The organism is Mycobacterium alsense, from assembly GCF_002086635.1.
Taxonomy (GTDB): domain Bacteria; phylum Actinomycetota; class Actinomycetes; order Mycobacteriales; family Mycobacteriaceae; genus Mycobacterium; species Mycobacterium alsense.
Window position 1 is genome coordinate 1 of the sequence record NZ_MVHD01000004.1, and the last position, 57,671, is coordinate 57,671.

The window sequence follows — 57,671 nt, forward strand, 5'->3', positions numbered from 1 at the left end:
CCCCGCCGCCCCCGCCGGCTCCCGTGGGCTTCGACCCGAACGTCCCGCCGCCGCCTGCGCCGGACGCGCCGCCTCCGCCGCGCAAGGCGTACAGCGTCAACTGGGACGCCATCGCGCAGTGCGAGTCGGGCGGCAACTGGGCCATCAGCACCGGTAACGGCTTCTCCGGTGGGCTGCAGTTCACGCCGAGCACCTGGCGCGCCAACGGCGGCTCGGGTTCGCCGGCGAACGCGAGCCGCGAGGAGCAGATCCGGGTGGCCGAGAACGTGCTGCACACGCAGGGCATCGGCGCCTGGCCGGTCTGCGGTCGGCGCGGCTAGAGCAGCGCCGTCAAGGAGCGACGAACGGGTAATGCCGGGCCTCGGGCCCGGCATTACCCGCCTCTGGGTGGGGTAGCGTCGGGCCGGTGACCGCAGCGCCGCGTGAGTTCGACGTCGTGTTGTACGGGGCGACCGGCTTCGTCGGGAAGCTGACCGCCGAATACCTCGCCCGCGCCGGAGCGGACGCGCGCATCGCGTTGGCCGGCAGGTCGCCGGACCGCCTGCGCACCGTGCGTGACTCCCTCGGCGAATCCGCGCGCGACTGGGCGGTGCTGACCGCCGACGCCGCCGCGCCGGCGACGCTGGACGAGATGGCCGCCCGGACCCGGGTCGTCGTCACGACGGTCGGCCCGTACACGCGGTATGGGCTGCCGCTGGTGGCCGCGTGCGCCGCGGCCGGCACCGACTACGCCGACCTGACCGGCGAGGCGCTGTTCGTCCGCGAAAGCATCGACCTGCACCACAAGCAGGCCGCCGACACCGGCGCCCGCATCGTGCACGCCTGCGGGTTCGACTCGGTCCCCTCGGATTTGACGGTCTACGCGCTGTACCGGGCGGCGCAGCGCGACGGGACCGGAGAGCTCGCCGACACCCACCTGGTGCTGCGTTCCATGGCCGGCGGCCTGTCCGGCGGCACCATCGCCTCGGGCGTGGAGATCATGGCCGCGGCCTCGGCGGACCCCGAGGCGCGCCGCCTGCTCGCCGACCCCTACACGCTGAGCACCGATCGCGGCGCGGAACCCGAACTCGGCCGCCAACCCGACCTGCCGTGGCGTCGCGGAAGTTACATCGCTCCGGAACTATCCGGTGTGTGGACCGCGGGTTTCATGATGGCCCCGTACAACACCCGAATCGTGCGGCGCAGCAACGCGTTACTGGACTGGGCCTACGGCCGGCGATTCCGCTACGAGGAGAACATGAGCGTCGGGTCGTCGGCGCTCGCGCCGGTGGCGTCGGCGATCGTCAGCGGAGTCGGCAACGCGACGTTCGCCCTGGGCAGCCGGTTCTTCCGGTACCTGCCGCGCCGCGCCGTGGAGCGGGTCCTTCCCAAGCCCGGCACCGGCCCCAGCGAGAAGACCCGGGAGCGCGGTTTCTACAAGATCGAGACCTACACCACCACAACCACCGGCGCGCGTTACGTGGCGCGCATGGAGCAACGCGGGGACCCCGGCTACAAGGCGACCTCGGTGCTGCTGGGGGAGTGCGGCCTGGCGCTCGCCCTCGACCGCGACAAGCTGTCCGATCTGGTGGGCGTGCTCACACCGGCCGCCGCGATGGGCGACGCGCTGCTGGCCCGCCTGCCCGACGCGGGTGTGTCGCTGCGGACCGAGCGGCTCGGCTGACCCGCGCCGAGTCGGCTGACCAGCGGCTTCGGCCGCTTACTCGGCGGCGGCGGGCCCTCCCTAGAATTGACCGGTGACCGCCAGCCACCGCCCCGCCGCCGACCTGCCCAAGTCGTGGGATCCGGCCGCGATGGAGGGCGCGATCTACCAGAAGTGGCTGGACGCCGGCTACTTCACGGCCGACGCGGCCAGCGCCAAGCCGGGCTACTCGATCGTGCTGCCGCCGCCCAACGTGACCGGCAGCCTGCACATGGGCCACGCGCTGGAACACACCATGATGGACGCCCTGACCCGCCGCAAGCGCATGCAGGGCTACGAGGTCCTGTGGCAGCCGGGCACCGACCACGCGGGTATCGCGACGCAGAGCGTGGTGGAAAAGCAGCTGGCGGTCGACGGCAAGACCAAGGAGGACTTCGGTCGGGAGCTGTTCGTCGAGAAGGTGTGGGACTGGAAACGGGAGTCGGGCGGCGCCATCGGCGGGCAGATGCGCAGGCTCGGCGACGGCGTGGACTGGAGCCGCGACCGCTTCACCATGGACGAGGGCCTATCCCGCGCGGTGCGCACGATCTTCAAGCGGCTCTATGACGGCGGGCTCATTTACCGGGCCGAGCGGCTGGTGAACTGGTCGCCGGTGCTACAGACGGCGATCTCGGACCTCGAGGTGAACTACCTCGACGTCGAGGGCGAGCTGGTGTCGTTCCGCTACGGCTCGCTCGACGACTCGCAACCCCACATCGTGGTGGCCACCACGCGGGTCGAGACGATGCTCGGCGACACCGCGATCGCCGTGCACCCCGACGACGATCGTTATCGCAATCTGGTCGGCACCACGCTGCCCCATCCCTTCGTGGACCGCCGGCTCGTCGTCGTCGCCGACGAGCACGTGGATCCCGAATTCGGCACCGGCGCAGTCAAAGTCACGCCGGCACACGACCCGAACGACTTTGAAATCGGACTGCGCCACGAGCTGCCGATGATCTCGATCATGGACACCCGAGGCAAAATCACCGACACCGGAACGCAATTCGACGGGATGGACCGCTTCGAGGCCCGGGTCGCGGTGCGTGAAGCCCTGGCGGCGCAGGGCCGCGTGGTCGAGGAAAAGCGGCCCTACGTGCACAGCGTCGGGCACTCCGAACGCAGCGGCGAGCCGATCGAGCCGAGGCTTTCGCTGCAGTGGTGGGTCCGGGTGGAATCGCTGGCCAAGGCCGCCGGCGACGCGGTGCGTAACGGCGACACTGTGATCCACCCCGCCAGCCTGGAGCCGCGCTGGTTCGCCTGGGTCGACGACATGCACGACTGGTGCATCTCCCGGCAGCTGTGGTGGGGCCACCGCATCCCGATCTGGTACGGGCCCAACGGAGAACAGGTGTGCGTCGGCCCGGACGAGACTCCGCCGGAGGGCTGGGAGCAGGACCCCGACGTGCTGGACACCTGGTTCTCGTCGGCGCTGTGGCCGTTCTCCACGCTGGGCTGGCCGGAAAAGACCCCGGAGCTGGAAAAGTTCTATCCGACAAGCGTTCTGGTCACCGGCTACGACATCCTGTTCTTCTGGGTCGCGCGGATGATGATGTTCGGCACCTTTGTCGGCGGCGACGACGCCATCACGCTCGACGGCCGCCGCGGCCCGCAGGTGCCGTTCACCGATGTCTTTCTGCACGGGCTGATCCGTGACGAATCCGGCCGCAAGATGAGCAAGTCCAAGGGCAACGTCATCGACCCGCTGGACTGGATGGACGCGTTCGGCGCCGACGCCCTGCGGTTCACCCTGGCCCGCGGCGCCAGCCCCGGCGGTGACCTGTCCGTCAGCGAGGACGCGGTCCGGGCGTCGCGCAACTTCGGCACCAAGCTGTTCAACGCCACGCGCTACGCACTGCTCAACGGGGCGAGCCCGGCCCCGCTGCCCGATCTCGCCGAGCTGACCGACGCCGACCGCTGGATCCTCGGGCGGTTGGAAGAGGTTCGCGCCGAGGTCGATTCGGCGCTCGACGGCTACGAGTTCAGCCGGGCCTGCGAATCGCTCTACCACTTCACCTGGGACGAATTCTGCGACTGGTACGTCGAACTGGCCAAAACGCAGCTCGCCGAGGGGTGCACGCACACCACCGCCGTGCTGGCCGCGGTGCTCGACACGCTGCTGCGGCTGCTGCACCCGGTCATCCCGTTCCTCACCGAGGCGCTGTGGCAGGCCCTGACCGGTCAGGAGTCGCTGGTGATCGCCGCGTGGCCGAAGCCGTCGGGCATCGCCTTGGATGTGGTTGCCGCGCAGCGCATCAGCGACGTGCAGAAGCTCGTCACCGAGGTTCGCCGCTTCCGCAGCGAACAGGGCTTGGCCGACCGGCAGAAGGTGCCGGCCCGACTGACCGGCATCCAAGCGGCGGACCTGGACGGCCACGCGGGCGCGGTGAGCTCGCTGGCCTTGCTGACCGAGCCGGGCGCGGACTTCCGGCCGTCGGTGTCGCTGGAAGTTCGGTTGGGCCCCAAAATCGACCGGACCGTCGTCGTCGAAATCGACACCTCGGGCACCATCGACGTCGCCGCCGAGCGTCGCCGCCTGGAGAAGGACCTGGCCGCCGCGCAAAAGGAGCTGTCGTCGACGTCGGCGAAGCTGGCCAACGCCGACTTCCTCGGGAAGGCACCCGAACACGTCGTCGCCAAGATCCGCGACCGCCAGCGCGTGGCGCAGGAGGAAACCGATCGGATCACCGCGAGGCTGGCCGCGCTGCAATGAGTTTGGTGCCTCCCACACCGGATGAGATCGCGTCGCTGCTGCAGGTCGAACACCTGCTGGACCAACGCTGGCCCGAAACGCGCATCGAGCCGAGCCTGACCCGGATCAGCGCGCTGATGGACCTGCTGGGGTCGCCGCAACTCGGCTACCCGTCCATCCACATCGCGGGCACCAACGGCAAGACGTCGGTCGCGCGGATGGTCGACGCGCTGGTGACCGCGCTGCACCGGCGCACCGGCCGCACCACCAGCCCGCACCTGCAATCGGCGGTCGAGCGCATCGCGATCGACGGGCAACCGATCAGCCCCGCCGGGTACGTGGCCACCTACCGCGAGATCGAGCCGTTCGTGCAGATGGTCGACGCGCAGTCGCAGGCCGGTGGCGGCCCGGCGATGAGCAAGTTCGAGGTCCTCACCGCGATGGCGTTCGCCGCGTTCGCCGACGCGCCCGTCGACGTCGCGGTGGTCGAGGTCGGCATGGGCGGGCGTTGGGACGCCACCAATGTCGTCAACGCGCCGGTGGCGGTGATCACCCCCGTCGGCATCGATCACGTCGAATACCTCGGCGGCGACGTCGCCGGGATCGCCGGCGAGAAGGCCGGCATCATCCACCGGGCACCCGAGGGCGCGCCGGACACCGTCGCCGTCATCGCCCGCCAGGTACCCGAGGCGATGGAAGCGCTGCTGGCCCAGTCCGTGCGCGCCGACGCCGCGGTCGCCCGCGAGGATTCCGAGTTCGCGGTGCTGGACCGGCAGGTCGCCATCGGCGGACAGGTGCTGCAGCTGCAGGGCCTGGGCGGGGTGTACTCCGACGTCTATCTGCCGCTGCACGGCGAGCACCAGGCGCACAACGCGGCGGTGGCGCTCGCGGCGGTGGAGGCCTTCTTCGGCGCCGGCGCGCAGCGTCAGCTCGACGTGGACGCGGTCCGGGCCGGCTTCGCCGCCGTCGCCAGCCCCGGCCGACTGGAGCGCATGCGCAGCGCGCCAACGGTTTTCATCGACGCCGCGCACAACCCGGCCGGGGCGGCCGCGCTGGCGCGGGCGCTGACCGGCGAATTCGACTTCCGCTTTTTGGTCGGCGTGCTCAGCGTGCTGGCCGACAAGGACGTCGACGGCATCCTGGCCGCGCTGGAGCCCGCGTTCGACGCCGTCGTCGTGACCCACAACGGTTCGCCGCGCGCGCTGGACGTCGAGGCGCTGGCGGTCGCGGCGCGCGGGCGGTTCGGGCCCGACCGCGTGACGACCGCCGAGAACCTGCGCGACGCCATCGACGTGGCGACCGCCCTGGTCGACGACGCGGCCGCCGACGAGGAAGCCGGGGCGGCGTCCGGCACCGGGATCGTCATCACCGGCTCCGCCGTCACCGCGGGGGCCGCGCGGACGCTGTTCGGCCGGGACCCGGCATGACCGACGAGAGCCCGCCGCCCGCCGACCCGTGGAAGAGCTTCGGGGCCGTGATGGCCGCGACGCTGATCCTCGAGGCGATCGTGGTGCTGCTGGCGATACCGGTGGTGGGCGCCGTCGGCGGCGGCCTGACCGCCGCGTCGCTGGCCTACCTGATCGGCCTGGCCGCGGTGCTGATCCTGCTGGCCGGGGTGCAGCGCCGACCCTGGGCGATCTGGGCGAACGTGGGCGTTCAGGTGGTTGTTCTCGCCGGGTTCGCCGTCTATCCCGGGGTCGGGTTCATCGGGGTGCTGTTCGCCGGGTTGTGGGCGTTGATCGTCTACTTCCGGGCCGAGGTCAAGCGGAGACAGCCGTAAAGCGCCAGTAAGCGGCGGCAATCGGCGCCCAGTTATGTACGCTGTCGGCCGTGACCGAACGGACGCTGGTACTGATCAAGCCTGACGCCGTCGAACGGCACCTGATAGGCGAGATCATCGGCCGCATCGAGCGAAAGGGCCTCACCATCGCGGCGCTGGAGCTCCGGCACGTCGGCGAGGACCTGGCCGCCCAGCACTACGCCGAGCACGAGGGCAAGCCGTTCTTCGGGTCCCTGCTGGAGTTCATCACCTCGGGGCCGGTGGTGGCCGCGATCGTGGAGGGACCGCGGGCGATCGCGGCGTTTCGTCAGGTCGCCGGCGGCACGGACCCGGTGGAGAAGGCCACACCGGGCACGATCCGGGGCGATTTCGGCCTGGAGACCCAGTTCAACCTGGTGCACGGGTCCGATTCGGCCGATTCCGCCAAGCGCGAGATCGCGCTCTGGTTCCCCGGCAGCTAGGGGCCCCGACGGGCTTTGCCGCGGCCGTCGGATCGGTCGCGGGTGGGCACGCCGCGTGATGTGGGATACTGGCTGCGGGTGAACGTCGCCGGACCGACGTCGGACACCCGAATGAAGACTTAGACAAGCGCGACCATCGCCATCCCGCGGTGTTGCGCCGCATGTCAGGCCGACATTCAGCACGGCGCCGAGTGGGTTCACCTTGAGCCGCCCGGGGCGAGACCATCACAAACCCGGGAGAAGCGACCCGGGCGCATAGCGAAGCCCTCGCGTGGCCGCGTCGAAGCGACGCGCCCGGGGGCTCAAGGAGAATACGTGGAAGACAGTGCCCCACCCACAGACTCATCACACGAGCCGGGCCAGCACGACGAACTCCCGGACCGCCTGAGGGTCCACCAGCTGGCCCGTGCGCTGGGCAGCACCAACACCGAGGTGCTCGAGGCGCTCACGACGCTCGACGGGCGGGTCCGCAGCGTGCATTCCGGCGTGGACCGCGAGGACGCCCTGCGGGTGCGTGACCTGATCTTCGCCAAGCCGCTGAAGAACATTCCGGGCTTTTCCAGCGCGCCCGGCCCCGTCACCGTGCGGCCCGCGCCCCGGCCGGCCCCGGGGGCCCCGGGCGACCCGCCGCAGTACATGCCGCTGTTCGTCGCGCCACAACCGCGCGAAGCGAACGAGGGCGGCGACGCCGCGGACGACCTGGACGCCGACTCCGACACCGACGACGACCGGGATGATCAGGACGACCAGACCGACCGGCCGGCCGGCCGGCGGCGGCGTCGGGGCCGTCGTGGCCGGGGCCGCGGCCGCGGCGAGCAGGGCGGCACCGACGGCCCGGATTCCGGTGACGACGACGGGGACGACGACGAGTCCGACGAGGGCGACGAGGGCGACGACGAGAACGGTTCGGCCGAGGGCGGCAGCCGCCGCCGCCGCAGGCGCCGGCGGCGCAAGTCGGGGGCCGGCGACGACGGCGACGAGGGTTCGCCCGACGACCCGCCGAACACCGTGGTGCACGAGCGCCCGGCGCGGGCCGGCAAGAACGGCGAAGACGGGTCGTCCGCCGAGATCAAGGGCATCGACGGCTCCACCCGGCTGGAGGCCAAGCGGCAGCGCCGCAGGGATGGGCGCGACGCCGGGCGGCGCCGCCCGCCGGTGTTGACCGAGGCCGAGTTCCTCGCGCGTCGTGAGGCCGTCGAACGGATGATGGTCGTGCGCGACCGGGTCCGCACCGAACCGCCGCATCCCGGCGCCCGCTACACGCAGATCGCGGTGCTCGAGGACGGCATCGTGGTCGAACACTTCGTGACCTCGGCTGCGTCCGCTTCCTTGGTGGGCAACATCTACCTGGGGATCGTGCAGAACGTGCTGCCCTCGATGGAGGCGGCGTTCGTCGACATCGGCCGCGGCCGCAACGGCGTGCTCTACGCCGGCGAGGTCAACTGGGAGGCCGCCGGGCTGGGCGGCTCCGACCGCAAGATCGAGCAGGCGCTCAAGCCCGGCGACTACGTCGTGGTCCAGGTCAGCAAGGACCCCGTCGGCCACAAGGGCGCGCGGCTGACCACCCAGGTGTCGCTGGCCGGCCGCTACCTGGTCTATGTGCCGGGCGCGTCGTCGACCGGGATCAGCCGCAAGCTGCCCGACACCGAGCGGCAGCGGCTCAAGGAGATCCTGCGTGAGGTGGTGCCGTCGGACGCCGGGGTGATCATCCGCACCGCGTCCGAGGGGGTCAAAGAGGAGGACATCCGCGCCGACGTCAACCGCCTGCAGGAACGCTGGCAGCAGATCGAGGCCAAGGCGGCCGAGACCAAGGAGAAGGCCGCCGGCGCCGCGGTGTCGCTCTACGAAGAGCCCGACGTTTTGGTCAAGGTCATCCGCGACCTGTTCAACGAGGACTTCGCCGGCCTGATCGTCTCGGGCGACGAGGCGTGGAACACCATCAACGAATATGTGAATTCCGTTGCCCCGGAACTGGTTTCGAAGCTGACGAAGTACGAGCCCGCCACCGGGCCGGACGAGACGAGCGGGCCGGACGTGTTCGCGGTGCACCGCATCGACGAGCAGCTCGCCAAGGCGATGGAGCGCAAGGTGTGGCTGCCGTCGGGCGGCACGCTGGTGATCGATCGGACCGAGGCCATGACGGTCGTCGACGTCAACACCGGCAAGTTCACCGGGTCGGGGGGCAACCTCGAGCAGACCGTCACCAAGAACAACCTCGAGGCCGCCGAGGAGATCGTGCGCCAGCTGCGGTTGCGCGACATCGGCGGCATCGTGGTGATCGACTTCATCGACATGGTGCTGGAGTCCAACCGCGACCTGGTGCTGCGGCGGCTGACCGAGGCGCTGGCCCGCGACCGCACCCGCCACCAGGTCTCCGAGGTGACGTCCCTGGGCTTGGTGCAGCTGACCCGCAAGCGGCTGGGCACCGGGCTGATCGAGGCGTTCTCATCGTCGTGCCCGAACTGCGGCGGCCGCGGCATCCTGCTGCACGCCGACCCCGTCGATTCGGCGCCGACCAACGGGCGCAAGTCCGAGTCGGGCGGCCGCCGCGGCAGGCGGTCGAAGAAGAAGGGGGCCGAAGAACCGGTCGTGGCCAAGGTGCCCGCGCACGCCCCCGGCGAACACCCGATGTTCAAGGCGATGGCCGCGGGCGCGTCCGGCGCGTCGGGGGCGTCGGATGGCGCCTCCCCCGACGGCGAAGAGCCCGACGAGTCGGCGGCCGAGGCCGCCAAGGTCGTCGACGAGACCAAGGCGGCCGAGGAGAAGGTCGCCGCCGGCCTGGGGGACAACGGCGCGGACTTCGAGGACACCGACGACTCCGATGACGACTTCGACGACGAGGACACCGACGACGACCTCGACGACGACGAGGAGGACCTCGGCGGTGACGAGGATCTCGACCTCGACGACACCGACGATGACGACACCGACGACGACGATGATGACGACGACGACACCGACGACGACGATGATGACGACGACGACACCGACGACGACGATGACGACGACCTGGACGATTCCGACGAGGACTCCGACTCCGGGGTCACCGGGCGGGAGGGCGACGGGTCGCCCTTCGGCCGGCCGCGCCGTCGCCGCGCGGCGGGCCGGCCTGCGGGCCCGCCCATCCACGCGGACTGACCTGCGGTCCGGGGCCGGTTTGACCCTGTAGCCGCTGGTCACGTACCCTGGGGCAGTTGTCGTCAGGCCGAAAGACGAGGGTTCGGCCGGCGAGCGGGAGCACGGCGACCCGCACCCCAGACCCACCGCGCGCACCGAAGGTGGCCCGCGCGCGAAGCGAGAAAGAGGCAGGAGCAGCGATGGCGACCTACGCAATCGTCAAGACCGGCGGCAAGCAGTACAAAGTCGCCGTCGGCGACGTCGTCAAGGTCGAGAAGCTGGACTCCGAGCCGGGCTCGAACGTGACGCTGCCCGTCGCCCTGGTGGTCGACGGCGCCAACGTCACCAGCGAGGCGGCCGCGCTGGCCAAGGTCGCGGTGACCGGCGAGGTGCTCGAGCACACCAAGGGCCCCAAGATCCGCATCCACAAGTTCAAGAACAAGACCGGCTACCACAAGCGTCAGGGTCACCGTCAGCAGCTGACGGTCCTGAAGGTCACCGGCATCAAGTAGCGGAGGACCAACGCAATGGCACACAAGAAGGGCGCTTCCAGCTCGCGCAACGGTCGCGACTCCGCCGCGCAGCGCCTCGGCGTGAAGCGGTTCGGCGGCCAGGTCGTCAAGGCCGGCGAGATCCTGGTCCGGCAGCGCGGCACGAAGTTCCACCCCGGCGCCAACGTCGGCCGGGGCGGCGACGACACGCTGTTCGCCAAGGAGGCCGGCGCGGTCCAGTTCGGGGTCAAGCGCGGCCGCAAGACCGTCAGCATCACGGCTGGAGAGACCTCGGCCTGAGCGCCGCGAGCGTGCACCCACTGCGATAATTCGAGGCGGATCTCGCAGCGGCTGCACGTTCGGCGAGCGAGACGGGTGAGAGGATCCCCGATGCCTCGGTTTGTCGACCGCGTCCTCGTTCACGCGCGGGCGGGTTCCGGCGGCAACGGCTGCGCGTCGGTGCGCCGCGAGAAATTCAAGCCGCTGGGCGGCCCCGACGGCGGCAACGGCGGCCGCGGCGGCAGCATCGTCCTGGTCGTCGACCCGCAGGTGCACACGCTGCTGGACTTTCATTTCCATCCGCACATCACCGCGCCGTCGGGCAAGCAGGGGATGGGCAACAACCGCGACGGCGCCGCCGGCGCCGACCTGGAGGTCAAGGTTCCCGACGGCACCGTGGTGCTGGACGAGAACGGCCGCCTGCTGGCCGACCTGGTGGGCTCGGGCACCCGCTTCGAGGCCGCCGCCGGCGGCCGCGGCGGCCTGGGTAACGCGGCGCTGGCCTCGCGGGCCCGCAAGGCCCCCGGTTTCGCGCTGCTCGGCGAGCCGGGCCAGTCCCGCGACCTGACGCTGGAGCTCAAGACGGTGGCCGACGCCGGGCTGATCGGCTTCCCCTCGGCCGGGAAATCCTCACTGGTGTCGGCGATCTCGGCGGCCAAGCCGAAGGTCGCCGACTACCCGTTCACCACGCTGGTGCCCAACCTCGGGGTGGTATCGGCGGGCGAGCACACCTTCACGATCGCCGACGTGCCCGGCCTGATCCCGGGCGCCTCGCAGGGACGCGGCCTGGGCCTGGAATTCCTCCGGCACATCGAGCGGTGCGCCGTCCTGGTCCACGTGGTGGACTGCGCCACCGCCGAACCGGGCCGCGACCCGATCTCCGACATCGAAGCGCTGGAAGCCGAACTGGCCGCGTACACCCCCACGCTGCAGGGCGACCCGGCGTTGGGCGACCTCGCCGAGCGGCCGCGGGCGGTGGTGCTCAACAAGATCGACGTGCCCGAGGCGCGTGAGCTCGCCGAATTCGTCCGCGACGAGATCGCCCAGCGGGGCTGGCCGGTGTTTTTGGTGTCGACCGTCGCGCGGGAAGGGCTGCAGCCCTTGGTTTTCGGGCTCTGGCAGATGATCTCGGACTACCAGGCGGCGCGGCCCCCGGTCGTGCCGCGCCGGCCGGTGATCCGTCCGGTGCCCGTCGACGACAGCGGTTTCACCGTCGAGCCCGACGAGCGGGGCGGGTTCGTCGTCACCGGCGCGCGGCCGGAGCGTTGGGTCGGCCAGACCAACTTCGACAACGACGAGGCGGTGGGCTACCTCGCCGACCGCCTGGCCCGCCTCGGTGTCGAGGAGGAGCTGCTGCGGCTGGGCGCCCAACCCGGGTGCGCGGTGACCATCGGCGAGATGACGTTCGACTGGGAGCCGCAAACCCCCGCGGGACAGCACGTTGCGCTGTCGGGCCGGGGCACCGACGCGCGGCTGGAGCGCAGCGACCGCGTCGGCGCCGCCGAACGCAAGGCCGCCCGCCGGCAGCGCCGCCAGCAGGGCCCCGAAACCGGTGGGGCCTCGTGAGCGCCCACCGCGAGGCCATCCGCGGCGCGCGCAGCCTGGTGGTCAAGGTCGGCACCAACGCCCTGACCACGCCGTCCGGGGTGTTCGACGCCGGACGCCTGGCCGGGCTGGCCGATGCCATCGAGGCGCGGATGAAGGCGGGCACCGACGTCGTCATCGTGTCGTCGGGCGCCATCGCCGCGGGCATCGAACCGCTCGGATTATCGCGCCGGCCAAAGGATTTGGCGACCAAGCAGGCCGCCGCCAGCGTGGGGCAGGTGTCGCTGTTGAACTCGTGGAGCGCGGCGTTCGCCCGCTACGGCCGCACGGTCGGGCAGGTGCTGCTGACCGCGCACGACATCTCCGTGCGCGCCTCGCACACCAACGCCCAGCGCACCCTGGACCGGCTGCGCGCGCTGCACGCGGTCGCGATCGTCAACGAGAACGACACGGTGGCCACCAACGAGATCCGGTTCGGCGACAACGATCGGCTGTCGGCGCTGGTGGCCCACCTGGTCGGGGCGGAGGCGTTGGTGCTGCTGTCCGACATCGACGGGCTCTACGATGCCGATCCGCGGAAGGCGAGGGGCCGGGTGCCCGCCAGGTTTATCGCCGAGGTGTCCGGCGCGGCGGACCTGGACGGCGTGGTGGCCGGTCCGGGCAGCGACCTGGGCACCGGCGGGATGGCTTCGAAGGTGTCGTCGGCGCTGCTGGCCGCCGACGCGGGGGTCCCGGTGCTGCTGGCCGCGGCCGCCGACGCCGCGGTCGCCCTCACCGACGCCTCCACCGGCACGGTGTTCGCCGCGCGGCCGCAGCGGATGTCGGCCCGCCGGTTCTGGGTGCGCTATGCCGCCGAGGCGACCGGCTCGCTGACGCTGGACGAGGGCGCGGTGCGCGCCGTGGTGGGGCAGCGGCGCTCGCTGCTGGCCGCGGGCGTCACCACGATCGCAGGCCGCTTCTACGCGGGGGACGTCGTCGAGTTGCGCGGTCCGGACGCGGAGATGATCGCCCGGGGGGTGGTGGCCTACGACGCCACCGAGCTGGCCACCATGATCGGCCGCTCGACCGCCGAGCTGCCCGGCGAGCTGCGCCGCCCCGCGGTACACGCCGACGACCTGGTCGCCGTCTAACGGCGAGCAGACGCAGAATCGCACGATTCGTTCTTCGAACGTGCGATTCTGCGTCTGCTCGCGGTAGGTGGCGCGCTATCAGTCGGGCGAGATGGGCTTGAGATACAGCGCGCCCCAAATGATTTGGGCCAGCGCCTCGGCGAGCTCGGCGTCGTATGACTCCGGCGCCGCCGGAAGGTTCTGATGGCACGCGCGCTCCACCATCCAGGTCAGCGCGCTGGCCGTGGCGGCCGTGGGCAGCTCGGGGCGGATGGAGCCGTCGGCCTTGCCGTCCTCGATGACCCGGGTGACCCGCCCGGTGATGGCGGTCAACAGGTTTCGATAGGTCGCCGCGACCAGGGGGTCGTAACCGGCCATCTCGTTCAGCGCGACGAGCACCGGCTGGTGGCGGCGGTAGCCCGCGACGATCGCCGTCGTCGCGGCGCGGACGTCGTCGGGGTCGTGCCGCCACGCCACGCTCCACCAGCGATCCCCGCTGTCGGCGAGATCGCCGAACACCTGACCGGCCAGGCGGCGCAGCAGGTGGCCCTTGTCCTCGAAGTAGATGTAGAAGCTGGCCCGCGAGATGCCGGCCTCGCTCGAGAGCCGGTCCACGCTGAGCTCGGTGAAACTTGCCCCGGCGCGCATCAGTCGCTCGGTGGCGTCGAGCAGCCGGCGCTCCATCTGCTCGCGCCGCTGCTGGCGGCCCCGGTCGCGGGGCTGCGCTTTGCGCGTGACCGACGGCATCCGACCAGCTTAGCCGACTGTCAGACATATTGACTAGACATAGTGTCTAGGCATAGGGTCGGGGTCGGCTTCACCGGGAGGGCTCCTATGACAGCTATGGCCGGCACGGCACGTGCCTACGACGCGATCGACCTGTCCTCACGCGCGTTCTGGTCGACGACGGCCGCGCGGCGGGAGCGCTCGTTCGCGGTGCTGCGCGCCGAGCGCCCGGTGAGCTGGCACCCTCCGGTGGAAGACGCCCTGATGCAGGACCCCGACGACCCCGGCTATTGGGCGGTCACCCGGCGCGCCGACATCGTCAAGGTCAGCCGCAACAACGAGGTGTTCCTGTCCGGCCGGGGCGTGATGTTCGAGAGCATTCCCCAGGAGTTGCTCGAGGCCTCGCAGTCGTTCCTGGCGATGGACCCGCCGCGGCACACAGTGCTGCGCAAGCTGGTCAGCGCCGCGTTCACCCCGCGCCAGGTCCGCCGGATCGAGGATTCGATCCAGGCCAACGCCAAGCGCATCGTCGAGGAGCTCGCCGCGGCGGGCAGCGGCGCGGATTTCGTGCAGCACTGCGCCAAGGAGCTGCCGATTCGCACGCTGTCGGACATGGTCGGCATCCCGGAATCCGAGCGCGAGCGGGTGGCGCACGCCGCCGAGGCCGCGGTGTCGTGGGCCGACCCGCAGTCGATGGCGGGGCGCGATCCGCTCGAGGTGCTGGTGGAAAACCAGCTGTACCTGCATCAGGTGGCCGGCGCGCTCGCCGCGGAGCGCCGCGAGAACCCCGGCGACGACCTGTTCAGCGGGCTGGTGAACGCCGAGGTCGACGGCGACCGGCTCACCGACGCCGACGTGGCCGCCTTCTTCGTGCTGCTCTCGGTGGCCGCGAACGACACCACTCGGCAGACCACCAGCCACGCGCTGAAGGCGCTCACCGACTTTCCCGACCAGCGGGCCTGGCTGATGGAGGATTTCGACAATCGGATCGGCACCGCGGTGGAGGAATTCATTCGCTGGGCGACCCCGGTGATGACGTTCCGACGCACGGCCGCAACGGATTTCGAGCTCGGCGGCCAGACGATCCGGGCCGGCGAGAAAGTGGTGATGTTCTATTCGTCGGGCAACTGGGACACCGACGCGTTCGAGCGCCCGGACCGCTTCGATCTGAGCCGCAGCCCCAACCCGCACCTCGGCTTCGGCGGCGGCGGGGTGCACTTCTGCCTCGGGGCGCACGTGGCCCGCGCCCAACTTCGCGCGATCACCGGCGAGCTGCTTCGGCAGCTGCCGGACATCCGGGCGGGCGAGCCGTCCTATGTGGCGGGCAATTTCATCCACGCCATCCGCAGCATGCCCTGCACGTTCTAGGCCAACGCACTGGCCAGCTCGGTGGCCAGCAGCGTCATCAATTCCGAGCAGCCGCCGTCGACCTTCACGGTGGCCAGATCGTCGCCGCGGGTGGGACCGCGGTTGACGATGGCGATCGGCATGTCCCGCGCCGCGGCGTGGCGCACGAACCGGTAGCCGGAGAACACGGTCAGCGACGAGCCGGCGACCAACAGCGCGTCGGCCCCCTCGATAATTGAATATGCGGTTGCCACAACGTCTTTGGCCACATTCTCACCGAAGTAGACGATGTCCGGCTTGAGCATGCCGCCGCAGCGCGGGCAGTCCAGGTACACGAACGAGGCGGTGTCGGAGACCATGGCGTCGGCGTCGGGGGCCACCGCCAGCCCGCCCACCGCCTCGGCCCGTTCGATGAATCCCGGGTTGAGCTGCTCGAGGCATTCGGCCAGCGCGGCGCGGCTCATGCCGTGGCCGCAGCCCAGGCAGACCACGCGCGCATAGGTGCCGTGCAGGTTGACGACGTTGCGGCTGCCGGCCTTGGTGTGCAGCAGGTCGACGTTCTGCGTGATCACGCCGGTCACCACCGACGCGCGCTCGAGCGCGGCCAGGGCGCGGTGCCCGGCGTTGGGCAGGGTGTCGTCCATGTGCCGCCACCCGACGTGGTTGCGCGCCCAATACCGCTGCCGGAACAGCGGATCCGAGGTGAACTGGCGGATGGTCATGGGATTGCTCGGCGGCGAATCGGGGCCCCGATAGTCGGGGATGCCGGAGTCGGTGGAGATCCCCGCACCGGTCAGCACCGCGACCCGGCGCCCGGCCAGCAGCCCGACCAGCTCCGGCGATTCGGCGCGGCGGGTCACGCGTCCGAGGGTAGCCCTCCGCCGCGAGCGGCCGTGTCGGTACGGGGACACGCCGATGAGGCCGGCAGTTTGCGGGCGCTCGCGCCCGATCGTCAGCCCAGGCAGTCGGCGGCGGTGGTGAGCTCGGCGGACATGTTCTGTTCCATCATCCGCAGCGCCGCCCCGCCCAAGTCGGCGTCGATGTGCGCGACGGCGTCGGTGGGGATCACGACGGGGAAGTGGCGCACGTAGGCGTCGAGCGCGGTGTAGAGGATGCACTGCTCGGTGACCTGGCCGGTCAGGATCAACCGCTTGGTCTCCAGGCGGCCGAGCAGGTACGCCAGCGCGGTCGCGTAGAAGGCGCTGTGGCGGACCTTGGTCAGCACGCGGCAATCCTCGGACGGCAGGATCGGCTTGACCAGATCTGGCCGCGCGCCGTCGACCGCCGAGCGGACGATGTCGGAGAACTGGGCGGTGAAGTCGCCGTAGTTGTCGTTGACGTAGACGAGGTCGACGCCGCCGGCGTCGCGGGCCCGGCGGATCAGACCGGCCAGGGGTTCGATGATTTTCCCACATTGGGTATCAGTTCCTCGGCGTCGGGATGCTGATAGGTGTTCATCATGTCGACCACGACGACGGCGGTATCGCTCATGCTGGTGGGGGTACCCCGCGGCGACAACTTGACAACCGTCCGGCGACAATGAACGACAATGGAAGGGCCATGACTTCTCACCAGGGCTTCTACAACAGCTACGGCCAGGGTTTCGTGCGCGTCGCCGCGTGCACGCACCACACCACCATCGGTGATCCGGCGGCCAACGCGGAGTCCGTGCTGCGGTTGGCCCGCGAATGCCACGACGACGCCGTCGCCGTGGCCGTCTTCCCGGAGCTGACGCTGTGCGGCTACTCCATCGACGACATCATCCTGCAGGACCTGTTGCTCGACGACGTCGAACGCGCCATCGCCGACATCGTCGCCGCGTCGGCCACGCTGCTGCCGGTGCTGGTCGTCGGCGCCCCGCTGCGCCACCGGCAGCGCATTTACAACACCGCGGTGGTGATCCACCGCGGCACGGTGCTCGGCGTGGCGCCGAAGTCGTACCTGCCCACCTACCGGGAGTTCTACGAGCGCCGCCAGATCGCGCCCGGCGACGACGAGCGCGGCGTCATCCGCATCGACTCGATCGAGGCCCCGTTCGGTCCCGACCTGCTGTTCGCCGCGTCCGATCTGCCGGACTTCGTCCTGCATGTGGAAATCTGCGAGGACATGTTCGTGCCGATCCCGCCCAGCGCGGAGGCGGCGCTGGCGGGCGCGACCGTGCTGGCCAACCTGTCCGGCAGCCCGATCACGATCGGCCGCGCCGAGGATCGTTGCCTGCTGGCGCGCTCGGCTTCGTCGCGGTGCCTGGCCGCCTACGTGTACGCCGCGGCGGGGGAGGGCGAGTCGACGACGGACCTGGCGTGGGACGGCCAGACCATGGTGTGGGAAAACGGCGTGCAGCTGGCCTCCTCCGAGCGCTTCCCGAAGGGGGAGCGGCGCAGCGTCGCCGACGTCGACCTGGAGCTGCTGCGTTCCGAGCGGCTGCGGATGGGCACCTTCGACGACAACCGGCGCCACCACCGCGCGACGGCGGAGTCGTTCCGGCGCATCGAGTTCCGGCTCGACCCCCCGGGCGGCGACATCGGGCTGCGCCGTGAGATCGAGCGCTTCCCGTTCGTGCCGGCCGATCCGCAACGCCTGGAACAGGATTGCTACGAGGCCTACAACATCCAGGTCGCCGGGCTTGCGCAGCGGTTGCGCGCGCTGGACTACCCGAAGGTGGTCATCGGGATCTCCGGCGGCCTGGACTCGACGCACGCGCTGATCGTCGCCGCGCGCGCCATGGACCGCGAGGAGCGGCCGCGCAGCGACATCCTGGCCTTCACGCTGCCCGGCTTCGCGACGGGGGACCGCACCAAACGCAACGCGATCGAGCTGTGCCGCGCGCTCGGGGTCACCTTCTCCGAAATCGACATCACCGAGACCGCGGCGCTGATGCTGAAGGAGATCGACCACCCGTTCGCACGCGGCGAGAAGGTCTACGACGTCACCTTCGAAAACGTCCAGGCCGGCCTGCGCACCGACTACCTGTTCCGGCTGGCCAACCAGCGCGGGGGCATCGTGCTGGGCACCGGCGACCTCTCCGAGCTGGGGCTGGGTTGGTCCACCTACGGGGTCGGCGACCAGATGTCGCATTACAACGTCAACGGCGGCGTGCCCAAGACCCTGATCCAGCACCTGATCCGCTGGGTGATCTCCTCCGGCCAGTTCGAATCCGAGGTCTGCGAGGTGCTGCGGTCGGTGCTGGACACCGAGATCACCCCGGAGCTCGTCCCCAGCGGCGAAGAAGAGGAGCTGCAGAGCAGCGAGGCGAAGGTCGGACCCTTTGCCCTGCAGGACTTTTCGCTGTTCCACGTGCTGCGCTTCGGGTTCCGGCCGTCGAAGATCGCCTTCCTGGCGTGGCACGCGTGGAGCGACCCCGAGGGGGGCAACTGGCCGCCGGGGTTCCCCGAGGACAAGCGGCCGGCCTACTCGCTGAAGGAAATTCGGCACTGGCTGCAGGTTTTCGTGCAGCGGTTCTACTCGTTCAGCCAGTTCAAGCGCTCGGCCCTGCCCAACGGCCCCAAGGTGTCGCACGGGGGCGCGCTGTCGCCGCGCGGGGATTGGCGCGCGCCGTCGGACATGTCCGCGCGCATCTGGCTCGACGAGATCGACCGCGAGGTGCCCGAGGAGTAGGACGGCCCGGCCCGCTCAGGCCTTGGCGCGGCGCCAGCCCTGATACTGCAACTCGGCGAACAACAGCGTGTAGGCGCCGGAAGCCAACGTGATGACCACGCCGGCGGCGGTCAACGGGAAGACGTCGGCGAGCACCAGGACGACGGCGGCCACCGTGTAGAGCAGGTTGGCGACGACGACCCCCATCCCGACGCGGCGCACGGACGGCAGCGCGGCCAGGCCGAAGACCACCAGCCCGTAGGTGATCAAAAACGCGGCCATGCCGTACTCGAACGATCTCGTGGTACCCGACAGCTCGGCGAGCCGGCCGGCGAAGGGCGCCCCGACGAGGCCGCCGAGTCCGCTGATGGCGGCGTCGGCGCGCATCGCGAAGCGAAGCAGCCCGTCGCGGGTGTGGGTGCGGTCAATGGTGATGGCGGACATGGTTTTCCTTTCTCGATCGCTGACACCACGTTGGTCGCAAACCGCTGCCAACTCGACGCCGCCCGCTGCCAGTTACTGCCAACCGCAGGTCAGCGACCATGAAGGCGACGCGGGAACGGCCGCTAGCGAATCAGCCCGACCCCGGGAACGAACCGCCCCACGCTGGCGGCGTATTCGCGATAGGCCTCGCCGTGCGTTCGCAACAGGTGGGGCTCCTCGACGCGACGGACCTGCAGCTCGATCGTGGCGACGAGGAGGACGAGGCCGGCGAGGGCGACGACGTTCGGCGTCACCAGCGCGATGCCGATTCCGAACGTGAACATGGCGGTGTAGATGGGGTTGCGTATCCGGCCGAACACGCCGGTGTGCACGAGCGTGGTCGTCTCCCTCGTATCCACGCCGATCCGCCAGGAATCGCCCATCTCGAGTTGCGCGTACACCGTCGCCGCGATGCCGACCGTCGCCACCACGATGCCGATGGTCTGGACCCAGACCTCGTTCAGCACGCGGACCGGTTGAACCGCCTCGATCTCCTGCAGAATCGGGGCGCTGACCGCCACCGCGAGGGCGACCACAAAGCCGACCCCGGCGACGCGTTCCAGCCAACCGCCGGTGCTGATGCCGCGGAACCCGGTCGAGCCGGTGCGGCGATACTGCAGCCAACTGCGCCAGCCGAAACCGAGCACGCCGAATATCGCGAAGAGTACGAGGGCCATGTCGGCGGCGGCGGTCGCCGGCATGCACGTTCCCGTGACCGTTTCCATGACCGTTCCCAGGACCGCAGTCATCGCCAGCGAGGTTACCTCACGGCGTTTGCTCGCGGGAAGCCGTCCGCAACGCCTCGTCGATCGCCGCGGCGCGCGGCGCGCAGTCCCCCGCGCCGGGCGCGAGCGTTGCCAACGCACCCGCGGCGCAGGCGCGCCGCAGCGCGGTCAGCCGCCCGGCGCGCGCGCCCGGTTCGCGCGGCCAGCCGGCGGCCAGGACCCCCGCGAACACGTCGCCGGCGCCGGCGGTGTCCACCGCCTCGACCGCCGGGGCGGGGACGGTGAACTGGCCGTCGGCGCCCACGTAGCGGGCCCCGCGCGCGCCGATCGTGATCACGAAGTGGGTTGGCCGCCAGGGCCATTCCCCCGCCTCGGCCTCGTTGGCGATGACCACGTCCGCGGCGGTGGCCAAGTCGGCGAGGTGGCGCCGCTCACCCCCGGCGGGGGAGGCGTTGACGATGACGGTCGCCCCGGCCGCGCGGGCCGCGCGCGTCGCCGCCACCGCCGTGGACAGCGGAATCTCCAACTGGGTCAACAGCACTTCGCAATCGGAGATCACGTCGCGCGCCGCGGCGGTGAGCGTCAACCGACCGTTCGCGCCCGGTGCCACCACGATGGCGTTCTCGGCGCGGGTGTCGACCACGACGGCCGCCGTTCCGCTGGGTCCGGGCGTTGCCACGGTCGCATCGAGCCCAACGCCGTTGGCCCGCAGGTGCGCCCGCAGCTGCGCGGCGGCCGCGTCGTCGCCGACCGCGCCGACGAACTGCACGCGCGCCCCGGCGCGCGCCGCGGCCACGGCCTGATTGGCGCCCTTGCCGCCCGGCGCCGCGGTCAACGACGACGCGAGCACGGTCTCGCCCGGGCGCGGCAACGCGGCGACACCGAACGTCAGATCCATGTTCACGCTGCCGACCACGCACACCCGAGCCATCACCCCGACGTTAGTGGCTCCGGCCATTTTCACTAATCCTTTTGCTGCAATCGCCGATATCGTGATGTTCGCGCGTTAGTCTGCTGCCTAGTCGGTGCTAAATCCCGTTACGGGAAGGGAAAAGCGATTGACATCGAGCGAGCTGAAAGACGCCGAACACGCCGCTGAAAGCACCGGGAAACCGGCAACGCAAAATGCTCCCGGACCCGCCCCCGAATCCGCTCCGGCCGAACAGACCCGCAGGGGTGTGCGACGACCTTTGCCGTGGCACCGGTTCCGGTTCGGCATCCAGTCGAAGATCATGGTGGCGATGCTGTTATCCGGCATTCTCGGCGTCGCGGTGATCGGTCTGATCGGGGCCGTCTCCGGCCGGAACGCCCTGCGGGAAGTCGAGGCCGAGCGGTTGATCGAGCTGCGCGAAACGCAGAAGCGGCAGATCCAGGCGCTCTTTCGCGAGGTGACCAATTCGCTGATCGTCTACAGCGGCGGGTTCAGCGTCATCGACGCGACGGTGGCGCTCGCAGCGGGGTTGAACCAGTTGGGCAATGCCACGATCAGTCCGGCCCAACAACAAGCCCTGGTCGACTACTACGACAAGCAGATGATCGAGCCGATCAAGAAGGCGACCGGCAACCTGATCGACCTCAACGCCGTCCTGCCGAGTTCACCGGCGCAGCGTTACCTCCAGGCCTACTACACCGCGCCGCCCAGGCCGACCGCCGACTCGTTGCCCGTCGCCGACGCCGGCGACGGCAGCGCGTGGTCGGCGGCCAACGCGCGCTACGACTTCTACCTACGCGGCATCGTCACGCGCTTCGACTATCGCGACGCGCTGCTGATGGACCTGCAGGGCAACGTCGTCTACTCCGTCATGAAGGGACCGGACCTCGGCACCAACATCCTCACCGGCCCGTATCGCGAGTCGAACCTGCGCGATGCGTACCAAAAGGCGCTGCGCTCCAACGACGTCGACTTCGTGTGGATCACCGACTTCCAGCCGTACCAGCCGGCGCTCGACGCGCCCACCGCGTGGGTGGTGTCGCCCGTCGGCATGAACGGAAAGATCGAGGGCGTCATGGCCTTGCCCGTGCCGACAGCGAAGATCAACAAGATCATGACCGCGGACAAACGCTGGGAGGCCGCCGGCATGGGTCCGGCCACCGAGACGTATCTGGTCGGCCCCGACGACCTGATGCGTTCGGATTCACGGACTTTCCTGGAAAACCCCCAGGCATACCGGCGCGACGCCGTCGCCGCGGGCACCCCGCCCGACGTCGTGGACAAGGCGATCCGGCTGGGTGGCACGACGCTGGTGCAGCCGGTGCCGACGGCGGGGCTCAAGGCTGCCCAGCGCGGCGAGAGCGGCACCGTCAGCGCCACCGACTACGCCGGTAACAAGGAATTGGAAGCCTATGCGCCACTGGATATTCCGGACTCCGACCTGCATTGGTCGGTCCTGGCGACAAGGGATGATTCCGACGCTTTCGCGCGGCTGGGACGCTTCAGCAAGACCCTCGTGATCGCGGTCACCGCGCTGATTTTCGTCATCTGTGTGGCTTCGATGATGATCGCCCAGGCGGCGGTGCGGCCGGTGCGGCGCCTGGAGCAGGGCACCCGCAAAATCAGCTCCGGGGACTACGACGTGAACATCCCGGTGATCGCGCGCGACGAAATCGGCGACCTCACCGCGGCTTTCAACGAGATGAGCCGGAGCCTCGCGATCAAGGAGGAGCTGCTGAACCAGCAGCGCCGCGAAAACAACCGGCTGCTGCTGGCGCTGATGCCCGAGCCTATCGTCCAGCGGTATCGCGAGGGCGAGTCGACCATCGCCCAGAAACACCAGGACGTCGCGGTCATCTTCGCCGACATCGTCGGGCTCGACGAGCTGTCCAACGAGCTGTCCGGCGACGAATTGGTGGGCATCGTCGACGACCTGTTCCGGCAGTTCGACTCCGCGGCCGAAACCCTTGGCGTCGAACGCATTCGCACCTTCCACAACGGCTACCTCGCCACCTGCGGGGTGATCGCCCCGCGGCTGGACAGCCTTCACCGAAGCGTTGACTTCGGCATCGAGATGCGGCACATCATCGACCGGTTCAACAGCCAGTCGGGCCACGAGCTGGACCTTCGGGTCGGAATCAACACCGGCAACGTCATCAGCGGGCTGGTGGGCCGGTCCAGCCTCGTCTACGACATGTGGGGTGCGGCGGTGAGCCTGGCCTACCAAATCCACAGGGGCGCACCGCAGCCCGGCATCTACGTCAGCACCCCGGTATACGAGGCGATGCGAGATGTGCGGCATTTCGCCCCCGCCGGCACCATCTCCGTCGGTGGAGTGGACCAGAACATGTACCGATTGACGGAGCGATGATGAACCTCTGGCACTCCTCGTGGTTTTACTGGGCGGTCGGCATCGCGGTCGGCCTCCCGATCGCGCTGATCTTTCTCACCGAACTGCACCACACGCTGCTCCGGCGAAACAGCCGCCTGGCCCGCGTGGCGGGCCTGCTGCGCAACTACCTGGTGCCGCTGGGCGCACTGTTGCTGCTGCTGGTCAAGGCCTCCCAGATCCCGGCCGGGGATGTCCCGGTCCGGCTGCTGACCACGGTCTTCGGCTTCCTCGTGCTGCTGTTGTTGCTGTCCGGGCTCAACGCGACCGTGTTCGAGGGCGCCCCCGAGGACAGCTGGCGCAAACGGCTGCCGGCGATCTTCCTCGACGTCGGGCGCTTCGCGCTGATCGGCGTGGGCCTGGTGCTGATCCTGTCCTACATCTGGGGCGTGCGGGTCGGCGGGTTGTTCACCGCGCTGGGCGTCACGTCCGTGGTCATCGGCCTGATGCTGCAGAACTCCGTCGGCCAGATCGTGTCGGGACTGTTCATGCTCTTCGAGCAGCCCTTCCGGCTGGATGACTGGCTGGACACCGGGGCGGCGCGGGGGCGGGTCGTCGAGGTGAACTGGCGGGCCGTGCACATCGACACCGGCGACGGGATGCGGGTCACGCCGAACTCGGTGCTGGCCACGACGGCGTTCACCAACCTCAGCCGCCCCGCCGGCAGCCACAAACTGGCGATAACGACCACGTTTTCCCCCGCCGACCCGCCCGACCAGGTGTGCGCGGTGCTCTCGCGCGTCGCGCTCGGTCTGCCGCAGCTCAGGAGCGACAGCGTGCCCCGCACGGTCCCCCTCGGCGGCGGCGAGTACCGCACGTCCGTCGGGCTCAACTCGCCCGCCGACGACGGCGCCGCGCGCGCGACGTTTCTGCGCTGGATCTGGTACGCCGCGCGGCGCGAAGACCTGCGCCTCGACAACAGCGACGACGACTATTCGACCACCGAACGCGTGGAGAAGGCGGTGCGCACCGTGGTGGCGCCGGCCCTGCGCCTCAACGCCGACGAGCAACGGGCGCTGCATTCCTGCGCGCGGCTGGTCCGCTACGGCGCCGGCGAGACGGTGGAGTACCCCGGTCAGGTGCCCACCGGGATGACCTTCCTGATCAGCGGGCGGGTCCAGCTGACCGCGACGGCCGACGACGGCTCGCTCGTGCCGATCACCACGCTGACCGAGGGATCGTTCCTGGGGCTGACGGCGCTGACCCGCCAGCCCAACACCGCGAGCGCCTACGCGCTCGACGAGGTGACCGCGCTGGAGATCGATCGCGAGCACCTCGAACACCTGGTGATGCGAGAACCGTTGCTGCTGCAGAACTTCGGGCGCATCCTCGGCGAGCGGCAAAGCAAGGTGCGCAAGGCCCGGCGCGGCGAGCTGGTGGGCTGACCCGGCCACCGCACGTTCCCGCAGGGGCAACCCAACTCGGCAAACCGCAAACCGATACCCTGGTTCAATGAGTCTGCAAGCTCCATCGCGCCCTGACCTGCGCCGGGAGGTGCACGACGCCGCGCGCCGCGCCCGGGTCGCCGCGCGCTCGCTGGCGGCGCTGCCGACCGTCGCCAAGGACGTCGCACTGCAGTCCGCGGCCGACGCGATCGCCGCCCACACCGAGCGCATCCTGGCCGCCAACGCCGAAGACCTGGAGGCCGCCCGGGCCGCGGGAACCCCGACCGCCATGCTCGACCGTCTGGCGCTGGACGCCAGGCGCGTCGACGGGATCGCGGCCGGCCTGCGGCAGGTCGCCACGCTGCCCGACCCGGTCGGCGAGGTGCTGCGCGGCTACACCCTGCCCAACGGGCTGCACCTGCGCCAGCAGCGCGTTCCGCTCGGGGTGGTCGGCATGATCTACGAGGGCCGGCCCAACGTCACCGTCGACGCCTTCGGGCTGGCCCTCAAGTCCGGCAACGCCGTGCTGCTGCGCGGCAGCTCGTCGGCGGCCAAGTCCAACCAGGCGCTCGTCGACGTGTTGCGCGCGTCGCTGGTCAGCGAGGACCTGCCCGCCGACGCGGTCCAGCTGCTGTCGTCGACCGATCGCGCCACGGTCACCCACCTGATCCAGGCCCGCGGCCTCGTCGACGTGGTGATCCCGCGCGGCGGCGCCAGCCTGATCGACGCGGTGGTGCGCGACGCGCAGGTCCCCACCATCGAAACCGGTGTCGGCAACTGTCACGTCTACGTGCACGAGGCCGCCGACCTGGAGGTGGCCGAACGGATCCTGCTGAACTCGAAGACGCGCCGGCCCAGCGTGTGCAACGCGGCCGAGACGCTGCTGGTCGACGCCGCGATCGCGGGCGAGGCCATGCCCAGGCTGGTGGGCGCCCTGCAGGACGCCGGGGTGTCGGTGCACCTCAACCCCGACGAGGCCGACCTGCGCCGCGAATACCTGTCGATGGACATCGCGGTGGCGGTGGTCGACGGCGTCGACGCCGCGATCGACCACATCAACGAGTACGGCAGCGGACACACGGAGGCCATCGTCACCACGAACATGGCCGCGGCCCAACGGTTTACCGACGGCGTCGACTCCGCCGCGGTGATGGTCAACGCCTCGACGGCGTTCACCGACGGTGAGCAGTTCGGGTTCGGCGCCGAGATCGGCATCTCGACGCAGAAGCTGCACGCGCGCGGCCCGATGGGATTGCCGGAATTGACCTCGACCAAGTGGATCGCGTGGGGAGACGGGCACGTCCGCCCGGCCTGACGTCCCGATGCTTTAGGAGAACCGAGATTGTGACTGTGCCCGCCCGGCCCGCGCCGCTGTTCGCCGACATCGACGACGTCTCGCGACGCTTGGCCGAGACCGGCTACCTGCCCGACACCGCCACCGCCACCGCGGTGTTCCTGGCCGACCGGCTGGGCAAGCCGCTGCTGGTGGAGGGTCCGGCCGGCGTCGGCAAGACCGAGCTGGCCCGCGCCGTCGCCCAGGCCACCGGCTCGGGCCTGGTCCGCCTGCAGTGCTATGAGGGGGTCGACGAGGCGCGCGCGCTCTACGAGTGGAACCACGCCAAGCAGATACTCCGAATTCAGGCCGGTTCGGGCGACTGGGACCAGACCAAGGACGACGTGTTCAGCGAGGAATTCCTGCTGCAGCGTCCGCTGCTGACCGCCATCCGCCGCACCGAGCCGACGGTGCTGCTCATCGACGAGACCGACAAGGCCGACATCGAGATCGAGGGCCTGCTGCTCGAGGTGCTCTCCGACTTCGCCGTGACCGTCCCCGAACTGGGCACGCTCATCGCCGAGCGGGCCCCGTTCGTCGTGCTCACTTCCAACGCCACCCGGGAACTGTCCGAGGCGCTCAAGCGCCGCTGCCTGTTCTTGCACATCGACTTCCCGAGCCCCGACCTGGAGCGGCGCATCCTGCTGTCCCGGGTCCCGGAGCTGCCCGCGCACCTGGCCGAGGAACTGGTGCGCATCATCGGCGTGCTGCGCGGCATGCAACTGAAGAAGGTCCCGTCCATCGCCGAGACGATCGACTGGGGCCGCACCCTGCTCGCGCTGGGCCTGGACACCATCGACGACGCGGTGGTATCCGCCACGCTCGGCGTGGTCCTCAAGCACCAATCCGACCAGCAGCGCGCGGCCGGCGAGCTCAGGCTGAACTAAATGGCCGCCCGCCGCATCCGCCCCACCCGCCCGCTGGCCCCGCACGGGCTGCCGGGCCACCTGGTCGGTTTCGTGGAAGCGCTTCGCGGAGCGGGGATTTCGGTGGGGCCGTCGGAGACGGTGGACGCCGGCCGGGTAATGGCGACCCTCGGCCTGGCCGACCGCGATGTGCTGCGCGAGGGCATCGCCTGCGCGGTGCTGCGCCGCCCCGACCACCGCGACACCTACGACGCCATGTTCGACCTGTGGTTCCCCGCGGCGCTGGGGGCGCGGGCGGTGGTGTTGGACGACGAGTCGGGCGAGGGGTCGGGCGACCAGTCGTTGCCGGACGACGACGTCGAGGCGATGCGCCAGATGCTGCTGGACCTGCTCACCGAAAATCCCGACCTGGCCGACATGGACGAGCGGCTGGTCGCGATGATCGCGCGGATCGTGGAGGCCTACGGCAAATACAGTTCGAGCCGCGGACCGTCGTTCTCGTCGTATCAGGCGCTCAAGGCGATGGCGCTCGACGAGCTGGAGGGCAAGCTGCTGGCGGGGCTGCTGGCCCCGTACGGTGACGAGCCCACGCCCACTCAGGAGCAGATCGCCAAAGCGCTTGCGGCGCAGCGGATCACACAGCTACGCAAGATGGTCGACGCCGAGACCAAGCGCCGCACCGCCGAGCAGCTCGGCCGCGACCACGTCCAGATGTACGGCATTCCACAGCTTTCCGAGAACGTCGAGTTCCTGCGCGCCTCCGGCGAGCAGCTACGCCAGATGCAACGGGTCGTGGCGCCCCTGGCCCGCACCCTGGCCACCCGGCTGGCGGCGCGCCGCCGGCGCTCGCGCGCCGGGACGATCGACCTGCGCAAGACGCTGCGCAAGTCGATGTCCACCGGCGGCGTGCCGATCGACGTGGTGCTGGCCAAGCCCCGCCCGGCGCGCCCGGAACTGGTGGTGCTGTGCGACGTTTCGGGCTCGGTCGCCGGGTTCAGCCACTTCACGCTGCTGCTGGTGCACGCCCTGCGGCAACAGTTCTCGCGCGTCCGGGTGTTCGCCTTCATCGACACCACCGACGAGGTGACGCACATGTTCGGGCCGGAGGCCGACCTGGCCGTGGCGATCCAGCGCATCACCCGGGAGGCCGGTGTCTACAGCCGCGACGGGCACTCCGACTACGGCAACGCGTTCGTCTCGTTCCTGCAGGCGCACCCGAACGCGTTGTCGCCGCGCAGCTCGCTGCTGGTGCTGGGCGACGGGCGCACCAACTATCGCGACCCGGCCATCGACGTGCTGGCCGACATGGTGACCGCCAGCCGCCACGCGCACTGGCTCAACCCCGAACCCAAACACCTGTGGGGCAGCGGCGACTCGGCGGTGCCGCGCTACCAGGACGTCATCCCGATGCACGAATGCCGCTCGGCCAAGCAACTGGCCGCGGTGATCGACCAGCTGCTGCCCGTGTGAGGCGGGACCGTGACCGCTGGGCCTCATTCGTCACATCGGCCACGTCCGTCCCTGTCGGCGACGGTGGTCTGAGCGCCCGCCTCGCATAGTCGCTGTGAGGCGGGCACCGAGCGTCCCACCCGGCGGAGAGACTCCTGTGGCGGATGTGACGAAAAGGTGGGTCATCGCCGCCTCAAGTAAGCTGGCACATCGTGCAAAAGCGGCTGCGCAGGCTGGGAGTGATGGGTGGGACGTTCGACCCCATCCATTACGGTCACCTGGTTGCCGCCAGCGAGGTCGCCGACCTATTCGACCTCGACGAGGTGGTGTTCGTGCCCAGCGGGCAGCCGTGGCAGAAGGACCGCAGCGTCTCGGCCGCCGAGGACCGCTATCTCATGACGGTGATCGCCACCGCCTCCAACCCCCGCTTTTCGGTGAGCCGGGTCGACATCGACCGCGCCGGGCCCACCTACACCCGGGACACCCTGCGCGACCTGCGCGCGCTGAACCCGGACTCCGAGCTGTACTTCATCACCGGCGCCGACGCCCTGGAGTCCATTCTGTCGTGGCAGGGCTGGGACGAGCTGTTCGCGCTGGCGCGCTTCGTCGGCGTCAGCCGGCCCGGCTACGAGCTGCGCCGCGAGCACATCACCGGAGTGCTGGGCGAGCTGACCGAGGACGCGCTGACGCTGGTCGAGATCCCGGCCCTGGCGATCTCGTCGACCGACTGCCGCCGGCGCGCCGAGCAGCACCGCCCGCTGTGGTACCTGATGCCCGACGGGGTCGTGCAGTACGTCTCCAAGCGGCGGCTCTACAGCAAGCCCGGCGGCGAGGGGTCGGCGTGAGCGCCACCCCGGAAGCCATCGACATGGCCACCGTCGCGGCGGGCGCGGCGGCGGCGAAGCTGGCCAGCGACGTGGTCGTCATCGACGTCTCCGGCCAGCTGGTCATCACCGACTGCTTCGTCATCGCGTCGGCGTCCAACGAGCGGCAGGTCAACGCGATCGTCGACGAGGTCGAGGAGAAGATGCGCCGGGCGGGATACCGGCCGGCGCGGCGGGAAGGCGCCCGGGAAGGGCGTTGGACGCTGCTGGATTACCGCGACATCGTCGTGCACATCCAGCATCAGGACGACCGCAATTTCTACGCCCTGGACCGACTGTGGGGTGACTGCCCGACGGTGCCGGTGGACCTGGACGCGCCATGAGGATCAGACGCCTGGTGATGCTGCGCCACGGGCAGACCGACTACAACCTCGGCAGCCGGATGCAGGGGCAGCTGGACACCCAGCTCAGCGAGCTGGGCCGCGCGCAGGCCGTCGCGGCCGCCGAGGTGCTGGGCAAGCTGCAGCCGCTGTTGATCGTCTCGTCGGACCTGCGGCGCGCCTACGACACGGCGATCAAGCTGGGGGAGCGCACGGGCCTGAGGGTCTGGGTGGACGACCGGATCCGGGAGACCCACCTCGGCGACTGGCAGGGCCTGACGCACGCCCAGATCGACGCCGAGGCTCCGGGTGCCCGGCTGGCCTGGCGCGAGGACGCGACGTGGGCCCCGCACGGCGGCGAGAGCCGGGTCGACGTGGCCGCCCGCAGCCTTCCGTTGATCGCCGAATTGGTTGCCGGCGAGCCTGATTGGGGCGACCCCCACCACGCGGATCGACCGGTGGTGCTGGTCGGCCACGGCGGGCTGATCGCCGCGTTGTCCGCGGCGCTGCTGCGGCTCCCGGTCGCCAATTGGCCGATCCTGGGCGGCATGGGCAACGCCAGCTGGGTGCAATTGTCCGGCCATTCCGACGATCGCGCCGATTTTCACGACATCCGGTGGCGCCTCGACGTGTGGAACGCCTCGGCGCAGGTGGCCAACGATGTCCTCTGACCCGGGGGCCAGGCCCACGTTGCTGGTGTTCGCCGACTCGTTGTCCTATTACGGGCCGACCGGCGGACTGCCCGCCGACGATCCGCGCATTTGGCCCAATATCGTTGCGGCACACCTGGGTTGGGATGTGGAGCTGATCGGCCGCATCGGCTGGACCTGCCGCGACGTGTGGTGGGCTGCGACGCAGGACCCGCGGGCGTGGGCGGCGCTGCCCCGGGCGGGTGCGGTGATCTTCGCGACCGGCGGGATGGATTCGCTGCCCTCGGTCCTACCGACCGCGCTGCGCGAGCTGATCCGCTACGTGCGCCCGCCGTGGTTGCGCCGCTGGGCCCGCGACGGCTACGCCTGGTTGCAGCCCAGGCTCTCGCCGGTGGCCCGGTCGGCGTTGCCGCCGCACCTGAGCGCCGAATACCTCGAACAGACGCGGGGCGCAATCGATTTCAACCGGCCCGGGATCCCGATCGTGGCGTCGCTGCCCTCGGTGCACATCGCCGAGACGTACGGCAAGGCGCACCACGGCCGCGCCGGGACGGTCGCCGCGATCACGGACTGGGCGCACGAACACGACATTCCGTTGGTGGATCTCAAAGCGGCTGTGGCCGAACAGATTATGAGTGGGCGCGGTAACCCCGACGGTATTCACTGGAATTTCGAAGCCCACCAGGCGGTCGCGGAGCTGATGCTCAAGGCGCTGGCCGAGGCCGGGATACCCCACGAGAAGCCCCGGGGGTAGCGCTCGTGAGTGTCGTGGTGGTGACCGATGCGTCGTCTCGCCTGCCCGCCGAGTTGCTCCAACAATGGGACATCCGGGTCGTTCCGCTGCACATCCTGCTCGACGGCCGCGACCTGCGCGACGGTGTGGACGACATCCCCGACGACATCTACAAGCAATACGCCACCACCGCGGCGGCCACCCCGGCCGAACTGGCCAACGCCTACCAGCAGGCGCTGGCCGACAGCGGCGGCGACGGCGTTGTGGCGGTGCACCTTTCCTCGGCGCTGTCCGGCACCTTCGGCGCCGCCCAACGCACGGCGGCCGACTTGGACGCGAACGTGCGGGTGGTCGACTCGAGGTCGGCCGCGATGGGCACCGGCTTCGTCGCGCTGGCCGCCGCGCGCGCGGCGGCCGCGGGCGGCGACCTGGACGCCGTCGCCGGCGCCGCCGGCGCGGCCGTGTCGCGGGGACGTGCGTTCGCGGTGGTGCACCGGCTGGACAACCTGCGCCGCAGCGGGCGCATCGGCGGGGCCAAGGCATGGCTGGGCACCGCGCTGGCCCTCAAGCCGGTGCTGCGTATCGACGACGGCAAACTCGTTCTGGCGCAACGGGTCCGCACGGTCACCCACGCGACCGCGGCGATGATCGACCGGGTCTGCGAGGCCGTCGGCGAAGGGCCCGCCGCCCTGGCCGTGCACCATGTCGCCAACCCGGACGGCGCGAAGGAGGTGGCGGCGACGCTCGCGGAACGGCTGCCGGGGTGCGAGCCGGCGATCATCACCCCGTTGGGGCCGGTGCTCGCGGTGCACGTCGGCGCCGGAGCGATCGTGGTGTGCCTCCAATTGGCGGACTGATCTCGGATCTCAAAGTTGTTGGTCGAAGATCGTCGTTCCCACCGCGTCGTTGTTCCAGATATAGATCGGCAGTTGGGAGAAGGGATAATTGCCGGTATTGAAGACGTAGTAGCCGGCGCCGTACTTGGGCCCTGTCGCGGACGCCACCACGAGTGGAGTGTCGCCAACCGTGACCGTCTGTGTGTAGAGGGGCACGCCGTTGATCGTGGAGACCGTGATGGTTGTTCCCGCGGGGAGATGGTTGCCGATGTCGAGGCCCGGGACCAACGATTGGGGGATGGCCCCGCTCACCCCACCGGAGTCGATGAAAGCCCCGACGGTTTGCGGTAGTTCGTGGTTGATCTGCACCTGCACAACGGTTCTCGGGGCGCCGTCCAAAGCGACCAGGGGTGGCAGCGGATTGGGCCCGAACTCCAGCATGCCGCGGGGCAGGTTGATCAGCACGCCCTCGTTCATGTCGCCCGGCAATGCGCTCGTCACCGGGGTGGTGAACGGGTATCCGTCGTTCGGGCCCACGCCCAAATAGGCGGGTAGCGACGAAAGCGCGACGGGGTTGCCCGGGTTGCCCAGATACGCCGAGGTGGCGACGCCGACGGTGGTCGGCGTGGTCACGATGCCATTCCCGAAATTTAGTGTCGTCTGATAGGTCTGGTAGTCGACGAACAGGGTCCCTCCGTAACTGACCGAACCGCTCCCGGTGGGGCTGCCCAGGGTCGCCACATTGACGTATTGCGGCGGTACCACCAGGCCGGTGGCGCCCGAGTCGACGATGACGGGCACGCTGGGTCCGTCGCCGACGGAGATGTTCAGGATCGGATTGCCGTACTGATCCGGATGGATCAGGGTTTGGTCCACCGCAAGCTGCATGCTTATCCCCGCCGTGCCGGGCAGTCCCAGCAGGCCGCCGCGACCGCCCGGACCGCCCACCCCACCGGGGCCGCTGGCCCCGCCCGTTCCGCCGATGCCGATGAGGCCGGCGGGGCCGCCGGGGCCCCCGGGCATGCCGCCATAAAGGCTGCCGCCGCCGGTGCCGCCGTTGCCCAGGAGGAAACCGCCGGCGCCCCCGGCGCCCCCGGCAACTCCGTAGGAGGTGCTGACGCCGCCCGTCCCGCCGTCTCCGAATAGCCAACCGCCGGGACCGCCCGGCGTTCCCACGCCCCGAGCGGTGGTGTAGCCGTTGGTGCCCGCGCCGAACAGCGGGCGCCCGGTCAGTTCCCGGACGGGCTCGTTGATCGCGCGGGCCGGCCCGGCGGCCAGGCCCGACAACAGCTGCCCGATGCCGGCGAACTCGGTGGCCGCGTACGAATTCATGCTGGCCGCCAGGTTGCGCGTGAAGCGGTCGTACGACGCGTCCAGCTGCCCGGCCAACGCCTGATATTCGCGACCGTATTCGCCGAAGAGCGTCGCCAGCGCGGCCGACACCTCGTCGCCGCCCGCGGCCAGCAGCCCGCTGGTCGGGACCGCGGCGGTCGCGTTGGCGGCGCTGATCGTCGAGCCGATACCGGTCAGGTCGGTCACCGCCGCGGTCAGCGTCTCCGGCACCAGTTCCACGAAGGACATGTCGTACCTCTCGTCGGCCGATCCATCGCGTGGTCGCGATCAATGACAGACAACCAGTACGCCACGATTATGACGAAACAATGACCGTTTTCCTCGAAAGGGTGCGTCAGGCCCGGGCGCCGGCAACTGCCGGCCGCCGCGCGTTGTCGCCGCGCGGGTGGACGACCTGCGGCCACCAGAACCAGCGCCCCAGCAGGGTCGCGATCGACGGCATCAGCAGGGTGCGCACAATCAGGGTGTCCAGCAGCAGGCCGATGCAGACGGTCGATCCGAACTGCCCGAGCACGCGCAGGTCGCTACCGAGCATGGACGCCATGGTGAAGGCGAACACCAGCCCCGCCGCGGTCACCACCCCGCCGGTTCCGGCCATCGAGCGGATGATCCCCGTCTTGAGGCCGGCATGGATCTCCTCTTTGAATCGGGAGACCAGGAGCAGGTTGTAGTCGGAGCCGACCGCCAGCAGGATGATGACCGACAGCGCCATCACGATCCAGTGGATCCTGATGCCGAACAGGTCCTGCCAGATGAGCACCGACAGCCCGAACGACGCGGCGATCGAACTGGCGGCGGTGCCGACGATGACCAGGGCGGCGACCACGCTGCGGGTCAGCAGCAGCATGATCATGAAGATCAGCGTCAGCGACGCGATCACGGCGATCATCAGGTCGTATTTTTCGCCGTCGGCCATGTCCCGGAAGGTGGCGGCGGTCCCACCGAGATACACCCGGGCGTCCGACAGCGACGACTGCTTGAGCCCCTCTTGCGCGGCCGTGCGCTCCGCGTCCACGCGCGAAATGCCTTCCGGTGTCATGGGATCGCTTTGGTGGGTGATGAAGAACCGCGCCGACTTGCCGTCGGGTGACAAAAACATTCGAAGGCCGGTCTGGAAGTCCGGGTTGTCGAAGGCCTCCGGCGGCAGGTAGAAGAAGTCGTCGTTCTTGGAGGCGTCGAAGCTCTGGCCCATGACGACGGCCGTATCGCTCATGGCCTCCATCTGGTTGATCATCGCCTTGAACGTCTGGTACAGCGTCAGGGTGATTCCCTTGGTGGTCTTCAGCGTGCTGATCATCGTCGGGACCAACACCATCATCTCGTGGGTGGCCGCCGCGGTGCGGTTGATGTCCGCCGCAAGTTCGTGGAATTTCCCGGCGATGTCGTCGAACCCGTCCAGCGAGTCCCAAAGGGACCGCAGTGACCAGCAGATCGGGATGTCGTAGCAGTGCCTCTCCCAATAGAAGTACGACTTGATCGGCCGCCAGAAGTCGTCGAAATCGGCGATGTGGTCGCGCAATTGGTCGGTGATCTCCGAGGTTTCCTGCGTCGTCCGGGCGCTGTCGTCGGCCGCGCTCGACAGGTCCTTCGTGATCGCGTACAGCCGCTCGGTGTAGTCGATCTGGACCTGCAGCTCGTCGGCCATCTTGAGGATGTCGGCGATGCGGTCCTTGAGGAACGTCATGTTCTGCATGGTCGTCTGGCTCTGCATGCTGTTCTGGAACGGTATCGAGCTGTGCTGAATCGGGATGCCCAGCGGCCTGGTGATGTCCTGGACCATGGCGATGCCCAGCGTGCGCATCTCGTTTTTGGCCACCCGGTCCAATACCAGCATGTCGGCCGGGTTTCGCATGTCGTGGTCGGCCTCGACCATCAACATGTCGGGGTTCATCCGGGCCTGCGAGAAGTGCCGGTCCGCGGCCGCCTGCCCGAGATTGGAGGGGGCCGAGGTCGGCAGGTAGTAGCGGTCGTTGTAACTCGTCTTGTAGCTCGGCAGCGCGACCATGCCGACCAGGACCACGGCGGCGCTGACGGCCAAAACCGGTGCGGGCCAACGCACTACCGCGGTCCCGACCCGCCGCCACAGCCCGCTTCTCTTGACCGCCCGCTTGGACTCGAAGAAATGGAAGCGACTGCCGATGAAGACCACCGCCGGTCCCAGGGTGAGTCCCGCCAGCACCACGACCAGCATGCCGATCGCCACGGGGGCGCCCATGGTGTTGAACCACGGCAGCCGGGTGAAACTCAGGCAGTAGGTCGCGCCGGCGATGGTCAGGCCCGACCCGAGCACGACCGGGGCGACTCCCCTGAATGTGGTGTAGTACGCGGTTTCTCGGTCCTCGCCGGCGCGCAGCGCCTCTTGATAGCGGCCGATGAGGAAGATCCCGTAGTCCGTGCCGGCCGCGATCGCCAGCATGGTGAGGATGTTGGCGGCGAACGTGGTGAGCCCGAATGCGTTGTGATACGCCAGAACCGCGACGACACCCCGTGAGCACGCCAGCGCGACGAACGTCATGAACAGCTGGATCAGCGTCGTGACGATGGACCGGTAGACCAGCAGCAGCATGATGGCGATCGCGCCGAGGGTGAACAGCGTGATCTTGGCCAGGCTGGCGTTACCGATGATGTGCATGTCGTCGGACAGGGCCGCCGGACCGGTGACGTAGGCCTTCACGCCCGGTGGGGGTCGGTTGCGGTCGATCACGTGGCGGACGGCGTCGACGGACTCGTTGGCCTGCGTCGTGCCCTGGTTGCCGGCCAGGTTGATCATGACGTAGGCGCCCTTCGCGTCGGCGCTTTGCGCCCCCGCGGCGGTGAGCCGGTCCCCCCAGAAGTCCTGGATGTGCTGGATGTGGTCGGGATCTTGACGCAGCTCGCGGATCAGCTTGTCGTAGTAGTGGTGCGCGTCCGGGCCCAGGGTCTGCTGGCCCTCCAGCACGATCATCACCGTGCTGTTGGAATCGAACTCGTGGAAGTTGTGGCCCAGGCGCATCATCGCCTTCATCGACGGCGCGTCCAGGGGTGTCATCGGCGCCGAATGCGCCTCGCCGACTTTCTCCAATGTGGGGACGATGACGTTCACCAGGACCGTCACGAACACCCAGGCCACGATGATCGGCACCGCGAAGATGCGGATCGCGTGCGGCAGGTACGGCCGGTGGCCTCGCTCGGCCTTGGACAGGCCCCGGGTGGTGATCGGGGCGGTGTCCGCGGCCTCGTCGGCGCGCCTGGCGTCGGAGTCGGTCTTGTCGATGTCGGTCATGCGGACTTCACCAGGCAGAAGGTCTGGGCGTTGTGGCCATCGGAGTTCTGTTCGTCGCGGACCACGCCGTCCACGGTGATCTTGCAGGTGATCCGGCTGCCGTCGCTTTGGGCCATGATGTTGGCGCTCACCGACGGCAGGGTGGTCGAGATCGTGGTCGACCACGGCAGCGCGGCGTTGTTGATCTGATGCGTGTTGGCGTTCTCGTCCCAGTAGTTGATGTTGGCGGTGGCCCCCGGCGGGCCGGAGATCTCGTAGACGACGACCTTCGGGTTGAACTGCACGATCTCGATCCCCTTGCCGGCGTTCGCGTTGAGGTCCTGCGATCCGAAGATCTTGTGCAGCCGCGACACCACCAATGCCGAGACCGCCAGGACGACCACCAGCACCAGGGGTATCCAGGCTCGCTTGACGACGCGGGTCACGGCGCCGGCATCTGGTTTAGCCACCTGACCGCCCTCCGCTCGCCGCTGTGGGAACCCCGCCGTCTTACCGACAGAACCTTTGCTCGGCTAAGCATCGTAGACCTTAAGGCACGAAGCCGTTCCTCCGGGGGGCGCGCCGCTAGCGCGCGACCCGGCCGGTGACCGGCGGCAAATCGGCAAGCGTCACGATGCCGGGCCGGGCGGCCACCACGGCCGGGACCGCATTGGTCACCGGCATCGCGGTGTAGATCATTCCCAGCCCCATGAACCCGGGCTCGGTCCAATCCTTCGGCGGCAGGCAGTGCAGGACCGTGCGCATGTTGGGCAGCCCGAACACCTGAATGACGTGCCCGTGCTCGAGGGGCTTGGGCGGGACCACGTGACCGCCCATCGTCCAGTTGAATCCGACGCTGACGACGTTGCGGTCGCCTTCCCAGCCGCGGTGGTAGCCATGGACGCCGGCGACGGTTCCCGCGGGAATCTTCATGAAGCCCAGGTCGGAATCGGCGGTGGCCGCGGTGAAGGTGACGTCGAAGGTCATCCTGTCCAGCTCGGCCCCGATCGCGTCGGCCATCATCGCCGCCGACTCGGCGAACACCTCGCTTTCGATACGCACGCTCTCGGCCAGGCCCGGCGTGTCGGGGTCCTGCGAGAACCCCATCGCCGTCTGGGTTTCCGCCGACTCGTAGGTCGAGCAGTCCACCGACTCGGTGATCCGGATCTCGTCGACACGCTCGCAGGAGGCGGACAGCACCATGCCGATCATGTTCGTCATCCCGGGATGCGCGCCGCTGCCGAAGATCGTGGATCCGCCCCGCCGGCAGGCATCCTCGATGCGCTTGCGGTCCTCACGCGTCTGCTTGCCGCCGGTGATCCAGGCGGCGCTGGTGCACACGTTGACACCGGACTCCAGCAGCCGCACGAGCTCGTCGACGTTGGGCCACAACGGGTTATAGCAGCACGCGTCCGGCCGCAACGCCAGCAGCGCGTCGACGTCGTCGGTGGCCTTGATGCCCGTGGGCGTGGGCCAGCCGGAGAGCTCGGCGGCGTCCACACCCACCTTGTCCTGGCCGTGGGCGTAGACGCCGACGAGCTCCATGTCCGGCCTGCCGATGATGGCGTGCAGCGATCGCCGCCCGATGTTTCCGGTCGTCCACTGGATCACACGAAACGGGCGGTCTGCGCTGCTCATGGGGGCTCCTTCGCCGGTGCGGTTGACACATTATGGGCAACCGGGGTCCCCGGGCGCGCCAACCGGGGGGAATCAGGCGTCCAGCCGGGTGAATTGATCCTGGCGGTACTGCTCGACGCAAGCGGCGCGGCGGATCTTGCCGCTCGTCGTGGTGGGAATCGATCCGGGCGGCACCAGCACGAGGTCGCCGACGTTCAGGCCGTGCGCATTGGAGATCGCGGAGGTGACGTCGCTCTTGACGCAGGTGAGCCAGTGCATGGCGTCCTCGGCGTCCTCGTCGGGACCCCCGCGCTTCTTGAGCTCGATGACGGTGACCAGCTTCTCGGTGCTGTTCACCGGGACCGATATCGCCGCCACCCGGCCCCCGGTGATCTCCTGGACCGTCGCCTCGATGTCCTCGGGGTAGTGATTCCGCCCGCGGATGATCAGCAGGTCCTTGATGCGGCCGACGATGAACAGCGCACCCTCGAAGATGAAGCCCAGGTCGCCGGTTCTCAGCCAGGGTCCCTCGGGGGTGCCCGGCGACGGGTCGGCGAGCGTCGCGCCGAAGCAGCGCTGTTCCTCCGGCGGTTTGCGCCAGTAGCCGTCTGCGACGTTGGGGCCGTGTATCCAGATCTCGCCGACCAGTCCCGGCGCGCGCTCGCGGCCCGCGCGGTCGACGATCCGGACCGTCGGCGATTGCGGCGCTTGGTATTTCACCAGCGCGGTGCCGGTGCCGGCCGCACCCCGCTGGGCACGGCCGGCGGACAGCTCCTCGGCGTCGAAGTGCATCGCGGCCGACGACTCGCTCCAGGTGCCGGCCGTCACGAAGACGGTCGCCTCCGCCAAGCCATACGACGGGCGCACCATGTGGTCCTGAAAGTTGAAGTGGGCAAAGCGATCGACGAAGCGCCGCACGGTGGCCGGCTCGACGCGCTCGGCGCCGCTGATGATCCCCAGCACCCCCCCGAGGTCGAGCCCGGCCAGGTCGGCGTCGGTGGTTTTGCGGGCGGCCAGGTCGAAGGCGAAGTTCGGCGCCGCCGACCACGCGTGCGGATTCTCGGCCAGGGACCGCATCCACCGGGCCGGGCGCTCCAGGAACGACACCGGGCTGCTCAGCTCGCCGCGGTAGCCGCCCAGGACGGGCGCGCAGACCCCCAACACCAAGCCCATGTCGTGGTAGAAGGGCAGCCACGACACGATCGTGATATTCGGCGGGGCTTTGACGTTGGAGTCGGCGAAGAAGCTGCGCATCAGCTGCTCGAAATTCACCTGCAGGTTGCGGTGCGAGACCATCACCCCGGTGGGCTGCCGGGTGGAACCCGAGCTGTATTGCAAATACGCGATGTCGGGCAAATCGCCTGTCCGAACAGTTGTTTCGCCGTCGGCATCCAGATTCAGCGAATCGATTGCCAGGATCTTGGGGACGGTTTCCAGCCCCGCCTGGTCCACGTACTCGGTGATGTCTTCCGCCACGGTCGACGTGGTGAGGATCACCGACGGCGACGTGTCGGCCAGCACCGCACCCACCCGGCCGTGGCTCGCGCCGCGATGCGGCAGCGGGAGCGGGACCGCGATCAGCCCGGCCTGCATGGACCCCAGGAATGCCAGGACGTAGTCGAGGCCCTGGGGGGCCAGGATCACCGCCCGGTCCCCGGTCGATCCGTGGCGGCTGAGCTCGCGCGCCGCATTCGAGGTGCGGCGGGACAACTGCGACCAGGTGAGGCTCTCGGCCACACCCGCCCAGTCGCGGGTGTGGTCGGTGAACGTGAACGCCACGTCGTGGGGCCGCAGGCTGGCGCGGCCGTGCAGCATCGACAGAATGGTGGGTTGAGAAGCGGGTGTCACATCACGTCCGTACTGGCTTGTCGAGATACGTCTGCGGTCAGTGGCCGGCTTGGCTCGAGCCCTGCGACAACACGGACATGGCGCCGGCGAGGATCTGCGAGAACGGGTCGGCGCCCCCGCCGAACGTCGCCTGGTTGGCGGGCGCGGTGACTTCCGCCGGGTCGAAGCCGTGCACCGGGTCCACCTGGACCGGAGCGGTCGACGGGTCGTCGTTGCGCGAATAGCCGGCGTTCACCCGCGGCATCAGGATCGCGTCGAGCTTGTTCAGCGTGTCTTCCGGGATTCCGATGTAGGCCAGCGGCATCACGAGCGGAAGGTGCTTCTCCGGGACCATGACCGTCGTCTCCTTGGCACCCCGGGAGTTGACGGTGGTCCTGATGTTCTGCGGCGGCACCATGCTCGGGTTGGTGAAGGCCACCGCGGTGTGACCGGTGGCGAGGCCCATGAGCGTGTTGGCCAGAGCGAACATGTTGTCCGGCCGGTCGGGGAAGTCGGCGATCGAGTCGTATGCGGCCACGAACTTGTAGGTGTCGTACTGGCTCTCGTACGGCGGTGGCATGCGGTAGTCGAGCGCGGGCACGACGCTGCCGACCGGGAACATGGCGCTCAGAAAGCTCTGACCGAAGGCATGACGCCCGATCGGGTCGCCGAAGCTGGCGAAGTTCAGCGTGCCCGGCGGGGGAGCGGCCGGGTCATTCGCCAGCCGCGCCTGCTCGCCGTCGACCACGAACCCGCCCTCGGACAGTCCGATCGCCGTTCCCGGGCGACCGGTCTTGATCGCCGCGTCGAGGTTGTCCACCCCAACGTCGACCGACTCGCCGACGCTGGGACCGTCCAGGCCCAGGCCCGGGAACAGCTCGTCGCCGGCCTTGCCGATGCCCGGGAACAGTCGCTCCAGCACGTGGCCCTGAACCTGGCCCGCAGGGTAGTTCACGATCTCGCGCTTCTGGCCGGGAAACCATTGCGCGCCCTCCTGGCGGATGTACTCGTCGTAGGGGATGCCCAGGACATGAGCGCCACCGAGGGCGAACGCCGTCTGGTCGCCCGGCGCCCCGGGCGTCGGCGGACCGCCGATGGGCGTGTCGTCAGCCGTCGCGGTGTTCACGCCGAAACATCCTGTGGCGCCGACAGTTACCATCGCAGTGACTCCCGCGAGGAGTTTCTTCATCCCTACCCCTGACCGTTCGGCTTCTCTAGTTTCACATACGTCATGGGCGCGTCGCTAACCCGGTTGCGGCTCGGCCGGTGAGCGCGAGACCGACCGTCGCGCGCCCCCTCGCGACGGCCACCAATTCGCCCGGCCGACCAGCGCGGCGAGCGCGGGAACCGTGATGGTCCGCACCAGGAAGGTGTCCAGCAGGATCCCCACCCCGATCACGAAACCGCCCTGGACCACGGTGCCGATGCTGGAGAACAACAGGCCGCACATCGACGCGGCGAAGATCAGGCCCGCCGCGGTGATCACCCCGCCGGTCGATCCCAGGGTGCGAATGATGCCGTACCGCACGCTGTTCGGCGACTCGTCGCGCATCCGCGACACGAGCAGCATGTTGTAGTCGGCCCCCACCGCGACCAACACCACGAACGCCAGTGGCGGCACGCTCCAATGCAATTGCTGGCCGAGGATCAGCTGGAATACCACCACGCCGATGCCCACCGCCGACAAATACGAAATGACCACGGAGGCAACCAGATACAGCGGTGCCACGATCGCGCGCAGCAGCGCGATCAGGGTCAGCAGCACTACGAGGAGGGTGACCGCGATGATGAACCGGATGTCGTGCTGGTAGTAGTCGCGGGTGTCCTTCAGGCCGACGGTGAAACCCGACATCGACACCGTGGCGTCGGCCAACGCGGTGTTGGCCTGGGCTCCCCGCGCGGTCGCGCTGATCGCGTTGACCTGATCCATCGCCTCGGTGCTGAACGGGTTGAGCTTGGTCTGGACCAGGTAGCGCACCGAATGGCCGTCGGGCGAGATGAACACCTTGGCGGCCTTCTGGAACTCCTCCAGGTGCAACAGCTGGGCCGGGATGTTGAACCCCGCCATGGCCGGTTGCGCCGCGTCGCGTTTCAGCGACAGCAAGAACGCCGCCGACTCGCTGAGCCCGGCACCCAGCTTTTTGACCTGGTCGACGAGTTGGGCCACCGCGTCGGCCACCTGCCGGCTGCCCCCGGCGAACCGGTCGGCGCCGTCCTGCAGCTTGTCCAGGCTCGCCTGCAACCCGCCGGGCTGGTCCATCCCCAGGGAGCGCAGCACCGTGGTGAGCTTCGCCAGCGCCGCGCGCAGCCGGTCCGTCGAAGCCCTCAGGGCCCGTTTGTCCGGATACTCCTGCAGCTGTTGGGCCAAGTCGTTGATCGCGTCGAGGTCCGCCTGATCCCGCGCGCCGAGCATCTGCTCGAACGTCCCGCGGGTGGCGCTGCACGACGGATCCGCATCACAGACCGGGTTGCCCCGCAGCGCCGCCAGCACCGGGCCGATCCAGGCGAACATGTTCTTGCCGGCCGAGAAGTTCCAGCCCATGGCGTTGCTGAGCGAGTTGACGTGGTCGACGAGTCGCGCCGCGAGGTCCACCTGCCTGACCAGCGTGTCGCCGCCGTACTGGTTCTTCGTGTCGGAGAGGGCGTTCTCCAGTTCCTGCACGCCGGCGGCGAGCTGGCTGACCTGGCTGCGCACGTCGCCGAGGTTGTCGGCCAGCGTGCCGGCCCCGGCGACCAGCCGGTTGAGGTCGCCCGTGTGGTCGTTGATCACGGTGGACCCGTTGGCCAGCAGCGCGCCGACCGCCCCGGCCTGATAGGTGGCCCGGAACTGTTCGGGCACGCTCCCGGTGGGGCGGGTGATGCCGCTGATCGCGGCGACGTTCGGCAGCTTGCTGACCCGGTCCGCCATCTGCTCCAGGTCCGCGAGCGCCTGCGGTGTGCGCAGGTCATGCGGCGACTGGACGAGGATGTACTCCGGGATGGACTGGTTCACGGGAAAATGGCGATCCAGCGTGGCGTACCCGACGGAACTCGGAGCGGACGGCCCCAGCGCCTTGCGGTCGTCGTAGTTGTAGCGCACCAGGCTCGAGCAGCAGGCCAGCAGGATCAACACCAGCAGGCTGGCGACCAGATGGACCCTCGGCCGGCGCGCGATGCGGATCCCCGAACGTCTCCAGAACCGGGCGGTCAGCTCGCGCCGCGGCTTGACCCAGCCGCGCGGCCCGGCGACCACCAGAATCGCCGGCAGCAACGTCACCGCGGCCGAAAACGCCACACCGATCCCGATCGCCGCCGACGCCCCGACCGTCTTGAACACGCCCATCCGCGCGAAGCTGATGAGCAAGAAGGTGATGCCGACGGTGGCCGCCGACGCGGCGATCACCTTGCCGATCGAGACCAGCGCCCGCCTGACCGCCTGGTCGTAGCCGTCGCCCGAGCGCAGATAGTCGTGATAGCGGCTGATGAGGAACACCGCGTAATCCGTTCCGGCGCCGGCCATTATGGCGCTCAGAAACACGATCGACTGGTTCGAGACACCCGAGCCGGTCAGCTGTGAGTAGCCCGCCACCGCCGCCTGGGCGATCACCAGGGACAACCCGATGGTGATCAGCGGCAGCAGCATGGTGATCGCGCTGCGGTACACCACCAGCAGGACGACGAGCACCAGGACGGCGATCGCCAACTCGATCGGCAGCCGATCCCGATCGCCGGCAACGGTGAGGTCGGCGACGGTTGCGGCGGGGCCGGTGAGGTTCGCGGTCAGGTGCGACCCGGCCGGGGCCTGCGCCAGGGCGTGTTTGACGACGTCGGCGACCTGGTTGAAGGCGGCGTAGGACCGCGGGGTGCCCAACTCGCCCGCCAGGCCCACCGGCAGCACCCAGGCTTTGTTGTCCTTGCTGGTCACGACCGAGCGCAGGGCCGGGGTGGTGACGAAGTCCTGAACCATGACGACGTTTCGCGGGTCGTGGCGCAGCGCGTCCACCACCTTGCGGTAGGCGGCCTCGTCGGCGGGGCCGAGGCCCTTGGCGTCCTTGTCGTTGGTCAGCACCACCAGCAGGAGGTCTTCGGTGCCAGACTCGTGAAACGCCTCGGCCATCTTGCGGGCGGTGACGTTCGACGGGGCATCGCTGGGCAGGATGGCCAGCGGGTGCTTCTGGGCCATCTCGCTGAGGGAGGGAAGGGTCAGCGGCAGGGCGACCGCGATCGCGACCCAGAGCCCGATCACCGCCCAGGGCCACCGCACCACAAGATCCGCTAGCCGTCGCATATCGCCCTCACCCCCGGGTCGGCGCACTCGTGCGCGCCCGCGGGGGACACCCGGTCACACCCGCTTTTCAACCCTGTCAAACCGCCCAACGTCGTGCTCCGCGCTATCCAAGAGCCATCGAACTACTCCACGCTACGCAACGCGCCCCCAATGCCCGCTGTCGGCGACCCGCACGCAGACGGACTTCATCGCCTCCATATAGCGGACAACCGACTTCTGGGCGACCGGATTGTCCGGATACATGATCGCCATTGCCGTGCCCTCCCCGTACCGAAATACGTAAATCGTCAGTTGGTAGGAGTACCGGCCGTCGGAATAGATCCCGAGGTTGTTCGCATAACCCAGGTCGGCGGCGGCGAGCACGGCGTTGAGCGGGGCGGCCCCGCCGTGCAAGAAGTTCGACACCGGAAAGTTCGGCTGCGGCCAGTTCAGCCACGGGGCCAACTCCAGGACGCGGTAGTAGGGCACCTTCGCCAGGTCCAGGCCCGAGTCGAATGAGGCCTGCGCCGCCCAGGCGGCCTCGCCGAAGGAGGCGGCGGCGATCGGCACGGTGATCGGCACCAGCCCGGTGAACCAGCCTTGCGTCATGAAGTTGTCGGTGGTCCTGCGGGTGTCCCGGGGGGTCAGGCCGTAATACGTGAGGGCGCCGGTGAACTCGTGTTCCACCAGGGCGAAGCAGGCGAACAGGCCGCCGATGAAGCGCACGCCTACCGCCCCGCAGGCCGCCTCGAAACGCTCCGTCTGCGCGGGGTCCATCAGCAGTTCGGAGAGCATGTCGCTGTCGCCGGGCTCCAGCGGGTTGCCCAGCGGGAGCGGGAACTCCGGAAAGCCGCCGTTGTTGTTTTCGGCGAAGTCGATCCACGCGCGCACCTGCGGGGAATCCAGGGTCAGCGTCGACACGTACTGGCGTTCGCGGGTGCAGAAATCCTCGAAGCTGCCCGCGTCGGGAAGCTCCAGGGGCTTGCCGCCCCCGCTCAGCGCCGCATACATCCCGTTGGCCTCGAGCATCGTGGTGCCGATGAGCGTCGCGTCCCCGTGCACGTGATCCATGGCGGCGAAGAACGTGAAATGACCGTCGTTTTGCACGATCCCGAAGGTGAAGCAGCCCCACTCCAGGGGGTTGGGGATGGCCACCACGTGGGCACGTATTTCGTCGACGGTCATTTCGCCGTGCTCGATCGGCGCGAATTCGATGTCGGCGGGATCGCTGACGGTGTGCCGGACGAACTCGCCGTCGCCGGTGTGCTCGAACCAGCTGCGGAACGTGTCGTGCCGGCGCAGGTAGGCGTTGACCGCGTGGTCCATGGCGGCGATGTCGCACCGCCCGGCGACCTCGCAGGTGGCGATGATCTGCCGGGAGAAGTCCAGCCCCGCGGCCGTGCGTTCGTGGTAATTGCGAAGATGCTGGCCCTGCATGTAGCTGACCGGCACCGAACTGGTCGGCGCCCGTCGGACCCTCTCGGCGGACGCGGCCGTCGGGTGCCAGGAGATGACTGACCCGGGGGGCGGCTCCCAGTCCCCCAGCGAGCCGATCCTGATCTTCCCGATGCGCAAATCTTTTCTCCTTGATCTGGACGGCCGCGGTCCCACCCCACCGGTAGCGACACCAAGATAACCTTCTCGGCGACCACCGGGGGCGACGTGCGCGGATAGCGTGCGCAGCCGGTCACCGGCACGGTCGGAGGCGGGCCTCGGAGCGGCCCGGCGGCGGCCGCGGGAGCGGCGCCACGCCCGACGATACTTGCGTCATCCGGCGCCGCGAACCACCCGCGCTTGGCATACTTGCCGTCGGAGGTGATTCGGCTGCGGCAACCGGTCCGGCATGTGTACATTCGCCACGACGGTCGCTGCAAGCAGTACGCCGGGGGGAATTCCGCCAGGTCTGGTCCTGGGTGTGTGCGATGAGCGGCCTTGGACGTGGTCCGCAGCGACCACGCCGCCGGCGCCGCAAGGGCCCGCGGGCATCGAATCTTCCGGTCGAACAGGGAGGATAACCGCATGACATCCGTCGAAGACCCGAAGCGGGGGGCGTCGGGTTCCGCGGGTTCCGTGAATTGCGCGGGTTTTGCCATCGTCGGCTACGCCGCGCGCTTTCCGGGTGCCGCGGACGCGGACGAGTTCTGGCGGGTGCTGCGGGAAGGCCGGGACGCGATTTCGGAGGTGCCCTCCGACCGTTGGGATGCCGACGAATTCTTCGATCCCGACCCCGATGCTCCCGGGAAGGTCGTGACCCGCCGGGCGGGTTTCGTCGACGACGTAACGGGCTTCGACGCACCGTTTTTCGGCATGTCGACGCGCGAGGTCAGGTTGCTGGACCCGCAGCATCGGCTGCTGCTGGAGACGGCGTGGCGGGCGGTGGAACATTCGGGCACCGCGCCGACGGCTCTGGCGAACACCAACACCGGGGTGTTCGTCGGTTTGTCCACCCACGACTACCTGGGAATGGCCTCCGACGAGCTGACGTACCCCGAGATCGAGGCCTACATGGCGATCGGGACGTCCAACGCCGCGGCCGCGGGCCGGATCAGTTATCGGCTGGGGTTGCAGGGTCCGGCGGTCGCCGTGGACACGGCGTGCAGCTCGTCGCTGGTGGCAATCCATCAGGCGTGCCAGGCGCTGCGCCTGGGGGAATGTGACCTCGCGCTGGCCGGCGGCGCCAACGTGCTGCTCACGCCCGCGACGATGATCACCTTCTCGCACGCGCACATGCTGGCCCCGGACGGCCGGTGCAAGACGTTCGACGCGGCCGCCGACGGCTACGTGCGCGGGGAGGGCTGCGGCGTCATCGTCGTGAAGCGTCTCGAGGACGCGATCCGCGACGGCGACCGGATCCGGGCCGTGATCCGGGGCAGCGCGATCAACCAGGACGGCGCGTCGGGTGGTCTCACGGTGCCCAACGGCATTGCCCAGCAACGGGTTATCGCCGCGGCGCTGAAGCGTGCCGGCGTCGCACCCGGCGACGTCGGATACCTGGAGGCGCACGGGACGGGGACATCGCTGGGCGACCCCATCGAGGCGCAGGCCGCGGGCGCGGTCCTCGGCGCCGGGCGAGAAGCGGACCGGCCGCTGCTGATCGGGTCGGTCAAGACCAACATCGGGCACCTGGAAGCCGCCGCGGGGATCGCGGGCGTCATCAAGGTCATCCTGGCCCTCGAGCACGAGGTGCTGCCGCAGCACCTGCACTTCAGCAAGCCGTCGCCGCACATTCCCTGGGATCGGCTGGCGCTGGAGGTGGTGCAGGAGCCCACCGCCTGGGAGCGCGGCGGCCGGCCCCGCATCGCCGGCGTCAGCTCGTTCGGGTTCGCCGGCACCAACGCGCACGTCATCCTCGAAGAGGCCCCGTTGCCGGTCGCAGACGCCGGCCACGCCGCGGTGGCGCCGCTCCCGGTGGACCGGCCCGCGGACCGGCGGTTCAGCGTGCTTCCGTTGTCGGCGCGCACGCCCGCGGCGCTGGTGCGGATCGCCGATCAGTACCGCAGCTGGTTGCGCGCGCACCCGGAGGCCACGCTCGCCGACCTGTGCTTCACCGCCGGGGTGGGGCGGGCGCACTTCGAGCACCGCGCCGCGCTGGTGGTCAATTCGATGGACTCCGCGCGGGAGTTGCTCGCCGCGCTCGCGGACGACCGCCCGGCGCCCGGCCTGGTGCGCGGAACCTCCGACGACGCGCCGAAGACGGCGTGGTTGTTCACCGGTCAGGGAAGCCAGTACCCCGGGATGGCCCGGGAGCTGTTCGACACCGAGCCGGTGTTCGCCGAGACGCTGACCCGCTGCGCGGCGGCGGTCGCCGGCGTTCTCGAAAAGCCTTTGTTGGACGTAATTTTCGACGCCGAGGGCCCGAGCGCCGAAGAGACCCTGCGGCAGACCTCCTACGCCCAGCCGGCCCTGTTCGCGGTGGAGATGGGCCTGGCCCGGCTCTGGCAGTCGTGGGGCTTCGAACCCGACGTGGTGCTGGGCCACAGCGTCGGGCAGTATTCGGCGGCCTGCGTCGCGGGCGTGTTCAGCCTCGAGGACGGGGCGCTGCTGATGGCCGAGCGCGGCCGGCTCTTCGGCAGCCTGCCCGCGGGCGGCCGGATGGTCGCGGTGTTCGCCGCCGCCGAACGCGTCGAGTCCCTGGCCGACGAGTTCCCGAGCCTGTCGGTGGCCGCCTACAACGGCGCCAACACTGTGCTGTCGGGACCCGCGCAGGATCTGGACCGGGCGGTGGCCCGGCTGACGGCCGACGGTGTGCGCTGCGACTGGCTGGACACCAGCCACGCGTTCCACTCGGCGCTGCTGGACCCCATCCTCGACGAGTTCGAGTCGTACGCGAACCGGTTCGATTTCAGCCCGCCGCAACGGATCCTGGTGTGCAACCGCACCGGCGCGGCCGTGGGCAGGAGCGTGAAACTCGACGGTGCCTATTGGCGCCGCCACGCGCGCCAGCCGGTCGAGTTCGCCAAGAGCGTGGCCACGCTCGCCGGCATGCGTTGCAAGGTGTTGCTGGAGATCGGCCCGCAACCCGTGCTCACCGCCGCGGCCCTGCGGGCCTGGCCCGACCCGGCCACCGCGCCGCGGGCGATCGCGTCGCTGCGCCGCAACACCGCCGACCACCGCCAGATCACCGAAGCCCTCGCCGACGCGTACGCCGCGGGCCACACGCCCGACTTCGGCGCCGTCTCGGGGCCGGCGCGCAAGCTCGACCTGCCCACCTACCCGTTCCAGCATCGCGAGTACTGGTATCGAGACAATCGGGTCCGCCCCAACCAACAACAGAACACCGCCGTGAGCAGCGAGACCGTCCGGCTTCTCGAGGACGGCCGGATCGAGGAACTCGCCGCGCTCCTCGATGGCACGGGCGGCAACCAGCAGACCGTCGATGTGCTGAAAAAGCTTGCCGCACAACACAACCAACAACGCAACTCCCGGTCCATCGCCGACGACCGCTACGAGATCCGTTGGGAGGAATCCGCCGCCGGCATCCCGGATGCGAACGCCGACGAGCAATCCGCCTGGCTCCTGATCGGCGACGACGCGGATGTGGCGCAGCCGCTGGTCGAAGCGCTGACCGCGCAGGGGCACCGGCATCGGATCCTCGGGTTGCCGGCCTCCGACGCGGACGAGGAACGGCTCGCGGCCGCACTGGGCGCCGCGGTGGCCGAGGATCCGGAGCTGCGCATCCTGCACCTCGCGGCCCTCGAGTCCGGCGCCGCGACCACGATGAAGTCGCTGTCGCGGATGCAACACGACGTCCTGGGCGGAACGCGGCGGCTGTTCCGCGCGGCCGCCGCTGCCGAACTGCGCAGGCCCATCTGGGTGGTGACCCGCGGCGCGCAACGGGTCACCGACGCGGACGCCGTCTCACCCGAGCAGAGTTGCCTGTGGGGATTCGGTCGCGCGGCCGCCCTGGAGCACCCGCAGGTGTGGGGCGGGCTGGCGGATCTGGCGCACGGGACCGCCACGCCGACGACGGACGAATGGTCGCGACTGATCGGTCGGCTGACGGAGGCACCCCGCGACCCCGCGGCCAGGGAAGACCAGGTCGCACTGCGCGATCGAGGGGTCTACGTTCCCCGGTTGGTTCGACGCTCCGGACGGCCGGTCGCGCCTCCGCCGGCCCTGCGCGACGACGCCACGTATCTGGTGACCGGCGGGCTGGGTTCGGTCGGGCTGGAGATCGCCGGATACCTTGCCGCGCACGGCGCCCGGCATCTGGTGCTGACCGGCCGGCGCGCGCCCAGCGGGGCCGCCAGGGCGCGCATCGATGCGCTACACGAACTGCACGGCTGCGAATTCCGGCTCGTCGCGGCCGATGTCGCCGACGCGAACGACGTCGCGCGCCTGCTGGGCACCGTGCGGGCCGAACTGCCTCCGCTGGCCGGCATCGTCCACGCTGCCGGCGAGATCGGTACCACGCCGCTGCGCGAGCTCGATGATGCCTCTCATCGAGGCGAATTGGACCGGGTGTTCGCCGGGAAGGTCTGGGGTGCTTGGCATTTGAGCGAAGCGGCGCTGGACGCCTTCGGCCCGCAACTGGACTTCTTTTTGAGCACCTCTTCGATCGCGTCGGTGTGGGGCGGGTTCGGCCAGACCGCCTACGGCGCGGCCAACGCCTTCCTCGACGGGCTGGCCTGGCGGCTGCGCGAGGGGGGCGTCCGCGGGATCAGCGTGAACTTCGGTCCCTGGTCGGCGGGCATGGCCGACGAGGAGGCCCGCGCGCGGCTGGCCCAGCGCGGGGTCCGGACGTTGTCGCCGGGCGACGCGCTGGCCGGCATGGCCGATCTCCTGGCCGGCGATCTTTCGCAGGAAGCGGCGGCAGCGGCGCACGGGCCCGTGCAGGGCGTCGTGGCCCGGATCGACTGGGCCCGCTTCCTGCCGCTCTACCAGCAGGCGGGCCGGCGCTCCCTCCTGGCGGAGCTGGAGCGTGAGGTGCCGGAGCTGGCGGGGCCGTCCCTGGCCGGCCCGGCGGGGAAGACTGCGCTGGTGGAGCGGCTCACCCAGGCTCCGGCGCAGCGGCGCAAGAAACTCGTCACCGACTACCTGCGCGAGGCGGTCGCGGACGTGACGCGCGTCGACGCCGCGGAGATCCGCGAGGACGCCGGGTTCTTCGACCTCGGCATGGATTCGCTGATGGCCGTCGAATTGCGGCGCCGCATCGAGCAAGCGGTGGGCAGGGAGGTGCCCGCGACCCTGGCGATGGACTACCCGCGCCTGTCCGACGTCGCCGACTACCTGCTGGGCGACGTGCTCGGGCTCGGCGGGCAGGCGGACGGCGCGCCCGCGGCGGCCCCGATGGCCCCCGCCCGCACCGACGAGCCGATCGCGATCGTCGCGGTGGCGTGCCGTTTCCCGGGCGCAACCGACCCCGAAGCCTTCTGGGAGCTGTTGGCCGGCGGCGTCGACGCGATCCGGGAGGTGCCGGACGACCGATTCGACATCGACGAGTTTTACGACCCGGATCCCGACACCCCGGGCAAGATCTACAGCCGCTTCGGGGGATTCCTCGACGAGATCGACGGCTTCGATCCGGAATTCTTCGGCATCTCGCCGCGCGAGGCGATGTGGATCGACCCGCAGCAGCGGCTGATGCTCGAAACGGTCTGGGAGGGCATCGAAAGGGCCGGCTACGCGCCGTCCGCGATGCGCGGCAGCCGGAGCGGCATCTTCGTCGGGGTGGGCGCCAACGAGTACTCGCACCTGCTGTCGTCCGACTCGGTCGAGAAGCTCGAGCCGCACTTCATCACCGGCAATGCGCTCAACGCCATTTCGGGCCGGGTCGCCTTCGCGCTCGGGCTGGAGGGACCGGCGGTGGCCGTCGACACGGCGTGCAGCTCGTCGTTGGTGGCTGTCCACCAGGCCTGCCAGGCATTGCATTCGGGTGACTGCGATTTGGCGCTCGCCGGCGGGGTCAACGTGTTGCTGAGCCCGGTGTCGATCATCGCAGCGTCGCGCGCGAGGATGCTTTCCCCCGTCGGGCGATGCAAGACGTTCGACGCCTCCGCGGACGGCTACGTGCGCAGCGAGGGCTGCGGGATCCTGGTCCTCAAGAGGATGAGCGATGCGGTGCGCGACGGCGACCGCATTTGCGCGGTCATCCCGGGCAGCGCGGTCAACCAGGACGGCGCCTCCAGCGGTTTGACGGTGCCCAATGGTGGTGCCCAGCAACGGCTTATCAACGCGGCGCTCGCCCGCGCCGGCCTGGCCGGCGGGGATGTCGACTACCTCGAGGCGCACGGGACGGGCACCGCGCTGGGTGACCCGATCGAGGTGCAGGCGGCCGGGGCCGTCTACGGCGCCGCCCGCGACGCCGACCGGCCGCTGCTGATGGGCTCGGTGAAGACCAACATCGGGCACCTCGAGTCGGCATCCGGGGTGGCCGGCCTGATCAAGGTCGTATTGTCGCTGCAGCACGAAATGCTGCCGCAGAGCCTGCATTTCGAGACGCCGTCGCCGCACATCCCGTGGGACTCGCTGCCGGTGCGGGTCGTGGACCAGGCGGTCCCGTGGCAGACCAACGGCCGGCCGCGCCGCGCCGGCGTCAGTTCGTTCGGGTTCACCGGCACCAACGCGCACGTGCTGATCGAGGAGGCGCCGTCGCCGTCGCCGACCGCCGACGAGTACTCGACGGGAGCCGTGTCGCCCGACGACACCGGCGCGTCGCCGACGGACGCGCAGGGCGACCCGGTCGACGTGCTTCCGTTGTCGGCGCGGTCGGCGCAGGCGCTGGTGGCGTTGGCGCAGCGGTACGGGGATTGGCTCAACGCCCACCCGAAGGTCGACATCGGCGACGTGTGCTTCACGGCCGGGTCCGGGCGTTCGCATTTCGAACACCGGGCCGCGCTGGTAGTGGATTCCGTGCAGAGCGCCCGCGAGGGGCTGGCCGAGTTGGCCGAGAACCGGGTGCGACCTGGCGTCCTGCGCGGCGAGTGCACGGACCCGCCGACCACGGCGTGGCTGTTCACCGGCCAGGGCAGCCAGTACCCGGGGATGGCGCACGAATTGTTCGATGCCGAACCGGTTTTCGCCGACACGGTGACACGCTGCGCGGAGGCGGTCGGTGCGATCCTGCCGCGCCCCTTGCTGGAGGTGATGTTCGCCACCGACCGCGGCACCGGCGGTGAGGCCGGGGAAACGTTGCGGCACACGTCGTTTGCCCAGCCGGCCCTGTTCGCCGTCGAGATGGGCCTGGCCCGGCTGTGGCAGTCGTGGGGCGTCGAGCCCGACGTGGTGCTGGGGCACAGCGTGGGCCAGTACGCGGCGGCCTGTGTGGCCGGGGTCTTCAGCCTCGAGGACGGGGCCCGGCTCATGGCCGAGCGCGGCAGGCTGTTCGGCAGCCTGCCCGAGGGTGGCCGCATGGTGGCGGTGTTCGCCGACGCCAAGTACGTCGAGGAGGTCGGCACGGAGTTCCCCCGGGTGTCGGTCGCCGCCTACAACGGCCCCAACACGGTGCTGTCGGGTCCGGGCGAGGACCTGGAGCAGATCGTCGGCCGGTGCGGCAACGACGCGGTGCGGTGCAGCTGGCTGGAGACCAGCCACGCCTTCCATTCGGAGTTGCTGGAGCCCGTGCTCGGCGAGTTCGAGTCCTACGCGGCGCAGATGCAGTTCGCCGTGCCGACGTTGCCACTGGTCTGCAACCGCACGGGCGCCGTCCTCACGGCGGAAACCCCGCTCGACGCGCAGTATTGGCGGCGGCATTCCCGCCAGCCGGTGCAGTTCGCCGAGAGCGTGCGCACGGTGGCGGCGCTGGGCTGCTCGGTGCTGATGGAGATCGGTCCGCAGCCGGTGCTGACCGGGGCCGCGGTGCAGATCTGGCCGGAACACCTGGCCGCGCCGCGCGCGATCGTTCCCCTGCGCAAGGGCGTCGGCGACCGGCGCCAGATCGCCGAGGCGTTGGGCGCGGTCTACGTCAGCGGCCACCGGCCCAACTTCGCCGCGCTGCAGCGCCCGCCGCGCCGCAAGCTCGAACTGCCCACCTACCCGTTCCAGCGCCGGCGCTTCTGGCCGAGGACGTCGGGCATCGCTGTGGACGGTGCCGCGCCCGTATCCGGAATACTTGGCAGTGCAAAGGATCTCGCGTCGGGTGATTCCGTCTACACCAGCCGGCTGTCGGTCAAGTCGCAGCCGTGGCTTTCCGATCACGTCATCTACGGCACCGTCGTGGTCCCGGGGGCGACGTACGCGGCGATGGCGCTGGCCGCCGTCGGGCCGCCCGCGCGGGTGCAGGACGTCTTCTTCTACGAACCGATCATCCTGCCCGAGAAGAGTTCCCGTGAGGTGCAGCTGACGTTGCATCCGCTGGAGGATGGCGGCTGGAGCTTCCGGGTGCACAGCCGCCCCTACGGGGTCCGCGACGCCGAATGGTCGCTGAACGCCGACGGCACCGTCGCCGCCGGTGTCGCCGGTGTCGCCGATGCTCCCGCCTCGGCCGGGGACGAGTCGCAGGCCGAGGCTGAGACCTCGCTCGACGCCGAGCTCGAGCGGATGGAGCGGCTGCGCCCGCAGCAGCTGTTCGAGACCTTCGCCGACATGGAGCTGGCGTGGGGGCCCGCCTGGTCGAATTCCCTCAAATCGCTGTGGGTCGGCGACGGTGAGGCGATCGGTGACATCACCGTCGGCGAGGAGCTCACCGAGCATCTCGGGAGCGAGCCGATCCATCCGGTCCTGCTCGACCTGTGCACCGGTGTGGCCTTCCCGGCCTTCCCGGCGCTGCTGGCGGCCGAGCAGGGGGTGAGCGACCTGTTCCTGCCGCTGCGCTACGGCGGGGTGGAGCTCAGCGAGAAGATGCCGCGGCGCTTCTACTGCCGCGCGCGGTGGCACACCAGTGGCCTCGACAGCGAAACCCAGGTCTTCGATCTCGACTTCGTCGATCGAAATGGTCGGCGCCTGGGCGGGATTCGCGAGTTCACGGTCAAACGCGCGCCGCGCGAGGCGTTGTTGCGCGGGCTCGGCGGCGACGCCACCCGCCTGTTGTACACCCTCGGCTGGCACGAGGTGCCGTTGCCGGCATCGGGCGGCGACGACGACGGCGCCGCGACCGCGATCGGCACGTGGCTGATCGCCGGATTCGACGAGCTGGCGGCCCAGCTGCCGGGCTGCATCCCCTTCGACCGGTCCTTGGATTCGGAAGGTTCGGAGTCGTTGGGACGGCTGCTGGCACAGGCGCACGAGCGCGGCATGCCGTTCTCCGGCATCGTCTGGCGCAGCACCGGACCGGGCGCGCACGAGTCGAGCGCCGAAGCTGCCGCGCGGCTGGAGACCGAGATCGCGCACCTGCTCGGCGCCGTGCACACGCTGCAGGCCGACGGTGCGGTGAAGCTGCCCGGAGGCCTGTGGATCGTCACCGAGCGCGCCGTGGCGACCGAATCCGGTGAGCCGGTCGACCCGGTGCAGGCGGCGCTGTGGGGGCTCGGGCGCACCATCGTCAACGAGGAGCCGGCGCTGCGCTGCAGAATGGTCGATTGCGATGGGTCGGCCGAGGCCGTGCGCCTGCTGGCCGGGCTGCTGGGCACGCCCATCGAGGAGCCGGAACTCGCACTGCGCCAAGGAAAATTCCTGGCGTCGAGGTTGCTGCAATGGTCGCGCAGCGGCCAGCTCGCGGTGCCGCGGGGAACCGACTACGCCCTGGCGCCGACCGAACGCGGGGCGATCGACAACCTGCGCCTGACCGAGGCGGACGTGCCGCCGCCGGGCGAGGGATATGTGCAGGTGCGGGTCGGGGCCGCCGGGTTGAACTTCCGGGATGTGCTCAACGTGCTGGGCCTCTACCCGGGTGACCCGGGTCCGATCGGCGGCGACTTCGCCGGCACCGTCACCCAGCTTGGGGACGGCGTCACCGGACTCGAAATCGGCCAGCGTGTCTACGGTTTCATGCAGGGCGCGTTTGCCAGCCGGTTCAACGTGCCGGCCCAGCTGCTGGCGCCGATTCCGCCGCGCGTGAGCGCCGTGGACGCGGCGACCATTCCCGCCGCGGCGCTCACGGCCCGGCTCGCGTTCGACTGGGCGCGGCTGAAGCCCGGTGACCGTGTGCTCATCCACGCCGCCAGCGGCGGCGTCGGACTGGCCGCCATCCAAATGGCCCAGCGACACGGCGCGACCGTCTTCGCCACCGCCAGCACCTACAAACGCGCCACGCTGCGTAGGCTGGGCGTCGAATACGTCTACGACTCGCGCACTACGGATTTCGCCGACCAGATCCTGGCGGATACGGGCGGCTCGGGTGTCGATGTGGTGCTCAACAGCCTGACCAACGAGGGGTTCGTTGAGGCGACGGTGCGGGCCACCGCCCAGGGCGGCCGTTTCGCCGAGATAGCCAAGCGAGACATCTGGACCCCGGAGCAGATGGCGGCGGCGCGTCCCGACATCGCCTACGAGATCGTCGCGCTGGACACCGTAACCTTCCAGGAGCCCGAGCGCATTCGCGCTCTGTTGGCCGAGGTTTCGGACGGGTTGGCCGACGGCGAGTGGTCGCCGCTGCCCGCCGAGATCTACCCGCTGACCGAGGCGAAGACGGCGTTCCGACGGATGCAACAGGCGCGGCACATCGGCAAGATCGTGCTGCAAATGCCGAATCCGCTGCAGCCGCGGGGTGATCGGAGCTACTTGATCACCGGCGGGCTCGGGGCGATCGGCCTGCACACCGCGTCGTATCTGGCCCAACTCGGTGCCGGTGACATCGTGTTGACCAGCCGGCGCGCGCCCGACGCGGAGGCCCGGCGCGCCATCGAGGACATCACGGAGCGCTACCGCTGCCGCGTCCACACGTTCGCGGCCGACGTCGGCGACGAGGCGCAAGTCGCCGAGTTGCTGGAGCGGATCCGCGCGGAGCTGCCGCCGCTCGCGGGGGTGGCGCACCTGGCCGGTGTGCTCGACGACGCGCTGCTGTCGCAGCAGAGCGTGGAGCGTTTCCGGACGACGTTGGCGCCCAAGGCCTTCGGTGCCTGCCACCTGGACCGGCTCACCAGGGACGACGATCTCGACTTCTTCATCGTGTCCTCCTCGGTGTCCAGCCTGCTCGGCCCGCCCGGCCAGGCGAACTACTCGACCGCCAACGCGCTGCTCGACGGGTTGGTCGCGCAACGACGGGCACGGGGCCTGCCGGCGACCGGCGTCAACTTCGGGCCCTGGGCCAAGGGCGGCATGGCGTCCTCGGAGGCCGCGCGCGCCAATATCGGTGCGCAAGGCCTGATTCCGCTGGAACCCTCGGCGGCGCTCAGCGCCCTCGCGGAGGTCGTCGCCAACGGCGCCGCGCAGGCCACCGTGATCAAGGCCAACTGGCAACGTGCCGCGAAGGTGTTGGGCGATTCCCGTCCACCGATCCTCGACCTGGTGTTGCCGAGCGCGGCGACGGAGGCGACCGGCGACAGCGAATTGCTGCGGCAGCTGCAGGAGATCCCGGTGGCGCAGCGCGCCAGCTTCATCACCGAATTCCTGCAGCGCGAGGTGCAGGGCTTCCTGCGGCTCGCGCAACCGCCCGCCGCGACCAGCCGGTTCCTGGATCTGGGCACGGATTCCCTGATGGCGGTCGAACTCCGCAACCGACTGCACAGCCAGTTCGGGGGCGCGTTCACGATCAACGCCACCGCGGTGTTCGACTACCCGACGATCGGGGGGCTCGCGGAATACCTCGCGGGCCAGCTGCCCGAGCCGGAGGCGGAACCGGGGGAGCCGAACCCGGAATCCGTTGCGGCGGCGGAACCGAGCTAGATCCCGTCAGTCGGCGATATCGAACCCCGCGTTTATCTTCGTCGGCCGGACGCGCACCACCAGTTCGCCGGGAACGGCGTTGCGGCGGCCGAACTCGTCGGCGCGCCCGGCGCCCATGTAGCGCGCGCCGATCCGGGTGGCGATCTCAAGCAGGTCCTCGGCGCCATCCTGCACGCTCGCGGTTCCCTGCACCTGGACGAAGGATTGTGGCGGATGCGGGTCGTCCACGCAGATCACGACCAGCGGATCACGCTGCAGGGCACGGCCTTTCGCGGTGTCGCGGCCGGTGGTGAACACCAGCTTGCCGCCGTCTTCCCCATATCCAAGACGAACCACACCGGCGCGACGAGCGGGCGGCCGTCGGCGGCGACGTAGCCCAGC

Annotated in this window: 37 protein-coding genes and 2 pseudogenes (1 of these 39 running past the window's edge); 24 read left to right on the forward strand and 15 right to left on the reverse strand. The window is 69.8% G+C overall.

The window, feature by feature from the left end; genetic code table 11:
• From BST11_RS04010 to proB, 11 genes are all read left to right on the forward strand, one after another.
• The coding region (locus BST11_RS04010; protein ID WP_211284620.1) for a transglycosylase family protein at nt 1-320 on the forward strand (320 nt) is incomplete at its 5' end.
• Between the two features lie 86 nt (nt 321-406).
• Complete coding sequence (locus BST11_RS04015) at nt 407-1,663, forward strand: saccharopine dehydrogenase family protein (protein ID WP_083136707.1); 1,257 nt, start codon at nt 407-409, stop codon at nt 1,661-1,663.
• A 73-nt stretch (nt 1,664-1,736) separates the two neighbouring features.
• Nucleotides 1,737-4,394 carry a valine--tRNA ligase gene (locus tag BST11_RS04020; RefSeq protein ID WP_083136708.1) on the forward strand — a complete coding sequence of 886 codons (2,658 nt, stop codon included), beginning with the start codon at nt 1,737-1,739 and terminating at the stop codon, nt 4,392-4,394.
• Nucleotides 4,391-5,800: a bifunctional tetrahydrofolate synthase/dihydrofolate synthase gene (folC, locus tag BST11_RS04025; RefSeq protein WP_083136709.1), complete on the forward strand. Its 1,410-nt coding sequence runs from the start codon at nt 4,391-4,393 to the stop codon at nt 5,798-5,800. Before BST11_RS04020 ends, folC begins: the two co-directional genes overlap by 4 nt.
• Nucleotides 5,797-6,153, forward strand: a complete 357-nt coding sequence (locus BST11_RS04030) for a DUF4233 domain-containing protein (RefSeq protein WP_067317699.1) — start codon at nt 5,797-5,799, stop codon at nt 6,151-6,153. Before folC ends, BST11_RS04030 begins: the two co-directional genes overlap by 4 nt.
• A 50-nt stretch (nt 6,154-6,203) precedes the next feature.
• Nucleotides 6,204-6,614 (forward strand): nucleoside-diphosphate kinase, encoded by a 411-nt coding sequence (gene ndk / locus BST11_RS04035; RefSeq protein ID WP_067317697.1) that lies wholly within the window; start codon nt 6,204-6,206, stop codon nt 6,612-6,614.
• Between the two features lie 315 nt (nt 6,615-6,929).
• Nucleotides 6,930-9,752, forward strand: coding sequence for a ribonuclease E (rne, locus tag BST11_RS04040; RefSeq protein WP_083136710.1), 2,823 nt, complete (start codon nt 6,930-6,932; stop codon nt 9,750-9,752).
• Between the two features lie 179 nt (nt 9,753-9,931).
• Nucleotides 9,932-10,243: a 50S ribosomal protein L21 gene (gene rplU / locus BST11_RS04045; RefSeq protein WP_083136711.1), complete on the forward strand. Its 312-nt coding sequence runs from the start codon at nt 9,932-9,934 to the stop codon at nt 10,241-10,243.
• Between the two features lie 15 nt (nt 10,244-10,258).
• Nucleotides 10,259-10,522 (forward strand): 50S ribosomal protein L27, encoded by a 264-nt coding sequence (gene rpmA / locus BST11_RS04050; RefSeq protein ID WP_067317692.1) that lies wholly within the window; start codon nt 10,259-10,261, stop codon nt 10,520-10,522.
• 90 nt (nt 10,523-10,612) lie between these two features.
• Nucleotides 10,613-12,067, forward strand: a complete 1,455-nt coding sequence (obgE, locus tag BST11_RS04055; RefSeq protein ID WP_083136712.1) for a GTPase ObgE — start codon at nt 10,613-10,615, stop codon at nt 12,065-12,067.
• On the forward strand, nt 12,064-13,176 hold the full coding sequence (proB, locus tag BST11_RS04060; RefSeq protein WP_083136713.1) for a glutamate 5-kinase: 1,113 nt from the start codon (nt 12,064-12,066) through the stop codon (nt 13,174-13,176). The genes obgE and proB overlap by 4 nt, the downstream gene beginning before the upstream one ends.
• A 78-nt stretch (nt 13,177-13,254) precedes the next feature.
• On the opposite strand, the gene BST11_RS04065 is transcribed toward proB, so the two are convergent.
• Nucleotides 13,255-13,902, reverse strand: coding sequence for a TetR/AcrR family transcriptional regulator (locus BST11_RS04065; RefSeq protein WP_083136714.1), 648 nt, complete (start codon nt 13,900-13,902; stop codon nt 13,255-13,257).
• An 87-nt stretch (nt 13,903-13,989) separates the two neighbouring features.
• Between BST11_RS04065 and BST11_RS04070 the strand changes: the two genes are divergently transcribed.
• Nucleotides 13,990-15,249, forward strand: a complete 1,260-nt coding sequence (locus BST11_RS04070) for a cytochrome P450 (protein ID WP_083136715.1) — start codon at nt 13,990-13,992, stop codon at nt 15,247-15,249.
• Here BST11_RS04070 and BST11_RS04075 read toward each other — a convergent pair.
• A complete protein-coding gene (locus BST11_RS04075) occupies nt 15,246-16,088 on the reverse strand; it encodes an SIR2 family NAD-dependent protein deacylase (protein WP_083136716.1) in 843 nt (280 codons plus the stop codon). The two genes, BST11_RS04070 and BST11_RS04075, sit on opposite strands and share 4 nt — an antisense overlap.
• 92 nt (nt 16,089-16,180) lie before the next feature.
• Nucleotides 16,181-16,719 (reverse strand): annotated as a pseudogene (locus BST11_RS04080) (cysteine hydrolase family protein).
• Nucleotides 16,720-16,788: 69 nt separating this feature from the next.
• Here BST11_RS04080 and BST11_RS04085 point away from each other — a divergent pair.
• Nucleotides 16,789-18,843: an NAD(+) synthase gene (locus BST11_RS04085; RefSeq protein ID WP_083136717.1), complete on the forward strand. Its 2,055-nt coding sequence runs from the start codon at nt 16,789-16,791 to the stop codon at nt 18,841-18,843.
• Between the two features lie 15 nt (nt 18,844-18,858).
• On the opposite strand, the gene BST11_RS04090 is transcribed toward BST11_RS04085, so the two are convergent.
• The 3 genes from BST11_RS04090 to BST11_RS04100 all read right to left on the reverse strand — a co-directional run bounded on the left by BST11_RS04090 (nt 18,859) and on the right by BST11_RS04100 (nt 20,988).
• Nucleotides 18,859-19,266 (reverse strand): hypothetical protein, encoded by a 408-nt coding sequence (locus BST11_RS04090; protein WP_083136718.1) that lies wholly within the window; start codon nt 19,264-19,266, stop codon nt 18,859-18,861.
• Nucleotides 19,267-19,388: 122 nt separating this feature from the next.
• Complete coding sequence (locus BST11_RS04095) at nt 19,389-20,006, reverse strand: methyltransferase family protein (protein WP_083136841.1); 618 nt, start codon at nt 20,004-20,006, stop codon at nt 19,389-19,391.
• Between the two features lie 64 nt (nt 20,007-20,070).
• On the reverse strand, nt 20,071-20,988 hold the full coding sequence (locus BST11_RS04100) for a PfkB family carbohydrate kinase (protein ID WP_244897500.1): 918 nt from the start codon (nt 20,986-20,988) through the stop codon (nt 20,071-20,073).
• A gap of 100 nt (nt 20,989-21,088) precedes the next feature.
• Here BST11_RS04100 and BST11_RS04105 point away from each other — a divergent pair, with 100 nt between their 5' ends.
• From BST11_RS04105 to BST11_RS04150, 10 genes are all read left to right on the forward strand, one after another.
• The gene (locus BST11_RS04105) at nt 21,089-23,332 is read left to right on the forward strand and encodes an adenylate/guanylate cyclase domain-containing protein (RefSeq protein ID WP_083136719.1); all 2,244 of its coding nucleotides are present in this window, start codon (nt 21,089-21,091) and stop codon (nt 23,330-23,332) included.
• The gene (locus tag BST11_RS04110) at nt 23,332-24,735 is read left to right on the forward strand and encodes a mechanosensitive ion channel domain-containing protein (protein WP_083136720.1); all 1,404 of its coding nucleotides are present in this window, start codon (nt 23,332-23,334) and stop codon (nt 24,733-24,735) included. The genes BST11_RS04105 and BST11_RS04110 overlap by 1 nt, the downstream gene beginning before the upstream one ends.
• Nucleotides 24,736-24,802: 67 nt before the next feature.
• On the forward strand, nt 24,803-26,050 hold the full coding sequence (locus BST11_RS04115; RefSeq protein WP_083136721.1) for a glutamate-5-semialdehyde dehydrogenase: 1,248 nt from the start codon (nt 24,803-24,805) through the stop codon (nt 26,048-26,050).
• Between the two features lie 29 nt (nt 26,051-26,079).
• Nucleotides 26,080-26,955, forward strand: a complete 876-nt coding sequence (locus BST11_RS04120) for an AAA family ATPase (RefSeq protein ID WP_067321948.1) — start codon at nt 26,080-26,082, stop codon at nt 26,953-26,955.
• A complete protein-coding gene (locus tag BST11_RS04125) occupies nt 26,956-28,404 on the forward strand; it encodes a vWA domain-containing protein (RefSeq protein ID WP_083136722.1) in 1,449 nt (482 codons plus the stop codon).
• 203 nt (nt 28,405-28,607) lie between these two features.
• Nucleotides 28,608-29,228: a nicotinate-nucleotide adenylyltransferase gene (gene nadD, locus BST11_RS04130; RefSeq protein WP_264010440.1), complete on the forward strand. Its 621-nt coding sequence runs from the start codon at nt 28,608-28,610 to the stop codon at nt 29,226-29,228.
• On the forward strand, nt 29,225-29,590 hold the full coding sequence (gene rsfS / locus BST11_RS04135; RefSeq protein ID WP_083136724.1) for a ribosome silencing factor: 366 nt from the start codon (nt 29,225-29,227) through the stop codon (nt 29,588-29,590). Before nadD ends, rsfS begins: the two co-directional genes overlap by 4 nt.
• On the forward strand, nt 29,587-30,258 hold the full coding sequence (gpgP, locus tag BST11_RS04140) for a glucosyl-3-phosphoglycerate phosphatase (protein ID WP_083136725.1): 672 nt from the start codon (nt 29,587-29,589) through the stop codon (nt 30,256-30,258). Before rsfS ends, gpgP begins: the two co-directional genes overlap by 4 nt.
• Entirely contained in the window at nt 30,248-30,991 is a 744-nt protein-coding gene (gene octT, locus BST11_RS04145; protein WP_083136726.1) for a diglucosylglycerate octanoyltransferase, read from the forward strand. The genes gpgP and octT overlap by 11 nt, the downstream gene beginning before the upstream one ends.
• A 5-nt stretch (nt 30,992-30,996) precedes the next feature.
• On the forward strand, nt 30,997-31,827 hold the full coding sequence (locus BST11_RS04150; RefSeq protein WP_083136727.1) for a DegV family protein: 831 nt from the start codon (nt 30,997-30,999) through the stop codon (nt 31,825-31,827).
• A gap of 9 nt (nt 31,828-31,836) precedes the next feature.
• Here BST11_RS04150 and BST11_RS04155 read toward each other — a convergent pair whose 3' ends face one another.
• The 8 genes from BST11_RS04155 to BST11_RS04190 form a co-directional block, all read right to left on the reverse strand.
• On the reverse strand, nt 31,837-33,387 hold the full coding sequence (locus tag BST11_RS04155) for a PecA family PE domain-processing aspartic protease (protein WP_083136728.1): 1,551 nt from the start codon (nt 33,385-33,387) through the stop codon (nt 31,837-31,839).
• A gap of 106 nt (nt 33,388-33,493) precedes the next feature.
• The gene (locus tag BST11_RS04160; protein WP_083136729.1) at nt 33,494-36,421 is read right to left on the reverse strand and encodes an MMPL/RND family transporter; all 2,928 of its coding nucleotides are present in this window, start codon (nt 36,419-36,421) and stop codon (nt 33,494-33,496) included.
• Nucleotides 36,418-36,846 carry an MmpS family transport accessory protein gene (locus BST11_RS04165; RefSeq protein WP_083136730.1) on the reverse strand — a complete coding sequence of 143 codons (429 nt, stop codon included), beginning with the start codon at nt 36,844-36,846 and terminating at the stop codon, nt 36,418-36,420. The genes BST11_RS04160 and BST11_RS04165 overlap by 4 nt, the downstream gene beginning before the upstream one ends.
• A 139-nt stretch (nt 36,847-36,985) precedes the next feature.
• On the reverse strand, nt 36,986-38,038 hold the full coding sequence (locus tag BST11_RS04170) for an NAD(P)H-dependent amine dehydrogenase family protein (protein ID WP_083136731.1): 1,053 nt from the start codon (nt 38,036-38,038) through the stop codon (nt 36,986-36,988).
• Between the two features lie 72 nt (nt 38,039-38,110).
• Nucleotides 38,111-39,865: an AMP-binding protein gene (locus BST11_RS04175; RefSeq protein WP_264010403.1), complete on the reverse strand. Its 1,755-nt coding sequence runs from the start codon at nt 39,863-39,865 to the stop codon at nt 38,111-38,113.
• Between the two features lie 37 nt (nt 39,866-39,902).
• Complete coding sequence (gene pe, locus BST11_RS04180) at nt 39,903-41,033, reverse strand: acyltransferase PE (RefSeq protein WP_083136733.1); 1,131 nt, start codon at nt 41,031-41,033, stop codon at nt 39,903-39,905.
• A 54-nt stretch (nt 41,034-41,087) separates the two neighbouring features.
• Nucleotides 41,088-44,111, reverse strand: coding sequence for an MMPL/RND family transporter (locus BST11_RS04185; RefSeq protein ID WP_083136734.1), 3,024 nt, complete (start codon nt 44,109-44,111; stop codon nt 41,088-41,090).
• 132 nt (nt 44,112-44,243) lie between these two features.
• Nucleotides 44,244-45,665 carry a condensation domain-containing protein gene (locus BST11_RS04190; protein ID WP_083136735.1) on the reverse strand — a complete coding sequence of 474 codons (1,422 nt, stop codon included), beginning with the start codon at nt 45,663-45,665 and terminating at the stop codon, nt 44,244-44,246.
• Between the two features lie 444 nt (nt 45,666-46,109).
• Here BST11_RS04190 and BST11_RS04195 point away from each other — a divergent pair, with 444 nt between their 5' ends.
• On the forward strand, nt 46,110-57,290 hold the full coding sequence (locus tag BST11_RS04195; protein WP_083136736.1) for a type I polyketide synthase: 11,181 nt from the start codon (nt 46,110-46,112) through the stop codon (nt 57,288-57,290).
• A 6-nt stretch (nt 57,291-57,296) separates the two neighbouring features.
• On the opposite strand, the pseudogene BST11_RS04200 reads toward BST11_RS04195, so the two are convergent.
• Nucleotides 57,297-57,671: pseudogene (locus BST11_RS04200) on the reverse strand (PPOX class F420-dependent oxidoreductase); it runs 70 nt beyond the window's last position.

Excerpts from the sequence above, each read along its gene's own strand:
- folC (WP_083136709.1), top strand. The coding sequence starts at position 4,391 with ATGAGTTTGGTGCCTCCCACACCGGATGAGATCGCGTCGCTGCTGCAG.
- BST11_RS04030 (WP_067317699.1), top strand. The coding sequence starts at position 5,797 with ATGACCGACGAGAGCCCGCCGCCCGCCGACCCGTGGAAGAGCTTCGGG.
- rplU (WP_083136711.1), top strand. The coding sequence starts at position 9,932 with ATGGCGACCTACGCAATCGTCAAGACCGGCGGCAAGCAGTACAAAGTC.
- rpmA (WP_067317692.1), top strand. The coding sequence starts at position 10,259 with ATGGCACACAAGAAGGGCGCTTCCAGCTCGCGCAACGGTCGCGACTCC.
- obgE (WP_083136712.1), top strand. The coding sequence starts at position 10,613 with ATGCCTCGGTTTGTCGACCGCGTCCTCGTTCACGCGCGGGCGGGTTCC.
- BST11_RS04065 (WP_083136714.1), bottom strand. The coding sequence starts at position 13,902 with ATGCCGTCGGTCACGCGCAAAGCGCAGCCCCGCGACCGGGGCCGCCAG.
- BST11_RS04070 (WP_083136715.1), top strand. The coding sequence starts at position 13,990 with ATGACAGCTATGGCCGGCACGGCACGTGCCTACGACGCGATCGACCTG.
- BST11_RS04085 (WP_083136717.1), top strand. The coding sequence starts at position 16,789 with ATGACTTCTCACCAGGGCTTCTACAACAGCTACGGCCAGGGTTTCGTG.
- BST11_RS04090 (WP_083136718.1), bottom strand. The coding sequence starts at position 19,266 with ATGTCCGCCATCACCATTGACCGCACCCACACCCGCGACGGGCTGCTT.
- BST11_RS04095 (WP_083136841.1), bottom strand. The coding sequence starts at position 20,006 with ATGCCGGCGACCGCCGCCGCCGACATGGCCCTCGTACTCTTCGCGATA.
- BST11_RS04100 (WP_244897500.1), bottom strand. The coding sequence starts at position 20,988 with ATGGCCGGAGCCACTAACGTCGGGGTGATGGCTCGGGTGTGCGTGGTC.
- BST11_RS04110 (WP_083136720.1), top strand. The coding sequence starts at position 23,332 with ATGAACCTCTGGCACTCCTCGTGGTTTTACTGGGCGGTCGGCATCGCG.
- BST11_RS04115 (WP_083136721.1), top strand. The coding sequence starts at position 24,803 with ATGAGTCTGCAAGCTCCATCGCGCCCTGACCTGCGCCGGGAGGTGCAC.
- BST11_RS04125 (WP_083136722.1), top strand. The coding sequence starts at position 26,956 with ATGGCCGCCCGCCGCATCCGCCCCACCCGCCCGCTGGCCCCGCACGGG.
- gpgP (WP_083136725.1), top strand. The coding sequence starts at position 29,587 with ATGAGGATCAGACGCCTGGTGATGCTGCGCCACGGGCAGACCGACTAC.
- octT (WP_083136726.1), top strand. The coding sequence starts at position 30,248 with ATGTCCTCTGACCCGGGGGCCAGGCCCACGTTGCTGGTGTTCGCCGAC.
- BST11_RS04155 (WP_083136728.1), bottom strand. The coding sequence starts at position 33,387 with ATGTCCTTCGTGGAACTGGTGCCGGAGACGCTGACCGCGGCGGTGACC.
- BST11_RS04160 (WP_083136729.1), bottom strand. The coding sequence starts at position 36,421 with ATGACCGACATCGACAAGACCGACTCCGACGCCAGGCGCGCCGACGAG.
- BST11_RS04170 (WP_083136731.1), bottom strand. The coding sequence starts at position 38,038 with ATGAGCAGCGCAGACCGCCCGTTTCGTGTGATCCAGTGGACGACCGGA.
- pe (WP_083136733.1), bottom strand. The coding sequence starts at position 41,033 with ATGAAGAAACTCCTCGCGGGAGTCACTGCGATGGTAACTGTCGGCGCC.
- BST11_RS04185 (WP_083136734.1), bottom strand. The coding sequence starts at position 44,111 with ATGCGACGGCTAGCGGATCTTGTGGTGCGGTGGCCCTGGGCGGTGATC.
- BST11_RS04195 (WP_083136736.1), top strand. The coding sequence starts at position 46,110 with ATGACATCCGTCGAAGACCCGAAGCGGGGGGCGTCGGGTTCCGCGGGT.